Source organism: Vibrio sp. 704, assembly GCF_033339295.1.
Map to the genome: position 1 here is coordinate 1 of NZ_JAWOUH010000025.1, position 57,671 is coordinate 57,671.

General features: G+C 43.3%; 57 protein-coding genes (1 of these 57 running past the window's edge). 39 read left to right on the forward strand and 18 right to left on the reverse strand.

Translation table 11 applies throughout. The features are described 5' to 3' along the window. Window positions 1-268: 268 nt before the first annotated feature. Window positions 269-475, forward strand: a complete 207-nt coding sequence (locus R7R24_RS21760; RefSeq protein WP_005377069.1) for a hypothetical protein — start codon at window positions 269-271, stop codon at window positions 473-475. A 200-nt stretch (window positions 476-675) separates the two neighbouring features. On the opposite strand, the gene R7R24_RS21765 is transcribed toward R7R24_RS21760, so the two are convergent. Further along, window positions 676-1,155 (reverse strand): hypothetical protein, encoded by a 480-nt coding sequence (locus R7R24_RS21765; RefSeq protein ID WP_224721374.1) that lies wholly within the window; start codon window positions 1,153-1,155, stop codon window positions 676-678. A gap of 267 nt (window positions 1,156-1,422) precedes the next feature. Between R7R24_RS21765 and R7R24_RS21770 the strand changes: the two genes are divergently transcribed. The 15 genes from R7R24_RS21770 (at window position 1,423) to R7R24_RS21840 (ending at window position 12,403) form a co-directional block, all read left to right on the forward strand. Further along, on the forward strand, window positions 1,423-1,944 hold the full coding sequence (locus tag R7R24_RS21770) for a GNAT family N-acetyltransferase (protein ID WP_054579580.1): 522 nt from the start codon (window positions 1,423-1,425) through the stop codon (window positions 1,942-1,944). A gap of 103 nt (window positions 1,945-2,047) precedes the next feature. Then, window positions 2,048-2,449: a DUF2007 domain-containing protein gene (locus R7R24_RS21775; protein ID WP_054579579.1), complete on the forward strand. Its 402-nt coding sequence runs from the start codon at window positions 2,048-2,050 to the stop codon at window positions 2,447-2,449. A gap of 143 nt (window positions 2,450-2,592) precedes the next feature. Further along, on the forward strand, window positions 2,593-3,201 hold the full coding sequence (locus R7R24_RS21780) for a pyridoxamine 5'-phosphate oxidase family protein (RefSeq protein ID WP_054579578.1): 609 nt from the start codon (window positions 2,593-2,595) through the stop codon (window positions 3,199-3,201). 141 nt (window positions 3,202-3,342) lie between these two features. Next, window positions 3,343-3,756 carry an RDD family protein gene (locus R7R24_RS21785; RefSeq protein WP_054579577.1) on the forward strand — a complete coding sequence of 138 codons (414 nt, stop codon included), beginning with the start codon at window positions 3,343-3,345 and terminating at the stop codon, window positions 3,754-3,756. Window positions 3,757-3,899: 143 nt separating this feature from the next. Then, entirely contained in the window at window positions 3,900-4,460 is a 561-nt protein-coding gene (locus R7R24_RS21790) for a sugar O-acetyltransferase (protein WP_005377080.1), read from the forward strand. Window positions 4,461-4,716: 256 nt separating this feature from the next. Next, window positions 4,717-5,262, forward strand: a complete 546-nt coding sequence (locus tag R7R24_RS21795) for a GNAT family N-acetyltransferase (protein ID WP_054579576.1) — start codon at window positions 4,717-4,719, stop codon at window positions 5,260-5,262. Window positions 5,263-5,404: 142 nt separating this feature from the next. Continuing rightward, window positions 5,405-6,046: an alanine--tRNA ligase-related protein gene (locus R7R24_RS21800; protein ID WP_213883905.1), complete on the forward strand. Its 642-nt coding sequence runs from the start codon at window positions 5,405-5,407 to the stop codon at window positions 6,044-6,046. Between the two features lie 142 nt (window positions 6,047-6,188). Then, the gene (locus R7R24_RS21805) at window positions 6,189-6,476 is read left to right on the forward strand and encodes a putative quinol monooxygenase (protein WP_042523844.1); all 288 of its coding nucleotides are present in this window, start codon (window positions 6,189-6,191) and stop codon (window positions 6,474-6,476) included. A 143-nt stretch (window positions 6,477-6,619) separates the two neighbouring features. Further along, window positions 6,620-6,916: an antibiotic biosynthesis monooxygenase family protein gene (locus R7R24_RS21810; protein ID WP_025768092.1), complete on the forward strand. Its 297-nt coding sequence runs from the start codon at window positions 6,620-6,622 to the stop codon at window positions 6,914-6,916. A 92-nt stretch (window positions 6,917-7,008) separates the two neighbouring features. Beyond that, window positions 7,009-7,614 (forward strand): hypothetical protein, encoded by a 606-nt coding sequence (locus tag R7R24_RS21815; protein ID WP_053350312.1) that lies wholly within the window; start codon window positions 7,009-7,011, stop codon window positions 7,612-7,614. Window positions 7,615-7,711: 97 nt separating this feature from the next. Beyond that, window positions 7,712-8,065 carry a DUF1428 domain-containing protein gene (locus R7R24_RS21820; protein WP_318119618.1) on the forward strand — a complete coding sequence of 118 codons (354 nt, stop codon included), beginning with the start codon at window positions 7,712-7,714 and terminating at the stop codon, window positions 8,063-8,065. 129 nt (window positions 8,066-8,194) lie between these two features. Then, window positions 8,195-8,821 (forward strand): LysE family translocator, encoded by a 627-nt coding sequence (locus tag R7R24_RS21825; RefSeq protein ID WP_054579574.1) that lies wholly within the window; start codon window positions 8,195-8,197, stop codon window positions 8,819-8,821. A gap of 327 nt (window positions 8,822-9,148) precedes the next feature. Then, the gene (locus R7R24_RS21830) at window positions 9,149-9,775 is read left to right on the forward strand and encodes a LysE family translocator (RefSeq protein WP_006741500.1); all 627 of its coding nucleotides are present in this window, start codon (window positions 9,149-9,151) and stop codon (window positions 9,773-9,775) included. A 169-nt stretch (window positions 9,776-9,944) separates the two neighbouring features. Beyond that, window positions 9,945-10,409: a DUF2846 domain-containing protein gene (locus R7R24_RS21835; protein ID WP_005377099.1), complete on the forward strand. Its 465-nt coding sequence runs from the start codon at window positions 9,945-9,947 to the stop codon at window positions 10,407-10,409. A gap of 287 nt (window positions 10,410-10,696) precedes the next feature. Further along, window positions 10,697-12,403: an autotransporter assembly complex protein TamA gene (locus R7R24_RS21840; protein ID WP_054579573.1), complete on the forward strand. Its 1,707-nt coding sequence runs from the start codon at window positions 10,697-10,699 to the stop codon at window positions 12,401-12,403. Between the two features lie 58 nt (window positions 12,404-12,461). Here the strand turns inward: R7R24_RS21840 and R7R24_RS21845 are convergent, their stop codons facing one another. The 6 genes from R7R24_RS21845 to R7R24_RS21870 all read right to left on the reverse strand — a co-directional run bounded on the left by R7R24_RS21845 (window position 12,462) and on the right by R7R24_RS21870 (window position 20,677). Continuing rightward, window positions 12,462-13,913: a phospholipase D family protein gene (locus tag R7R24_RS21845; RefSeq protein ID WP_054579572.1), complete on the reverse strand. Its 1,452-nt coding sequence runs from the start codon at window positions 13,911-13,913 to the stop codon at window positions 12,462-12,464. Window positions 13,914-14,014: 101 nt separating this feature from the next. After that, on the reverse strand, window positions 14,015-16,054 hold the full coding sequence (locus tag R7R24_RS21850; RefSeq protein WP_206947087.1) for a carboxylesterase family protein: 2,040 nt from the start codon (window positions 16,052-16,054) through the stop codon (window positions 14,015-14,017). A 209-nt stretch (window positions 16,055-16,263) separates the two neighbouring features. Continuing rightward, a complete protein-coding gene (locus R7R24_RS21855; protein ID WP_017821369.1) occupies window positions 16,264-17,919 on the reverse strand; it encodes a hypothetical protein in 1,656 nt (551 codons plus the stop codon). 302 nt (window positions 17,920-18,221) lie between these two features. Beyond that, window positions 18,222-19,577 (reverse strand): FUSC family protein, encoded by a 1,356-nt coding sequence (locus R7R24_RS21860; RefSeq protein WP_191116351.1) that lies wholly within the window; start codon window positions 19,575-19,577, stop codon window positions 18,222-18,224. A 13-nt stretch (window positions 19,578-19,590) separates the two neighbouring features. Continuing rightward, a complete protein-coding gene (locus tag R7R24_RS21865) occupies window positions 19,591-20,454 on the reverse strand; it encodes an HlyD family secretion protein (protein ID WP_005377105.1) in 864 nt (287 codons plus the stop codon). A 10-nt stretch (window positions 20,455-20,464) separates the two neighbouring features. Beyond that, a complete protein-coding gene (locus tag R7R24_RS21870; protein ID WP_005377106.1) occupies window positions 20,465-20,677 on the reverse strand; it encodes a DUF1656 domain-containing protein in 213 nt (70 codons plus the stop codon). A gap of 426 nt (window positions 20,678-21,103) precedes the next feature. On the opposite strand from R7R24_RS21870, the gene aspT reads away from it, so the two are divergent. From aspT to R7R24_RS21900, 6 genes are all read left to right on the forward strand, one after another. Further along, a complete protein-coding gene (gene aspT, locus R7R24_RS21875) occupies window positions 21,104-22,819 on the forward strand; it encodes an aspartate-alanine antiporter (protein ID WP_064368470.1) in 1,716 nt (571 codons plus the stop codon). Between the two features lie 95 nt (window positions 22,820-22,914). After that, the gene (locus tag R7R24_RS21880; RefSeq protein WP_064368469.1) at window positions 22,915-24,510 is read left to right on the forward strand and encodes a bifunctional aspartate transaminase/aspartate 4-decarboxylase; all 1,596 of its coding nucleotides are present in this window, start codon (window positions 22,915-22,917) and stop codon (window positions 24,508-24,510) included. 125 nt (window positions 24,511-24,635) lie between these two features. Next, entirely contained in the window at window positions 24,636-25,493 is an 858-nt protein-coding gene (gene pdxY / locus R7R24_RS21885) for a pyridoxal kinase PdxY (RefSeq protein ID WP_005377109.1), read from the forward strand. 210 nt (window positions 25,494-25,703) lie between these two features. Further along, the gene (locus R7R24_RS21890; protein WP_017634571.1) at window positions 25,704-26,873 is read left to right on the forward strand and encodes a patatin-like phospholipase family protein; all 1,170 of its coding nucleotides are present in this window, start codon (window positions 25,704-25,706) and stop codon (window positions 26,871-26,873) included. 17 nt (window positions 26,874-26,890) lie between these two features. Then, on the forward strand, window positions 26,891-27,319 hold the full coding sequence (locus R7R24_RS21895; RefSeq protein ID WP_025768103.1) for a hypothetical protein: 429 nt from the start codon (window positions 26,891-26,893) through the stop codon (window positions 27,317-27,319). A 142-nt stretch (window positions 27,320-27,461) separates the two neighbouring features. Next, window positions 27,462-28,370, forward strand: a complete 909-nt coding sequence (locus R7R24_RS21900) for a LysR family transcriptional regulator (protein ID WP_064368468.1) — start codon at window positions 27,462-27,464, stop codon at window positions 28,368-28,370. A 287-nt stretch (window positions 28,371-28,657) separates the two neighbouring features. Here the strand turns inward: R7R24_RS21900 and R7R24_RS21905 are convergent, their stop codons facing one another. The 5 genes from R7R24_RS21905 to R7R24_RS21925 all read right to left on the reverse strand — a co-directional run bounded on the left by R7R24_RS21905 (window position 28,658) and on the right by R7R24_RS21925 (window position 33,752). Then, entirely contained in the window at window positions 28,658-29,809 is a 1,152-nt protein-coding gene (locus tag R7R24_RS21905) for an ABC transporter permease (protein ID WP_033906182.1), read from the reverse strand. Next, window positions 29,806-30,972, reverse strand: a complete 1,167-nt coding sequence (locus tag R7R24_RS21910; RefSeq protein ID WP_054579566.1) for an ABC transporter permease — start codon at window positions 30,970-30,972, stop codon at window positions 29,806-29,808. The genes R7R24_RS21905 and R7R24_RS21910 overlap by 4 nt, the downstream gene beginning before the upstream one ends. A 22-nt stretch (window positions 30,973-30,994) precedes the next feature. Then, window positions 30,995-31,975 carry an HlyD family secretion protein gene (locus R7R24_RS21915; protein ID WP_054579565.1) on the reverse strand — a complete coding sequence of 327 codons (981 nt, stop codon included), beginning with the start codon at window positions 31,973-31,975 and terminating at the stop codon, window positions 30,995-30,997. A 3-nt stretch (window positions 31,976-31,978) separates the two neighbouring features. Beyond that, window positions 31,979-33,394, reverse strand: a complete 1,416-nt coding sequence (locus tag R7R24_RS21920; protein WP_025768106.1) for a TolC family protein — start codon at window positions 33,392-33,394, stop codon at window positions 31,979-31,981. A gap of 130 nt (window positions 33,395-33,524) precedes the next feature. Next, complete coding sequence (locus R7R24_RS21925; protein WP_005377125.1) at window positions 33,525-33,752, reverse strand: hypothetical protein; 228 nt, start codon at window positions 33,750-33,752, stop codon at window positions 33,525-33,527. Window positions 33,753-34,228: 476 nt separating this feature from the next. Between R7R24_RS21925 and R7R24_RS21930 the strand changes: the two genes are divergently transcribed. Together R7R24_RS21930 and R7R24_RS21935 are read left to right on the forward strand one after the other, a co-directional pair. Next, complete coding sequence (locus tag R7R24_RS21930) at window positions 34,229-35,848, forward strand: sensor histidine kinase (RefSeq protein ID WP_054579564.1); 1,620 nt, start codon at window positions 34,229-34,231, stop codon at window positions 35,846-35,848. Further along, window positions 35,845-36,531 carry a response regulator gene (locus tag R7R24_RS21935; RefSeq protein WP_054579563.1) on the forward strand — a complete coding sequence of 229 codons (687 nt, stop codon included), beginning with the start codon at window positions 35,845-35,847 and terminating at the stop codon, window positions 36,529-36,531. The genes R7R24_RS21930 and R7R24_RS21935 overlap by 4 nt, the downstream gene beginning before the upstream one ends. A gap of 91 nt (window positions 36,532-36,622) precedes the next feature. Here R7R24_RS21935 and R7R24_RS21940 read toward each other — a convergent pair whose 3' ends face one another. Both R7R24_RS21940 and R7R24_RS21945 read right to left on the reverse strand, forming a co-directional pair. Next, window positions 36,623-38,758, reverse strand: coding sequence for a TonB-dependent siderophore receptor (locus tag R7R24_RS21940; RefSeq protein ID WP_213883903.1), 2,136 nt, complete (start codon window positions 38,756-38,758; stop codon window positions 36,623-36,625). Between the two features lie 99 nt (window positions 38,759-38,857). Beyond that, window positions 38,858-39,823 (reverse strand): helix-turn-helix domain-containing protein, encoded by a 966-nt coding sequence (locus R7R24_RS21945; RefSeq protein WP_033906176.1) that lies wholly within the window; start codon window positions 39,821-39,823, stop codon window positions 38,858-38,860. A 537-nt stretch (window positions 39,824-40,360) separates the two neighbouring features. On the opposite strand from R7R24_RS21945, the gene zwf reads away from it, so the two are divergent. From zwf to gnd, 3 genes are read left to right on the forward strand one after another with little or no spacing between them, the layout of a single operon-like run. After that, entirely contained in the window at window positions 40,361-41,863 is a 1,503-nt protein-coding gene (zwf, locus tag R7R24_RS21950; RefSeq protein WP_017634563.1) for a glucose-6-phosphate dehydrogenase, read from the forward strand. Further along, complete coding sequence (gene pgl, locus R7R24_RS21955) at window positions 41,860-42,576, forward strand: 6-phosphogluconolactonase (RefSeq protein ID WP_054579561.1); 717 nt, start codon at window positions 41,860-41,862, stop codon at window positions 42,574-42,576. Before zwf ends, pgl begins: the two co-directional genes overlap by 4 nt. Before the next feature lie 38 nt (window positions 42,577-42,614). Beyond that, window positions 42,615-44,063 carry a decarboxylating NADP(+)-dependent phosphogluconate dehydrogenase gene (gene gnd / locus R7R24_RS21960; protein WP_005377160.1) on the forward strand — a complete coding sequence of 483 codons (1,449 nt, stop codon included), beginning with the start codon at window positions 42,615-42,617 and terminating at the stop codon, window positions 44,061-44,063. A 93-nt stretch (window positions 44,064-44,156) separates the two neighbouring features. Here gnd and R7R24_RS21965 read toward each other — a convergent pair whose 3' ends face one another. Then, window positions 44,157-44,360 (reverse strand): hypothetical protein, encoded by a 204-nt coding sequence (locus R7R24_RS21965; protein ID WP_054576969.1) that lies wholly within the window; start codon window positions 44,358-44,360, stop codon window positions 44,157-44,159. 578 nt (window positions 44,361-44,938) lie between these two features. On the opposite strand from R7R24_RS21965, the gene R7R24_RS21970 reads away from it, so the two are divergent. Then, a complete protein-coding gene (locus tag R7R24_RS21970; protein WP_005377165.1) occupies window positions 44,939-45,076 on the forward strand; it encodes a hypothetical protein in 138 nt (45 codons plus the stop codon). Between the two features lie 61 nt (window positions 45,077-45,137). On the opposite strand, the gene R7R24_RS21975 is transcribed toward R7R24_RS21970, so the two are convergent. Further along, entirely contained in the window at window positions 45,138-46,904 is a 1,767-nt protein-coding gene (locus R7R24_RS21975; protein ID WP_054579560.1) for a sigma-54-dependent Fis family transcriptional regulator, read from the reverse strand. A gap of 239 nt (window positions 46,905-47,143) precedes the next feature. Here R7R24_RS21975 and R7R24_RS21980 point away from each other — a divergent pair, with 239 nt between their 5' ends. Beyond that, entirely contained in the window at window positions 47,144-48,664 is a 1,521-nt protein-coding gene (locus tag R7R24_RS21980) for an aldehyde dehydrogenase family protein (RefSeq protein ID WP_005377169.1), read from the forward strand. A gap of 126 nt (window positions 48,665-48,790) precedes the next feature. Here the strand turns inward: R7R24_RS21980 and exsE2 are convergent, their stop codons facing one another. Beyond that, window positions 48,791-49,096: a T3SS regulon translocated regulator ExsE2 gene (exsE2, locus tag R7R24_RS21985; protein WP_005377171.1), complete on the reverse strand. Its 306-nt coding sequence runs from the start codon at window positions 49,094-49,096 to the stop codon at window positions 48,791-48,793. A gap of 8 nt (window positions 49,097-49,104) precedes the next feature. Next, window positions 49,105-49,551: a type III secretion system regulatory chaperone ExsC gene (exsC, locus tag R7R24_RS21990; RefSeq protein WP_005377174.1), complete on the reverse strand. Its 447-nt coding sequence runs from the start codon at window positions 49,549-49,551 to the stop codon at window positions 49,105-49,107. A gap of 388 nt (window positions 49,552-49,939) precedes the next feature. Here exsC and R7R24_RS21995 point away from each other — a divergent pair, with 388 nt between their 5' ends. From R7R24_RS21995 to R7R24_RS22040, 10 genes are all read left to right on the forward strand, one after another. Beyond that, window positions 49,940-50,353 (forward strand): YscW family type III secretion system pilotin, encoded by a 414-nt coding sequence (locus R7R24_RS21995; RefSeq protein WP_054579559.1) that lies wholly within the window; start codon window positions 49,940-49,942, stop codon window positions 50,351-50,353. Window positions 50,354-50,962: 609 nt separating this feature from the next. Beyond that, entirely contained in the window at window positions 50,963-51,823 is an 861-nt protein-coding gene (locus tag R7R24_RS22000; protein WP_005377191.1) for an AraC family transcriptional regulator, read from the forward strand. A gap of 148 nt (window positions 51,824-51,971) precedes the next feature. Further along, the gene (locus R7R24_RS22005; protein ID WP_025768113.1) at window positions 51,972-52,952 is read left to right on the forward strand and encodes a T3SS regulon anti-activator ExsD domain-containing protein; all 981 of its coding nucleotides are present in this window, start codon (window positions 51,972-51,974) and stop codon (window positions 52,950-52,952) included. 12 nt (window positions 52,953-52,964) lie between these two features. Then, window positions 52,965-53,393 (forward strand): YscB family type III secretion system chaperone, encoded by a 429-nt coding sequence (locus R7R24_RS22010; RefSeq protein WP_053304384.1) that lies wholly within the window; start codon window positions 52,965-52,967, stop codon window positions 53,391-53,393. Further along, window positions 53,390-55,264 (forward strand): type III secretion system outer membrane ring subunit SctC, encoded by a 1,875-nt coding sequence (gene sctC / locus R7R24_RS22015; protein WP_054579502.1) that lies wholly within the window; start codon window positions 53,390-53,392, stop codon window positions 55,262-55,264. The genes R7R24_RS22010 and sctC overlap by 4 nt, the downstream gene beginning before the upstream one ends. A gap of 5 nt (window positions 55,265-55,269) precedes the next feature. Then, complete coding sequence (gene sctD, locus R7R24_RS22020; protein WP_005377197.1) at window positions 55,270-56,571, forward strand: type III secretion system inner membrane ring subunit SctD; 1,302 nt, start codon at window positions 55,270-55,272, stop codon at window positions 56,569-56,571. Beyond that, window positions 56,558-56,761, forward strand: a complete 204-nt coding sequence (locus R7R24_RS22025; protein WP_005377198.1) for an EscE/YscE/SsaE family type III secretion system needle protein co-chaperone — start codon at window positions 56,558-56,560, stop codon at window positions 56,759-56,761. Before sctD ends, R7R24_RS22025 begins: the two co-directional genes overlap by 14 nt. A gap of 18 nt (window positions 56,762-56,779) precedes the next feature. After that, window positions 56,780-57,028 carry a type III secretion system needle filament subunit SctF gene (sctF, locus tag R7R24_RS22030; protein ID WP_005377199.1) on the forward strand — a complete coding sequence of 83 codons (249 nt, stop codon included), beginning with the start codon at window positions 56,780-56,782 and terminating at the stop codon, window positions 57,026-57,028. A gap of 3 nt (window positions 57,029-57,031) precedes the next feature. After that, complete coding sequence (locus tag R7R24_RS22035; RefSeq protein ID WP_005377200.1) at window positions 57,032-57,391, forward strand: YscG family type III secretion system chaperone; 360 nt, start codon at window positions 57,032-57,034, stop codon at window positions 57,389-57,391. After that, window positions 57,388-57,671, forward strand: the 5' end (the start) of a protein-coding gene (locus R7R24_RS22040; protein WP_025768115.1) for a YopR family T3SS polymerization control protein. The gene runs 352 nt beyond the window's last position; only the first 284 of its 636 coding nucleotides appear in the window; its start codon is at window positions 57,388-57,390; its stop codon lies off the right edge, out of view. The genes R7R24_RS22035 and R7R24_RS22040 overlap by 4 nt, the downstream gene beginning before the upstream one ends.

A 57,671-nucleotide genomic window follows, 5' to 3' on the forward strand; every position in this document is an offset into this window, starting at 1 on the left:
AGAGTGATTCGCAACGCTTGGCAGTTTCGCTTCGCTCAAGTATAGCCAAGCGCCGCTCACACCTTAATGCGGCGTTATGTGCTTTGGGAGAAAATGGAAATGGATATTCCCGACAGATTCAAAAATGTAAGATACGTTTCATCCCGCATTCCGGGTTACAAAGATGATTCAGACTTAACGCTTGGAGCTAACTGTCAGGTCTTTGCTTATAACCTGCTCAGAGACTTCGGTCTAAATCCACCTAACTACCGTTCTAGTGAATGGTGGGATGAGTGAGGTGGTCACTGAGTTTAAGCCGCTAGATATCATGATGTACAACGACTCTACTGACTCATACGGAGCACACGTTGGGGTGTATGTCGGTAATGGACTCGTCTACCCCCTTTCTTTATCCAATGGCGTACCCATGTTTGAGCGCCATTTAGACTTACTTCAACAAAGTAAGTATCAGTTTTTATTGGCGCTAAGCGTATAAAACAGTTTGGTGCATAACGTAAGTACGCACATAACAAACTGTTCAAGAGGGATTCGCAACGCGTGTCATTTTCACCATGCGTTGATTTTAGTGATTAAGGCGGCTTGCGGCGGCTTTTGTATTGCGTTGCTCACCCCTTAGCTGGGCGTTAGCCTTATTACGGGGAATTGGAGCCCTCAGCAGAGGACTCCCGATATAAATCACTGTTTAAAAACGTGGTCTAAAACTGCAATATGATACGCATTTACTTGTCCCCAACGTTCATCAGGAACTTTATTGATCTTACCTCCAATTTTTTGGGTGTAAGCTCTAGCTTCCAAACCTTTAGCTTTTGCTAAGGTCAGAATGATTGGGATATTTTTAGAGTTACAATAAGCGATAACTGTGTAGTAATCCTTATCTCCAAATTTATGCTCTAATGCAGCATTTGCCGCTTTAAATGCATCGTCGGCTTTTTGATTGGCTTTTGTAACTTCGGCATTTGTTCTAGAAATGTGAGCTTGTGTATTTAACTGAGCCTTTTCTAAGTTGTTAATTCGTTGGTCATGTTGAACTAGCAAATTAGCTTGGTTTAATAGTTGCTCCGCCGATGATAGTACTCTCTGTGCTTCGAAATATGCATCTACCAATTGTTCTTGGACTTGCCATGAAAAATCATCGGTAAATGCTTTTACCAACATTGAGTACCCACGTTGTGTAATTAAAATAATTCCAGATGGCGGAATAGGGTGTGGGTAAGAAGCTGCAAATGCTTGGTCCGTAGGCATTGCTATGAAGTAGTGTTTGTTCTTAAGCAACTTCGATTGGTTTGCAGTAAAAATGTTGTAAGTAGTGTTTTGAGAAACTCTATGTTATTTGTCAATGTCCCACAAGGTTAGGACACGCTCGGAGTTAAACTCAACGACAGGGATCGTAACCAAAAGGTCATTAATACTCAAAGGTCAAATATGGATATTTACCCAGAAATCGAATTATCTAAAGCGCAGCATAATGCAATTGAAGCTCTTAGAAACAAGTCGTTTCCTGAACACCAAGTTACTCGCTCTTACTATAAGCAACTCCCGCATATGAGAGTTCTGAATTACGAAGGTGATCAGTTAGTTGGTTACATGGGATTAGACTACAGAGTTGTTCGCGTTGGTGATGAAATTTATAAAGTATTAGGTGTGAGTGACTTTTGTGTCGAGAGCAAAGTTCAAAGACAAGGTATTGGCACAACAATGTTGTCTCAACTCAGCGAGTATGCGTCCACTAAAGATGTCGACTTCATCATTTTAGTCTCCGATTTGGAGCGTTTTTATGTGGCTAATGGTTATATGCGCCTTAACTCTCTAAGTTCTTGGTTGCGAGTTCACGAACATAAAAATTACGGTGTCGCTGTAGAGCAACTAGATGATTTATATGTTAAACCTATCAGCGGTAAAACTTGGGCTGTTGGTCATATAGATTGGTTAGGGTATATGTATTAGTCTGTAGTGGGCTAATAAATTGTTCAAAAAGAAATACTACACGTGGCATTTCCAATTAGCGTTGCTTATGCCTTACGAGCGCGTTTTCCCACAGGAGTAATATGTGATTGTAGTAGCAAGGTTTTCTTTTCCTCATGAAGCTCATATTGCGAGAGCAAGCCTAGATAGTGTCGGAATAGAAAGTTACATCGCTGACGAGCACACGGTAAATACTCAGTGGCTTTATTCAAATGCAATTGGCGGCGTCCGTCTGATGGTGGACGAAAGTGATGCAGAAGATGCGAAACAAATACTTAGTAGCGATTTCTCAGAATCATTGGGAAATGAAGTTGACGTTGATGAAGAAAAAGACGTTTGCCCTAAATGTGGTAGTAAAGATCTATTTGCATTTACAAAAGGTAAACGCCCAGCTTTCTTAGTTTTTATTTTACTGGGTTTTCCACTGTTTTTTTACAAGCATGGCTATAAGTGTAAGCAGTGTGGAGAGTTTAGTGAAAAACTTTAAATCTTTAGATAACAAGGCATTAAAGAGAACATTTGTACTCGTAGTATTTTTACGATGAGTTATGTCTAGTGCCTATACAAGAAGTCAGAGTTACTGCTTGCTTACAAGCAAAGCATTATACGATAGTGAAGGAATAACATTGAATGAGTGAAGTTAAAACAATAGAGCAGTTAAAAGAAATTTACGCAGAGCCAAGTGCGAGAGCTAAAAATAAAGCGCTGCCTGTGCTGGATGTTCATGCGATTACATTAATTAATAATTGCCATTTTGCAGTTCTAAGTACCGTTGATTCACAAGGGTATATCGATCTTTCTCCTAAAGGAGGAGAGCCTGGCTTCGTAAAAGTTTTAGATGAATCAACATTATTGCTCCCTGATAGCTCGGGGAACAATCGTATAGATAGTCTAAAAAATATCATTAGTAACCCCAAGGTAGGGTTGTTATTGATGGTAAATGGTATTGATGAAGTGCTCCGTATTAAAGGAATCGCAAGTATTCACACCGACTCCAACTTGATATCTGCTTGCCCCGATGGAAGTAAAGATCCTAAGGTTGTTATCAAAATAGTCATAGAGAGTATGTACTTTCATTGTGCGAAAGCGGTGATGAGAGGGAAACTTTGGTCTGATGACTATAAAGTAAATCGCTCAATTCTCCCTTCATTAGCTCAAATCTTTAAAGATCAACAAAAGTTAGAAAGTAAAGCGCTTAATCAAGAAGAGATGTTGAAATATTACCAATCTAGCCTTTAGAACGAGCGTGGTAATATATTGAAAAGATAGAAAAATCAGGTTCGACCGTACTATGCGGAAGTATGGATTAGGTTTAGTGGGGATGTTACTGTCTCAATAGCGTTAGTTCACAAATAAACAATTGTTAGTCCAAATTTTAAAATGAAAAATGCAGGAAAATTTACTCTAGAAAATTACGTTTTGGCTAGTCCGGGAGTTAGGTGTGTTGGACAAATGATTGATCTTTTTGTCAGTTTTAGCATTTTTACTCTCGTTTTATGGGGCGGCTTAGAAATCGGTATTGAAAAAGAGCTTGTGCGCGCTATAGCAGTAACTGCGACTGTATCGTATTACCTTTTTTCTGATTGTTTACCAAATGGTCAAAGTGTGGGTAAAAAACTTTTGGGCATTGCAGTTATCAGTGCAAGAACGGGTAAAAAGTGCAATATTTTTCAGTCGCTCTTTCGAAATGTTATTACTCCATTCTTAGGTTTTATTGACTCAATTTTCATTCTTGGTAAAAAGAGGCAACGGCTCGGTGATAAGTTGGTGAGAACGGTGGTGGTAGTGCACTAGTTTGTTGAAAAAATTGATAGCGCTGAGGACTTGCGTTCAAGTCGGGCTTTGTTTTCGTGGTGGAACAGCCTCGCTTAGGAGGTAGCGTTACTCACATACTTAATGTAGCGTTGTAAGAAAATTGGTATTGGAGTCCAAGTTTTATGTCAGAAAAAGAGAAAATGTTAGCAGGTGAGCTTTATGACCCAAGTGATGAAGAGTTATTAAAGTTAAGGTTGAGCGCTAGGTTACTAACTGAAAAATTGAATGCCACGTCTGTTGAGCATAAACAAAAGCGAGTTCAAATAACTAAGCGCTTGTTCGGCACAACAGGGGACGATATTCATGTTGAATCTTCTTTCAATTGCGACTACGGATCCAACATTCACGTTGGAGATAATTTTTACGCTAATTTTGGTTGTGTGATTTTGGATGTTGCGGAAGTTAAGTTTGGTGATAACTGTTTACTTGGGCCTCAAGTTGGCATTTATACTGCGACTCATCCCTTAGATCCTATCGAGAGGAACAGTGGTTTAGAGCTAGCAAAGCCCATAAACATTGGTGACAATTGTTGGATAGGTGGCCATGCCGTAATCAACCCTGGCGTAACACTTGGGAACAACGTGGTGGTAGCCTCTGGCGCAGTCGTTACAAAGAGTTTTAGAGACAATGTCGTTGTTGGTGGCAACCCAGCCAGAGTACTGAAGGAAATCGTCACTAAGTGATAATAAAGTATATGGACTATTTTGAGCCTGAGTTTAGGACTTGTGATCAACTCACCCCAAGCTTTGATGCGTTCAACGGTTACTTGTTGACGCACTTGAATGTCTAAAATTTGCTTCAATATAGAGTCGTTACACGTGGCGCTTTTGTCGTGCGTTGAGCTTGTTTAAAAGTCTCATACGAAATCATTTGTATTACGTGTCTCACACTTTTATTGGATTTTCGTCACCAATAACAAACCAAAAGGCTGACCCCAAAATGTTAGTAACAAAGATTGAAACGGAACGATTAATTCTAAGAGAGCTAGTTGAAGATGATGCAAGCGAATTGTTTGACATCTTCTCAGACCATGAGGTCATGAAATATTGGAACTCTGGCCCTTGGGTTTCAATTGAAGAAGCGCGGACATTTATAGCCAAGAGTACACAGGCCATGAATAGCAATACAGAAGTGACACTAGGCATCTTCCTAAAGAGCAATGGCCAACTTCTGGGTAAGATAATGCTGTTTAATCACGTGAAAGAGTCTAGGCGCGCAGAAATTGGCTTTGGCGTTAGTCGTCATTTCTGGGGTAAAGGCATGGTATTAGAGGCGGGAACTGCATTAATCGAACACGCATTCAAAACACTGAATCTACGTCGAATCGAGGCTGAGATAGATCCAGACAATACTTCTTCAGGTAAAGTCTTGGAACGGTTAGGTTTTATAAAGGAAGGTTTCCTAAGGCAGCGTTGGGAAGTGAATGGAGTAGTCTCAGATTCCGCAATTTACGGGTTGTTAGCTAAACCCCTAGACAGCGTTTAGTATCCGGCCTTAAACGCATCTAATAGGTCTAGCCTGCTCGTGCTCTATACACAGCCTTACATTTGACGGTGAGGTTTCTTGAATTGACTTGGTGGTCACTGAATGTACTATCAAGGATAGGACTTACTGCAAGGATAGCAGCATGAGCGAGAAATTATTTTGGGTTAATCCCTACCAAACAGAACTTAACTCAAGAGTGACCAATGTAGACGGAAATAAGGTTGAATTGGACCAGACTATCTTCTTTGCAGAGTCTGGAGGCCAAGAGAGTGATAAAGGAACGATTAATGGTATTCCGGTTTTGATTGCTCAAAAGCTAGGTGTTCGACTTATTTACACATTGGAATCCTCTCCAAATTTTACTCTTGGTGACATTGTAACTACGAATATTGATTGGAAGCGTAGATACGCCTTAATGAAGCTACACTTTGCGGCTGAAGTGGTGCTTGAGATGTTTTATCAGCGTCGGGAAGGCATTGTTAAGATAGGTGCGCATATTTCTGAAAATAAGAGTCGCATAGATTTTGAGTGGTCTGAAAGTATTGGCCCGCTATTGAAAGAAATTGAAACTGATGTGCAAGCTTTGATTAACTCTGATTCAGTTATTATTAGTGACTTTTCCAATCAAGAGAGTGAAAGAAGGTATTGGAGAGTGGATGGGTTTGCGCAAGTGCCTTGCGGTGGCACTCACTTAAAGCGCACATCAGAAGTCGGCCAAATTCAATTAAAACGCAAGAACATCGGTAAAGACAAAGAAAGGGTAGAGATAACCTTATGCTCGTAGGTCGATAGGGCATTAGAAATAGATTCCTAACACGTGGCATTTAATTCATGGTGAGATTCACATTTGAGATATGATGGTTGAGATTGAGGGCGTGTTGGCTACTTCTTAACAAAACGCTACACGATAGGGGCGGGAGGATGATATGTCGAAAGTTACATTGAAAGGCTTTATTTTAGTTCCGGAAAAGGATCTAGAATTAGTAAAACATGAGTTAATAATTCACAAAAGGCTCACGTTAGAAGAGCCGGGCTGCCTTACTTTTCTTGTGACTCAAAGCTCGACTAATCCTTTTCGTTTTGATGTCTATGAGGAGTTCGTCGACAAAGCCTCTTTTAAGCAACATCAGGAAAGAGTTCAAGCCTCACATTGGGGAAAAGTAACAGCCAATGTTAAACGTCAATACGAAATCTTTGAATGTGTGCATGACTAATCGAATCGGAGTGATTTAGAGCGTTTACGCTTTGTTTTTTAGGTTGCTCTACGCTCTGCTATGTTGCTTTATTCATCTATTAACCTGGCTTAGTGTTCTTGATACTTTGCCGTATTAAATCTAGAAATTTTAATGGAAGTGTTATGTTTAGAGTTGTGTATGAATGGCGTGTGCCAAGTGAAAAAATGGATGAGTTTCAAAATATATGGCGTTCGACGACAGATTCAATTCATCAGTCAGTAGATGGGGCGCTTGGTAGTTTTATGCTTCGTTCTTACGATGTACCGGAAAAGGTTTTAACTATTGCCAAGTGGCGAACACGTGAAGACTGGGAGCGGTTTTGGGGAACTAGTAACCCAGAAAAAATGAAGAAGATGAGTGAAATTGCAGAGCGTATTTCAGTTGAACCATTCGATGAAATTGAAGATAGAACTAAGTAGGGCTAGAAGCAAACAACAGAAACGTTAAAGTGATGCCTAATGCACAGTTTGGCGGATAATATGAAAGACAACCTTAACGAAGGAACGGGGTTATGCAGATTTTAATTGTTGGAGGTAGTAAGGGGCTAGGAAGGTTCTTGGCTACGAACTTACAGGGTACAGAAATTTATACGATTTCTAGATCAAAGCTAGTTGAGGATGGAGTAGTTTCTGTTTGTATTGACGTTGATCCCGATAAAAAACCAGATTACACGTGCTTCAAAGGTGTAGAGTTTGACATCATAGTTTATTTGGCGTCCATGTGGGGAGAGTCTTCAGAATTGACAACAAACGAACTGATTGAGTTTATGAATGTTGGCCCGATTGGGTTTCTTAATCTAGTCAATGAACTTAACGCTTTAGGTTCACTTAACGATAAATGCAATATTGTATCTATTGGATCTACAGCCGAGCTTTCAGAAAGTAGTGAATACCCTGCATTCACCCTCAGTAAAAGATTACTCAAAGATATTTCTAGCCAGCTGCAAAACGTTTATCGTGATTACCGCTTTACTCACTTTACAATAGGTGGGATCGGGCATGCTGAAGAGGAACGTATTGAGTATTCGAGTGTTTTGGAGATTATAAATATGCTAACCAAGCTTGATCCAAACACATACCTTTCAAATATGCATATAAAGTCCAAGCTAGGAATGTAGCTCTCAAGCTGTATTACGTACCTGCTTCTATGGTTTGGCATCATGTGCATTCTTTTTATTGAGCTATGGTTATAACTCCAATGAAAGGAGTTTACTTATGTCATACATTGATGGGTTTGTCGCTGCAGTGCCGACAGCGAATAAAGAAAAGTATATCGCACACGCAAAAATAGCAGCAGAAATGTTCAGGGAGTTTGGGGCCTTAAAGGTTGTTGAGACGTGGGGGAGTGAAGTACCAGATGGTGAGATCACACCATTTCCCATGGCAGTTAACGCTGAAAGCAACGAAACCGTTGTGTTTTCGTGGGTAGTCTGGCCTTCAAAAGAAGTTCGAGACTCAGGGTGGCTGCGGATCATGGGTGATCCTCGAATGAGTCCAGACAATAACCCAATGCCCTTTGATGGAAAGCGTCTCATTTATGGCGGATTTGATGTTATTTTGGAGCAGTAAAATACCAAATAATCTCAACTCGATTCGTGACACTTGGTGTTTTAATCAGTATTACGCTTCTGATGTACGTTCAATAGAGTATTCCGCGATAAGTATTGATAAAACTCCATTTGGAGGCTTAGAGTAAAAATGGAAGAGATAAATTATTCACTGATTGTCGTATCAGCTATCGCTGCCATCGCTAGCCCCGGACCTGCGACTCTTGCGATAGCAGGCACGTCAATGAACCACGGTCGACGCTTTGGTGGGTATTTGGCTGCAGGTGTTTTAACGGGGTCTTTATTTTGGTCAACCTCAGCCGCTTTTGGTCTCGCAACCATACTCTATAGCAATGTTTGGCTTTTTGAAATTCTTAGATATTGTGGGGCATTTTATCTTTTATATTTGGCTTTAAAGTCCGTACATTCTGCCTGCAACATCGAGCAGCTAAAGTTACCCAAAATATACGTAACGACAAAGAAGGGTAACTACTTAACCGGAGTGTTAATTCACTTAACTAACCCAAAGGCTATTCTGTTTTTCGGTGCGCTTTATTCGATAGGGGTTCCTCCTACGGCCAGTCCGTTGGAATTGTTGTCGGTCATTTTTGTTGTGGGGCTGGTTAGTGCTTTGGTTTTCTTTGGCTATGCTTTTCTTTTCGCGCATAAAAAGGTCAGACAAACCTATCTCAGATCCAAAGCAGTTTTTGAAGGCGTGTTCGCGTTATTTTTTGGTGTAGCAAGTATTAAGTTGCTGCTTAGTGAGGCAGGAAAATGAAGCACAAAAGGCTTGAAGAAATAAGAATAGATAATCTATCTGATTTGACGGTCTATTAAGTATACTAAGTAGCCGATATGTTAACTTCCATAAGAGCTTCTGGCTGGAAAAAGCTTATAACCAAACGATGCTAAATATTATCATTCAAAGGGCTAACAAAGGCCCATAATTTAATTCGTATCACTGTTCATGATTGTGCTCTTCGTGCAGTGCTGTAGTATTAGTAACGTGTTGTTAATACTAAATATAACCAATTGAAACCTGGACGTTGCATTACTTGTAGTTCGATGAAATGTTATCCCGCAAGACGTTAATTTGGAGAAAAGAATGGATTCAAACTCACTATTATTATTTGTTGTCGCTTGTCTCGCTATCAACATGATTCCTGGACCTGATGTAATTTATATTGTTTCCAATACAATGAAAGGTAAATTATCTGCTGGGCTGAAAGCGGCTCTGGGGCTTGGTGTTGGTTACTTTTTTCATACACTTGCGGCATGTTTAGGTTTGTCAGCAATAATTCTGAGTTCATCTTTGGCTTTTAGCGTTGTTAAATGGTTAGGGGCCGCTTACCTAGTTTATTTAGGTGTTCAGTCATTACTGTCCATGTGGCGTGGAGAAAATAAAATCGTTGAAAACAAAAATGTTGATAATAATAAAAATGTGTTTGTTCAGGGGGTTATCGTCAGCGTCTTGAATCCAAAAGTAGCGCTATTCTTTCTCTCGTTTCTGCCTCAATTTATTGATACGTCTGCAAGCTCAACATCAATGCAATTATTAGTACTTGGCTTGCTGTTCAGCGTACTTGCGACGACATGTAACGTTTTGTACGCCTCTGTGGGTAATTGGGTATTTAGTCGTCCACACTCTCAGCGTTATTCAAGAACTCTTGAAGGTGTTTCAGGTATTCTACTTATCAGTCTAGCGAGTAAAGTGGCATTTAGTGATCGTTAGATACAGGGCATTTTATTCTCGTGATTATTATATGGCTAATGTTTGCTCAATCCATACGTTAAATGAGTGCTATTGCATAGGTTGAATCACAAATTTCAAAAATACCAATAAGTGAACGTATTTATTTATAGTATGGTTGGCGCGATTTTATCGTAGCTAGGTTAATAACATGAAAAATAAAGTAATTCTGTGTTCCGCATTCCTTTTGGGTTTGTCAGGTTGTGCTTCTGTTCCTACTGTTGATTCGACAGTATCAAATCAAATGAAATCATTTGAAGCACCTCAAAAGGGGAACGCAGGGATTTACATTTACCGAGAAGATGCTTTTGTCGGAGCAGCACTTAAAAAGTATGTTTACGTCGATGGGGAATGTATTGGTGAAACCGCTCCTGGTGTATTCTTCTACCATGAGGTCGAAGGCAATAAAGAACATCAAGTAAGTACAGAGTCTGAGTTTTCTGAAAATCACTTAACTATCTTAACGGAAGAGGGCCGTAATTATTTCGTTAATCAATACATTAAAATGGGTGTATTTGTTGGTGGTGCGGGCGTAGAACTCGTAGACGAAAGCAAAGGTAAAGCAGAAGTACTAAAAGTCGACATGGCAGAAAAAGGAAACTGTTCTTCGATCTAGTTTTACTAACAGACGCTTTTTAGATTAAAAAACACATTATCAATGTAACCCAACGCTTGATGAGATCCATTTAGCGTTGGGTTTTGTATTTTTGGCAAACAGTATACCTATTTCAGACCGCATGATTTGCCACCTCCTAGCTTGAGCCCACTTATTGTTCAAAGAATCTACTTGTGAAACGTTAATTCTCGAGAGGATTTCGTAGGGAGCAATCCTACATACGCGATTAACTGATATGTCATTCCATCATTAACCTTGTCGAGTGTATTGCTAAACTAGGTAGCGGTGTGTCTCCTCTCATTAAACAAATAATAGGTATATCAGTTTTAGCTTCTATCCCTTTACATCATGTACTCGGAGCGCAATTTAAAATCAAAGGACTAACGCCAAGATTAGAGAAAAATCTTGAAAATCACCTTACACCACTAACGAAACTCTCTGTTTCAAACATTACCTCAAATCGACTAACGCAGGTGGTTAATAACGCATTAAACCCTTATGGCTACTATCATTCCGAGCTCAGAGTTCAGAGATCCGAGAATGATCTCATCACGCTTGAGGTCGACGCTGGGGAGGTGATGTTGGTGGCAAAATCTAACCTTGCCGTGTCGGGGGAGGCCTGTAACGATCAGGATTTCATCGAACTAATTAATCAAGCTCAACTTAAACAAGGGCAGCCGTTGCTTCATTCTGAGTACGATACGCTAAAGCGAAACTTGATTTCATTGGCTCAGCAAAAAGGTTACTTGGATGGACGTTTTATCGAATCGTCGTTGGAAGTCATTCCAAGTTTGAATCAAGCTCATGTGAATCTGCATTTCTCTAGTGGTTTTCGTTACCAATTTGGAGAGCTGTCTGTCCTTACGTCGGGTATCGAAACGGCTCGAATAGAAGCGATGAGAACATTTGAGTGGGGCGACGATTTTGACACTGTGAAATTGAGTCAATATCAGGCCGATCTCTCCAGTACTGATTGGTTTCGCAGTGTGATTGTGAAAGCGGATTTCGAGGAGGTATCCGATGGCTATAAAGTGCCGATAGAAGTGCTCGCAGAGCCGAATTCACGCAATATTGTGCAAGTCGGTAGTGGGTATTCGACAGACTTGGGATTACGCGCTTCGCTAAACTGGACCAAGCCTTGGTATAACGCAAGTGGGCACAGTTTTGAGGCACAAGCGTACGCTTCCAAACCGGAACAATCGCTATTACTAGGTTACAAAATTCCCACACAAAATGTTCTAACGGATTACTACGGGATTCAGTTTGAATCTAAGCATGTCGACTATCGAGATACATCGAGTTTTTCTAATGATTTATCGTTTGAAAAGCACTGGCAGTTAGACAGTGATTGGCAAAGCACCATGCACGTTCGTTATTTGCAAGAAAGTTATCAACAAGCGTCGGAGAATAACGAATCACAGTTGTTATTACCGGGGGTGACATTTGCACTGCTTGATCGTAAGAACGATCAATTAGAAGTAAAGCACCGTCACGTCTACTCATTGGAATACTCAGACCCCAATTTTTTCTCCGATTCTCGTTTGCTGCGCATTGAAGGCAACAGTGTGTTGTCTTGGGATATTAGTGCAAAACACAAGTTTCACTTTCGTTCCAATGTCGGTATTAATGTCGCTGACATTTTGAGCGATATCCCATCATCATTACGTTTCTTTGCGGGAGGTGATGGCAATCTTCGGGGTTATGGTTATGAATCCATCTCTCCGAGAGACGAAAATGGTGATTTAACAGGTGCTCGTTACATGTTTACTGCTGGGCTGGAATATCAATATCAGGTCTACCGCCAACTGTGGCTTGGGGCATTCTATGATGTCGGTGATGCCTTCAACGATAAGGTGGATTGGAAAAGTGGTACAGGGTTGAGTTTGATATGGAATTCAAAATACGTGCCCGTCAAAGTGGATTTTGCTTACGGTTTAGATGCTCCGCAAGGAGACCAATTCCGCGTTCACTTTTCGCTAGGCACGCAGTTTTAGCGGGCATTAAAAAGGCTCTCATCCTTGCAGATAGAGAGCCTTTTTAAGCCTTGATTGTTTAGAGTTCGAACTCACCATTCAGTTTCTTGAATATCCAGTTAGGCGCGTTATGCCATCCACCATAGTTTGGATTCTTAGTATGGGTTTCATTCATTGATTGCCACTGAGTGTGGCCTTGTCCATCTCGAGATACTCGCCAAAACAGTTCATCTTGTTGTCGAGTTAAGTAGTGCATGACATGTTCTGCAAAGGCTCTGCTTTGGACCAACACACCAAATTCCACATTGAGGAAATCCGATCTTGGGTCGAAGTTTGATGAGCCGATATAAGTCAGCCGATCATCGAGTATCACCGTCTTGTTGTGATAATAAGTATCCGCATGGAAGTAATGGTCATCATTTTTCGCTTGGTTTTTGTACTCAAGTATATGAACGCCCTTATCCAACAGGGTTTGGCGATGTTCCTCGTAATAAGCCGGAATAAAGCCAGAATCATTAGAAGCAGACGAGTTCGTCATTAACGTGATGTCCGCTGTTTGCTCCATCAAGGTATCAATAAAGGCAAATTCACCATCACTTGGTACCACATAAGGCGTTGATATCACTGCTTTGGATGCAGAGGTTATTTGTTGCCAAACTTGGTGTTCTGCACGTTTTCTAAAGTAGGGTTTGTTGTTTTCTAACTTGTTTAATGAGTCGAAAACGGGGGTGACTTGCGCAGCGATGAAGTCGGGACTGGTCAGGTGTTTAACCTGTTTTTCAACTTCAGCCAGAATGATGCTTTTGTCTTTCTCACCTTTATTAAGCGCTTTAGTAAACGCGGAATAGTTTGGGGTAACGTTAACGATGTTTTCTATTGGCGTGACATGCTCGCTGTCCCAAAGTTGTTGGTAGTTCTGGTCGAACGCTCGAATAATGCTGCCTTTGAACAAGACATCCATATCAAAGAAGTTGGCTTTACGGCTGTAACCAAAATAGTTGTCGCCAATGTTACGTCCACCTAGAATCATCCATTGATGGTCGACGTTGAAGTACTTCTCGTGCAGACGATTGTCCAAACGTTGTTGATGAGTAGAGAAGTTGACGGCGCGACCAATCCAACCTGACTTACGTGAATCAAACGGATTGAATAAACGGATTTGAATGTTGTCGTGAGCGCTGAGATCAGCCAGCCATTTCTCGTTAAAAACCAATAAATCATCGAGAGTGAGTCGAACTTGCACGCCTCGATCTGCTGCTTGCTTGAGTTCATTGAGTAGTATCAAACCAAGCGTGTCACTCTCCCAAGAAAAGTAAGTCATATCGATGCTTTGTTGAGCATTTCTAACCAGCTCAACGCGACGAGCAAAGGCTTCCGGAGCGGTAGGAATTAAGTAAACTTCGGATTGATGCTGAGTAGTTTGCCAATTGGCTTCAAAATCCGGTTCAACTTGAGGGTAGGGTTGGGCACAGCCAACCAATAGTGCGCCAAAGATAAAGAGTAGCAGAGCACGAAGGGTGTTAGGAAACATGAGTAAACCTTCCTAATTGTGTTCAAGGAATAAGGATGAAAAAAGCCAGCGAACTGGCTTTTAGGTATTTGGTAACGAGCTTTTAGTGACTGAAGATAACGTTACATGTGACTCAGAATCAGCCCAAGTTCCTCGAGACCGTTGAGGCGACCTTGGCGCAGTTTTGGATCGATGCCTGAGTGATGAGCATTGTCCCAGTCTTGCGTGGATTGAATACCGCCATCGTTATCGATCAGCAATACTCGATCAGTCGCTCTGTTGTATTGGAAGTCCTCAAATAAACGTTCGCTAAACCACATACGAGAGAGCTCGTTCATCATCGCTTTGTCTTTGCTACCTGGGCGAACACTTGAACCATCAAGCTTTAATGCCTTGTTAAACACAAATGGTAATTCCGATGCATTACAAGCGCCCACAATACAACTGATGCTTTTGAGTAAATCACCAACGTCGAGATCGCCATTTTCACCTTTGGTGTTGTAAGTCCATACGTTGAATCCAGGTTTGTAGTCAAAGTAGTAGAAGCTTGGCGTTGCTCCTGTTGCTTCTTCAGTTGAAACTTTATGACGGTTTGGACCCGTGAAGAGCAAGTCATGTAACGTGGTTTTGAATTGCTGCATGTTTTTGGCCGCGCCATTCAGTTCGCTTTCATCGTTAGGGAAGAAGTCAGCCAGAGCAAGTAACTCCGTGGTTGAATCGGAGTTCCCCAAACCGAAGAACAACTTGGTCATCGCCTCATAAGCGGTGCTAGGCAGCAGTTCCAATAAGTCAGAAAGATCGAGTTCAATTGAAGCTGAATCGCTGAGTAATGAACGATATTCGGTGCGTAAACGGTTTAAGTTCGTTTCCGATTCTAGCCACTCAACCATGTATTCGACGATTAAGGTTTCGTCACCACTTTCAATGATTTCTGGTGCTTCTTGGCTCAAGATTTCAATGATAGTTGGGATCAAAAATGTCAGGCTCGGCAGCATGCCCAGAGTATTGATTTCTGCGCTGTTAGAGCCAATTACCGTTGGTACGATCCATTCACTCTCAATGGCTTGCTCAGTAAAGTGATAGCCTGGTACTTCTTTCACTAGAAACGCTGGTGGGCGATGCTCGATGTAAGGCGCAAATGGCATCAATGTAGCTAATGGGCTGTTGTCGCGTGTTGGGCTTATAACCGGAATATTCACGGCGGTCAGTACCCAGTTCTTAAGACGTTGAATAGGATCAAGCATCTCGCTTTGTACCTTCATGATCTCTTCAAGTGGTAGTAACGCAAGATCTTCAACGCTTTTCTCTGGTCTTTGGCTCTTGGCAACATCGTAACTTTTATATTCAAAGCCGTAAGGGTTGCTTTGCATGATGGCACGTTGAAAGTGCTCACCTGCGATTGCAGCATCGCCTTTTGATTGCTGTAAAATTCCCACCGACATGGCACCCGCACCTTGACCCATGAGTGTCACGTTTTGCGGATTGCCGCCGAATGCCTCTATGTTTTGTTGAACCCATTCAAGCGCGTGTTTTTGATCGCCTAGACCAAAGTTACCGCCTTCAGGGTTGTCCAAACCATCGATCCAAACACTGCCTAGCAAGCCCAAACGATAGTTAAAAGTAACTGCAATAAACGGGTTACCATCGGCAGCACCTTGTGCAACCACCATATCACCATGAATCAGCGGTTCTGAGCCCGCGCCGTATTCAAAGTCTCCACCGTGAATAAAGACATAAACTGGCAAATCTGCGTACGCTTCTGTCCCGGCAGGTCGCCAAATGTTTAGGTTCAAACAATTTTCTGATTGCGTTTGTGTCGTGGTTTTTAATTGCGGACACGCATCACCGAACTGAGTCGCATCAATATCGCCTTCAAGTGGGACCGCAATGCTGTGCTGAAAGCGGTCTGCTTGCGCAAACTGGATACCTTTGAACGCCTCTACCGCTGCCAGTTTTTCATCCGCATCAAGAGGCGTGATGACAAGGGACTCTTTGGTCGCTTGAATGGTCGCATCACCAATTTCCAAAGCGATTTGCTCTGGCGGTAACGGTTGTAGTGGCTTCGGGCCGTTAGGAACGCTAGGTTTACCAGAGTCATCACTGCAAGCTGCTAAGGCAAGAGTGATGGTAATGGCTAAAGTTGAGCGATTGAGTAAAGTCATTGTTATGTCCAAAAGTCATTTGGTGCGTACACCGAAAATGTTAAACGGCATCTAACAAGCGACGTCCTGACGCTTTGGCATTAATCCGTGAATGGTTGGATGGCTTGTTGTATTGATGGCTCAAATGGTAGGACATCGGCGACAGTTTCAGTAATCGCCTTTGTAGGATGCAGTCCTACCATAGTCTAGGGGCGGGCTCTTTATGAGAGCTAGAAACGGTAACCAAGATTTAAGGTTACTGACTCTCGAGTTTCCCCTTTGTTATAGAGAAAGGTCAGGTTGTAGTTTTTGCCGATTTGCTTATTGAAACCAGTCAAAAACGCCCATTGATTAAGATCTACACCAATGTCGTAATCGAATTCGATATCACCACTTTTTACATGCCCGTCCATTCGAGCGTCCAGTCCTTGATATTCTGCTCCGACAAAGAACTGCGTGCGATAATCGACAAGTTGATAACCCAACATCGGCTGTACAGTAACAATACCATCGCCCCAATCATCTAAGCCCTTTAAGCGAGTTTGCGAATAGGTACCAGTGACAGAAGCAAAGAATTCTTTATAGCCAACCGAAAGGGTTGTACCTATACCACGAAGGTCATATTCCAAATGCAGCGGCACGTCTAGGCGTCCGCGACTACAAAGTGCAGATAAACCATCGCAAAACTTATCACCTAATCCTGGCAGTTTATCGTTCAGCTTATCTTTTATGTACTGGCCACCTTCACCCGTGTAGGCGGCATCAACATTGGCATCGACATTAACTTTTCCGATGTAACCAAATACATTCCAAAATGGCAGGATGTTTACATCGCCACGAAGCGTCATGCTCTCAGCACTCACGATGCCGACACTGTCTTCTGGATCAAACAATTCATTAAGGCCGATGCCTTCAATCGTGAAATCATTAAATGGAATATTCATATCTTGATTTCGATACGCTAGCGATACACCAAACGGCAGAGGCAAATCGATACCTTGACGACGAACCATATCACCCATTAAAGGAAAAACGCGGTCTAGCTTAACACTGGCTTCTTGCATGCGTGGATCAGAGACCTCATTCAAGCGTTTTTCGTCTAGTACTTGCACGCCAAGCTTATCTTCATAAATCGCTACCGGTTTTACGCTGCTCATCATTTCGAGGGGTTTATTTTTCTTTGAACCAACTATCTTGGTGTTTTTACTGGCAATCGCAATTTTGCCTGATGTTAACTTCTGGAAGAGGATCTCTTGATCGTAAGAATCCACTTGGTAGTTGTGATGTGTGAACGGTTTATCGTTGGTAATGACCATACGTTTCGGTTCACCATTAACCAACTCAATATCAACGCTTAAAAAGCGAAAGTAGGCGATATCTTGAGGAAGACCGTATTTTGAGTAATTAAAACTGATGATCACATTACCATTCTGATCCTCTTTGGCTCTTACTGATGACGGATCAAAACTCTCCGCGTAGTTTCGAAGGCGGTATTCTGTTCGTGTGAAAGCTTCGATCTCATCAAGTACTTTTTCATTTTCATCGAGTTGTTCAGGGTTGTACTTGATACGCAGATCAATGTTGCCTTTGTTATCGGTGTTCTTGACCAAGTAGACGGACGAATCGCGAACGCTATCACCGATTTTAACACTTCGGTGAGCATGCTCGACCAAATGCTCGCCTTGAACTAGAGAGCTGATGGCCAGTTTTGGTAAATCATGACTGATACCGTATTTGTCGAACAGTGCTCGGCCTTGCTCGATTACTTCGTTGTAGGTCGTCGTCTCTTCAGCGGCGAAGCCAAAAGTGGGGGTAGTAAGCATTAGTGCGCTCGCGAGCACAGTAAGAGAAGACGTCTTGCCGGCTCGTAATTCAAAAAAACTCATGACAGTTTCCACTCTGAATAGTCTCAAACCTTCGAGACTCAGACAGTTAATGTGTCACTGAACTTCTTGTTCAGTTAAATAGATGTGTTTGCTGTGATTGACGTTGTGAATGCAGAGTTTTCGATTGCATTTCGTGAATCAATGAGAGGATTTTATGAGGTGAAGAGAAATACCGTTAATCGCTTTTGATGGATACTATCCTCGCTTTATGGGTTACGGAGGAATAATGGCTAGCTCACAAACAAACAGCCCCGCAGAGCAGAAGCAATGCAGGGCTTTAGTTTCAAGAACGGAGGTGACGCTTAGACCGTAACGCGAACACGAAACAGATCAGTAAACAACTTGGCAATCATCAAAATAATCATAATGTTTACCAGCATCAGCAAGGGCGTTTCAATTCGATACGCTGGGGTTAAATTGAGCGCTCCTGATGTCAAGACAACCAATAAGTTAATACCTAGAATTCTGTGTACCATCAGCTTTGGTGTGGAAAATACCTTCCAAATCACGATGATGTTGATGAAGTAGAATAGCCCAAGCTGCCAAAGCTCGGTCATCATTGGCATTAGGAAAATGTATTGCAATAGAATCACCGTGCCAGTGCCTATCACACCAAAAAATGCATCTTTAATAATGCTTGGTGGCATAGTAGGAACGATTGAAGAGAACACGCCTGCTAGCATCGGAAAAATGAAACCTCCGGGCGCAGGAAGATAAATCCAGATCAACAGCGACGTCACGAACATGGAGACACCTTGCAGTACCTTTCTGCCGTCTTCATTCAAATGCTGGATGAAGGTCCGATGCTCGTGATGCCAAACCGTGTTTTTCTCTCTTTGCATAACATAAGCAACGTGACCAATGAGCGACGTACTTGGATTTTTAATATCAAAGCTTTGAAGTTGCTGCGTTAGCGTTGGCCAATCGATCTCACGACTTTGCGATTTATCTGCTTGTTCTAGCAATCGGTCTTGGATTTGTGCCATCTCATTTAAACGCGCACGCCATAGCTGACGATGTTCTTTCAAGTGGTAGCTGCCAGTAAGTGGTAAGCCGACCAGTTGGAATAACTTTTCTATGTTGGCGGTGTTGGTCTCAAGAGCTTCAATATCTATATCATTGGGCGATTTCATAGCGTTAAGCATCGCCTCTCTGCTGGCCTCAAAACGTTGAATGAAGTTTTGTTCTGTACTGACTGGCCAGACTAATCGGTACACAACAGAAAACGTGATCACACCAAGAATCGTCTCTTGCATGCGAAGAACAGCGAAGTGGAACGTTGCTTGACTATCAAATCCTCCCATACATGCGATGATGGAGCACACAGCAAAACCGATAGAGAACACATAACCATACTTTTCGTCGCTCGACATAAAAATGCACGCACCTAAAAACAAGGTGAAGAAGGTGAGAAACAAAAAGCGATCTTGAGAAAACGTCGTGATGAGGAAAAAGGCATAACCGATGCCAAGGAGGGTTCCTAATAAGCGATTATGACCTTTGTTTATTGAGTGAGCGAAGCTTTCATTTAATGCCATTACCGCGACTGCGATCGCTGCCCAATACGGTTTCTCCCATTGAAACCATAAGGCAAGGCAGATCGCGATAACGATAGACAGCGCAGCTTTGATTGCTTCTTTGGTTGAGGCATTAAACATACATTCCACCGCATTATTGTTTGATGATTTTGATAGAGGCCGTCATACCAACACGTAGTTGAAAATCTTTCGGTAAGTGATCTAATTTAACTTTAATTGGAATGCGTTGAGCTAAGCGTATCCACTGAAAGTTAGGGTTCACATTGGGCAAAAGATCGTTACCAGTACTACCATCTTGCTTCGCAATGCCGTAGCCAATGCTTTTGATTTTTCCTTCCAGCACAGCTTCATTGTGCATCATTAAGGTCACGTAGGCTTTATCTTGTGGATCAACGCCAACTAAATCCGTTTCTTTGAAATATCCTTCGATCCAAAAGCTGTCTTCATCAATCAAAGCCACGACTGGGGAGTTAGCGACGACTTGAGAGCCGACGCGTAAGTTCAAATTAGTTATATAACCATTCGTTGGCGCATAAACTTTTGTGTAATCAAGGTTTAGCTTGGCTTCTTCAACATTGGCTTTCGCGAGTTCTACGTTGGCAACGGCTGTCTCCACTGCATTGTCTAGGTTATTCAATGTCAGTACAGGTACGGCGCCAGGTGTGCGCTTTTCTAACTTAAGTGCTCGCTGCTCTTCATTTTTGGCCTTCGCTAGTAATGCAATGGCTTGCTTTTGAGCTGCTAGCGCTTTGTGGTACGCCGCTTTATAGATGCTTGGGTCAATCTCAAACAGCAAATCGCCTTGTTTCACTTGCGAATTGTCTTCAACGTAGACTTGGATGATTTGTCCTGTTACGCGGGGGGTTATAGAAACGATGTGCGCGCTAACTTGGCCATCTCTAGTCCAAGGGTTGTCAGAGTATGATTGGTAGTAGCTGAAAATCACGGTGCCAGCGGAACACAGTAGTAGCAGTGTGATGAGATAACGTTTTATCACGGAATTTGCCTCAAAATATCGTAATGAATCGACCAATAACGCCAGTAAAAATCACAATTAGGCTTAGCTCTGCGAGTGCAGGAAATGCAACGTATTTGTGGAGTCCCAGTTTTGTAGCAACGGTTCCGACCAAAATGGTGAGCATGTAAGCCAATGCAATAACCAGCAACAAGGGTGGGAAGTAAACTTCGCCCCACACAAGTTCATGTGGCATTGAGTTCATGGTGTTTTTCTCTATTAACTTGATGAATGGAAAGATAAGGCAAATGATGGCATCCGTGATAATCGCTTTTGGAGGATCTAATCCATCAAACGAAAGGTGTTATGCGCTATATAGAGGGAATGATGCAACCAAACCGCTTTTTGAAGCGCGAAAACAAAAATAAAATTATTTTGCGATTTATCTGGTGTTCATTGCAGAACGCTAAGTTATTAAATTTTCGACAATTATTGATCGATTTTTGCTTTTGAATATGCGAAGTGATGGTTTCATCCTTCAAATGGGATTACGAGTTGTGAGGTTTTGTTCCTAATATTCGCTTCGAAGCAAACGAGATGCTTTTTAAATTAAATAATCCAACAAATATGAGTGACAGATTATTCGTTAGATTATTTGAGTTTTATATTTATTAGTAAGAGTAAAATTGTCATGGAAATTATTTCTAACCTTTTTGACATGGCACCATTTGTTGCTCTCTTTATTACGCTCTCTCTCGGTTATATGGTTGGTAAAATTACCATTGGTCGATTTGTTCTTGGCGGTGTTGCCGGAACATTATTAATGGGTGTAATTATTGGGCAATTTGGTGTTCATATTGATCCCGGCGTAAAAAGCATTTTCTTTGCGCTCTTTATTTACGCAGTAGGGTATCAAGGTGGTGCGCAGTTCTTCAAAGCATTGAACTTTAGAACCATCAACATTCTACTTTCTGCCGTGGTTATGACGGTTTCAGGTCTGCTTTGTGTGTTAGCGGCAGCTTGGATGTTTGATCTAGACAGAGGTACGGCAGCAGGTCTTGCAGCTGGTGGTTTGACTCAATCGGCAATCATCGGTACAGCGGGTGATGCGATCGCACGTCTTGGTGGTGTGACAGAAGAAGCGAAACACCTAATGCAGACCAACGTCGCAGTAGGCTACGCAGTTACGTACATCTTTGGTTCGCTTGGTCCAATTCTTATGGTGACATGGGTATTCCCAACACTGATGAAGTGGGATATCCGAGCAGAAGCGATTGCTCTGGAAGAGAAAAACTCAAATGGTAAGCGCGATCTTGCGCCGGGTGAATTCAACGCAGTAACCGCGCTGGTTACACGAGCATTTAAAGTGAGCAAAGATGGCGGACTAGTAGGCAAAACCCTAGCTCAGTTAAACCAACACGCTCTAGCTGCTTGTATTGAATTGATTCAACGTGATGGCAAAGTGCTAAAAGTGGACAAATTCACAGCACTGAAAGAAGGGGATGTCATTGTTGTAACTGGTCGTCGTAATGCGGTACATCAGCTGCAAGATGGTTTGGCTGACAACGAGATTGCACTTCCAGAAGGCTATGAAGTTATTGAAGAAAACCGTCAACTGATCGCAGACAACCGCAAACTGATTGGTAAGTCGCTGCAAGAGATCAAAGAGGCTTCGAACCAAGGTTCAATGCGCGGCATTTATGTGACGGATTACATTCGTGAAGGCAGCTCTATCGAAATGACGCCGGATCTTGTGGTGAAGAAAAACGATGTCATCCAGCTTACAGGTACAGCAAAAGACATTAGTCGCGTTGAGAAAAACATCGGTCAACGCATGGGCTCTGCAACCATGACGGACTTCATTGTGCTTGGCATGGGTATGGTGCTTGGTCTATTGATTGGTCTTATCAGCTTTAAGATTGCAGGCATTCCCGTCACCATCGGTTCTGGTGCTGGTTGTTTGATCTCAGGTTTGATCGTCGGTTGGTTGCGTAGCCGCAATCCCCACGTTGCTCAATTCCCAGAAGGTGCGGCGAACTTCATTCGAGATTTCGGTTTGGCAGCATTTGTGGGCATTGTTGGCCTAGAGGCAGGCCCTCAAGCAGTCGACACAATCAAAGAACACGGTATGTCTCTGTTGTTCCTTGGTATGGCTGTGACCATTATTCCTCAGTTTATTTCGTTCTTCTTCTCATACTTTGTATTGAAGATTAAGAACCCAATTGAAGCACTTGGTTGTGTTACAGGTGGACGAAGTGCGAACCCAGCATTCGCGGCTTTAATGGAAAAAACAGGCAACGCAACGCCAGTATTCTCATTCACCGTGACTTATGCAGTGGCTAATGTACTGCTTACCCTATGGGGTCCAATTATTGTCGGCATTATTACTTTAAACGCAGGCATGTAATTTAAATAAATTTGAACACGCTTATCGCCTAATTAAATAGGTGGTAGGGGAAGTATTATCCAAATTTCATTAAATAATAGATTCAGGTAAATATTATGACTACGCAAAACACAACAATTGATTTTTCAAAATTTGCAGATTTAAGCCCATTTGAATTAAAAGATAAACTTATTGAAGTGGCACAAACTGTTCCTGACCGCGCTTTATTAGATGCTGGTCGTGGTAACCCTAACTTTCTAGCGACACTACCTCGTAAAGCGTTTATTCGTTTGGGTGAATTTGCAGTATTGGAAGCTGAGCGCACTTACTCATACCTAGATGGTGGTTTCGGTGGCATTCCAGATGGTGTGGGCATTGTTGAACGCTTTGACACGTTTGCAAGCGACAATAAGAAAGACCAAGGTGTGCAGTTCTTAGAAAAGTCGCTGAGCTACGCAAAAGACCGTTTGGGTCTAGAGAAGCAAGCTTTCTTGAATGAACTGGTTAATGCATACCTTGCATGTAACTACCCAGTGCCACCACGTATGTTGACGAACATCGAAACCGTTGTGAAGCAGTACATCGCAGAAGAGATGTACGGCCCAATGCCAATGACAACAGACTTCGATCTGTTTGCAACGGAAGGCGGCACAGCGTCTATGACGTACACGTTCCAAACTATGTTCAACAACGGTCTGTTGAAGAAAGGTGACAAGGTCGCGCTAATCACTCCAATCTTTACGCCGTACCTAGAAATTCCAGAACTGAGTGAATACGAACTGGAAATCGTTGAACTACGTTTGGATGAGACAACATGGCAGCTGCCGATGTCTGAAATCGAAAAGCTTGCAGATACAGACATCAAACTGCTTTGTGTCGTGAACCCAGCAAACCCAGCGTCTGTGAAGTTCTCGGATGAAACTCTGGATAACCTATCAAACTTCGTAAACAACGAACGTAGCGACCTGTTCATCGTGACTGACGATGTATACGGCACATTTGCGGACGACTTTGTCTCACTGTTTGCGAAACTGCCATACAACACGCTTTGTGTGTACTCGTTCTCTAAGTACTTCGGTGCAACAGGCTGGCGTTTAGGCTCGATTGCAATTCAACACAACAACGTGTTTGACGATGCAATGCGCAGCCTTCCTGAAGCGCGTCAACTTGAGTTGGACGATCGTTACAAAACGCTGACTCCGGAACCTCGTGAGATTAAGTTTATTGACCGTATCGTAGCAGATAGCCGCAGCGTAGCGCTTAACCACACAGCAGGCTTGTCTCTTCCTCAACAAGTTCAAATGGCACTGTTCTCATTGAATTGTCTGATGGACTCAGAGAAAAACTACAAAGAAGCATGTAAACGCATCATTCGCGATCGTTACAAAACTCTGTACAAAAACATGGGTGTAGAAATTGAAGAAAACAAAGATCGTGTGGACTACTACACACTGCTTGAGCTCGACACTCTGGGCGGCAAATTGTACGGACCAGCATTCGTTGAATGGTTCAAAGCGAGCGAGAAAGGCAAAGACTTCCTGTTCCGCCTTGCACATGAAACCGGCGTTATCCTACTTCCAGGCCAAGGCTTCGATGTAGTGCATGCATCAGTTCGAGTTTCGCTAGCAAATCTTACTCACCACGAATACGAGCTTATCGGTCGTGCAACACGCAAAGTGTTGGATGAGTACTTTGCTGAATTCAAAGGCTAATGAATCCAGCCTGATTAAGAATAAGCCTCGGCGTTGTCGAGGCTATTCCGACCAAATAAGCACAGTGCGCGATATTGTGTTTATTTAGTCGCCAAGCTAACAAACTTCTCAATTAAGAGTGACTTATGAAAAGCATTATTTCTATTCAATCTCATGTGGTTTATGGCCACGCAGGAAACAGTTCTGCAGTCTTTCCGATGCAGAGAATGGGCCTCGAAGTCTGGCCAATTCACACGGTTCAGTTTTCAAATCACACTCAGTACCAGCAAGGTTGGACTGGACAGAAGTTTGGGGCAGATGAAATTCATTCTCTAATGAGAGGCTTAGATAACATTGAGAAGTTAGGAGAATGTGGCGCGATACTGTCCGGTTATCAAGGCAGCGCAGAGCAATGTCGAGCGGTGGCCGAAGCGGTAAGTTTAGTCAAATCGCGTAACCACAGCGCGCTTTATGTGTGTGACCCAGTTATGGGTGATCCAGACAAAGGTTGCATTGTGGCAGACGGTGTCAAAGAAGCGATAAGCCATAGCTTGTTGCCCATCGCTGATGTGATTGTTCCTAACCAGTTTGAACTGAGCGAGTTAACAGGTGTGAAAATTGACTCTCTTTATGATGCGGTCACTGCATGTAAAAAAGCCCTAGAGCTGGGACCGAAAATGGTATTGGTGAAACACCTGCATGCACTAACAGATGACGCCTTCAGTATGATTTTAGCCACACCGAAAGCAAGCTATTTGGCCCAACGCCCTAGTGTTGAATTTGCTATGCAGCCAGTCGGTGTCGGTGATTTGATTTCTGCGATTTTTACTTCTTGTTTGGTGAAGAAGATGTCTCCTGTCGCAGCCTTTCGTCATACACATAACGCCGTTTACGGTGTATTGGAGATCACCAAAGGCTATGGCACATGGGAGCTACAGACGATCAATGCCCAATACGAATTTGTCGAACCGACGCATGAGTTCAACGTCGTGAAAATTGCTTAGCGCAGTACCTAATTAACGGAGAAGCGTAAAGTTAGCATATAGAAACTTGGCATAATTGCTTTGATGGATAGCATCCTACAATCGCGATTATGGGGTTTAGCCGTGCCTAGCTATAGTAACTCCACACAACGAAACGGACTTCATTTTGACCCAATTAACTTCAAACTGAGTCTCTGGTCATACGCCAGAGAACATTAAATGAGACTGATTATGAATCGTTTAATTTCCTCTGGTGTGACGGTTGCACTTTCGCTGCTGATAGTAGCTTGTAGTTCACCTCATACGCTGGATGTTCGTGTTTCTCAAAGCAACTATAAAGATGTCGAGATCGCGAGTTCGACACCAAATGAGCCACTTCGAATGTGGGCCAATGAAGCGCCGGATTTTCTCTACTCAGCGCACAATCAAACCACACCGATCAAAGTAGAGGGTGAACAGCTCAATATTTTGGCCTTATCGGGTGGTGGCGTAAACGGCGCATACGGTGCCGGCGTTTTGATGGGGCTACAGGAAAAGGGGGAGCTAAAAGATTATGCCATCATTACTGGAGTCAGTGCGGGTGCCCTAATCGCTCCTTTTGTTTTCATTGGCGGTGATGCGATGCCAAAGATGAAAGAAGTCATGCTCAACATCAATGATAAGAATATTTTGGGTAAGAAGAACTTCTTAAATACCCTGTTTAAGGACGCGTTTACCGATGGTGAGAACCTCTATGATTTCATCGCAGACGCTTACCCTGAGCCCATGATCGAGGCGATGGCGCAGCAACACCGCAATGGTAAACGCCTCTTTATTGGCAGTACCCATTTTGATTCAGGCGAACTGGTGATTTGGAATATTGGTGCGATTGCGAACAGCGATTTAGCGGACAAATCTGAACTTATTTACAAGGTGCTTGCTGCGAGCGCATCGATCCCTGGTGTTTTCCCTCCACAATTTATCGATGTTGAACATGATGGAGAAACACTTGAGGAGTTACACGTAGATGGCGGTCTCGCAGCGCAGGTGTTCTTTAATCCGTCTAACTTCAACTATCAACAAATCTCAGATGCTTTGGGGTTAGAAAAAGCGCCTCAGTTGGATGTGATTCGCAATGGTGCGTTAAAAGCGCCGTATCGTCCACTAAAAGACAAAGGTTTGGACTTGGTATCGAAAAGTGTCTCAAGCCTTACGCTAGCGCAAACTCGAGGTGATCTCTATCGAATGAAATACATCAGTGAAATCAACGATATCGAGATGCAGTTTACCTACATTGATCAAGATTTCAGGTACGCCAAAGTAACGAAAGATATGTTCGATCACCGCTACTTGCTGACGATTTACGAATATGGATTCAAAAAAGCCACCCAAGGGCAACTTTGGGTAACTGAACTCCCTTAATACAGGAAAACGATACAATGAAAAAAGCCGTTCTTACACTCATGATACTTACCGCTTCCGCGACTGCATTCGCCCAAAGTGGAGCCCATCTTGACCAGCAAAAAGTGGATAGTGATATGCAGCAACTGTCTGCAATCAAAGAAGAAGGTGCAGCCTTTATCATGATTGACGAGAACTCGAGTTACGTGGCGGTCGAGTTCGTGGGAAAGTGGGAAGAGATCAACAACTATGTGTCACACAAAGAAGCGAAAAAACGTAAATTGGAAAAAGTGAACAAGCAGTTCGTGTACTCTCAGGTCGGTGAAACGTTGGAGTCACTTGAGCAAAAAGTCGTTGACCACATTTACGCTGATCAACCTAAATATTTCAGTGTCGATGTCTACCGCGATTACCATGGTGACTCAGGAGAATTCAACTATTTAGCTCGTGTCGTTGAGTACAACTAAGTTAGAGAAAACCTACTGAAGCTAGTAGGTTTTTTTGTGTCGTCGAGAAGGAATTCAAACGCAGATTGTTTCCGTTACCAAGTAGCAATTCTACGATCTTGTGGTAATTTAATTAGATAACTCTAAAAAGTAAGCACAACCTATGAATTTTAGTTTTGAACAACTTCTCGCGTTCGTAACCGTTTATGAACAGCTTTCGTTTAGTAAGGCGGCGGTCAAACTCAATAAGCACCGAACCACAATAGGGCAGGTGATTACCAATCTTGAAGACCAACTGGCGGTCAACCTGTTTGAGCGAGTGGGGCGCTCGGTAGAACCGACAGAAGATGGTCATCTTCTTTACCACTATGCTAAGCAAACCATCGAACAAGCACGTACTTTCGATAAAGTCGCATTAAGTCTAGCTTACGGTGGGTTAGAGAATGTTAGTATCGCCTATTCAAGCGCTATACCACACCGTTTTCTTGTATTGCTTCGTATTCAATTAGCAGCAGATTTTCCGATGATGCGAGTTAACTTTCTTGTTCGTAATCGCAACGAAATTAAAGGGGGTTTACAGAATGGTGATTATCAATTCGGTATTGTCAATGTGCATGATAGTCGAGCAATACATAGTCTGGATGCGACGTTTTTAGGTCATTTTGAATTTGTTCCTTTCGTCCAGAAAGGTGGTGAACTCGCTTCTATGGCACCAGATCGAGTATTGACAGCCTTGAGGAATAGTAAACAATTTGTACTGCGGTCTCTTATTGAAGAGGGAATGGGCGAAAAAGTCATCGTAAGTTCGAACTATGAAGAGGTCGACCAATTGGCCCTTGTAGTGAAAATGGTTGAAGCAGGTTTAGGATGGGCGATTCTCCCCAGAACGTTTGCCCATTCGGAGTTTTCTAATAATCATATAGAGCCAGTGGAAGCTTCTGAATTATTGGAAGGTTTTAAGTTTGGTTTTGGCCTATGGTGCCAACCCTCTAAGCAAGTTGGTGATGTAAAAAATTCAATCATGAAGGTCGTTACAGAATACCGAGAGAAAATAATCCGTGATATGACTTAGCGGCGACATGTATCCTGCTCATCCCTATCAACAACAAGACTCAATGTGAGTCTTGTTTTTTTGTGTCTGAAAAACGTTATCGTTCTAGCGAAGAGCTAATGTCTATTGGAAGGATATAACCCTCTATATGAGAGTATGGAGTCCATAGTTTTTGGCTTAATCTAACCTCGCTCAATGGGTAAGCCCAGAGCAAAAAGTGTTTTTACCATATGTCCGCTGCAAGGACGCAGATTTTCAGCCGGGTTTAGTTACCCGGCTTTTTTTATAGTAATAGAAAATGTCAGCTGTCACCCCAAGCTCTCTGTTACAACTGGCTTGTTACTTCGCTTAGCAATCCAGTACGCAACGCTACCCCAAAGCACGGTGAGTGCCCAAAGCGCCGTCCAATGTGGAGCGACTTGTTGCCAGGTTGCCCCCATTTGGTTTAGCGCTAAGAAAGCTTTTATCGCCCAAGTGCTTGGGCTTAAATCAGCAATCCATAATAAGGGAGTAGGTATGGCTTCAATCGGCCAAATAAAACCAGCCAAGAAAATGAGCGGCATAGAGCTCACTAAGACGACTAAGGTGACAAGTTCACGCCGAGGTAATAAGTAACCTAGCCAGAAGCCTAGTCCGCAACAACCTAAAAAGAACGGGAACAACATAGCCAGCAATTCGCCCGCATTGGCGATATGGTTTACGTTTAAACGTTCGAAGCTAAAACCAAAATAATAGGCGCCGAGTAAATAATAAATTGCCACAAATACTAACGTTCTCACAAGCAGCAGCGATCCCGTTGATACTTGTGACCAATAGCCACGACCATGACGCTGTGTTCCCGTTTGTAATCCAACCGCCATGATCAACGTTTGTTGTAAAATCAGAACAAATACTGCCGGCACTACGTATTCGATGTAACCCATGGTTGGGTTGAACGTTGGTTTCATATTAAGCTTAATAGCAGAGTAATTATGGCTAGCCATACTCATGGGCACACCATCTATCACCATTTTACTGACTTTCACTTGGGCCCCTAATGTGCCTCCAGCTTGGGCCAATCCTTCTACCACGGTTCCGTACACGAGAAAATACGAGGCGTCCGCAGCGTAGGCCAGAGTCGGGCTTTTACCTAGCATTAGGTCTTTGTAAAAGTGTTCTGGTATGACTAAAAAACCGGTGATCTCTCGTTGTAAAAATGCTTGCTTTGCATCGGCAATCGTATGAAGTCGAGTGACTACGTTGACTTGCGGAGTGGCATCAACCATACGTTCTAGCTTTAAACTCGTCTGACTACCATCTAGATTAACAATCGCGATTGGTTGTTCACGAGGCGTTTGTTGTGCATAAGGCAAAGGGTATAAAAACGAGTAAAATACGACACCACCAAACACGGTCAACGTAACGACTGGATTGGTTAGAACGGCCTTAAGTTCCGCTTTAATCAGTTGCCACAATGTCATACCGCCTCCTTCGCTTGGCGTGTTGATGAAGCTGTTCGATGTTTACCCATCAAGGCTGCGGTAATGAGCAGGGGCACAACGTAACCAATCATAGGCCATAGCGAGCTTAAAGATTGTGCGGCCGATGCTCCATAGCTTGCTTGACTCACTTGTACTTCAATGTAATGGGTAATCGGCAATAATGAACGCCATGCATAAGCGAGCGTGTTCATGTCAGAAACTGGGAATGTAATTCCCATGAACGCGAAGCTTGGAGCCGTAAATGCGCCAGCAAAACTCATCGCACGTGCAGGATCCATCGACAAGAAGAAGAACAACGCTCCCATAATGATACAGGCGATAACCGTCGCCAATTGTGCTAATAGCATAACCACAAAACTGCCTTCCATTGGCCAATCAAGCACGGAATAAAACCAGTACAAGAACAACGCACCTTGCGCCATAAAGACCGGAATGTACTGACTTAATAGGGTAGTGAGCCTGGCGTATGGCTTTTCGCCCAAAAATGCAAAGCTATTCTTTCCACCATAAATGCGAAAGTGCGCGGCAAGAATCAAAATAGTGCTTACTACAATACATATTTGCCAAATGGCTGGCACGATAGCCGTTACCAAAAATTGTGCGTAGTTATTGTTACGGTTAAATAATGCGGTTATTTGTGTCGACACGGGTACAGCCTGTCCAGCCGCTGCTAACGTTGTGGTGTTACCCTTAGCCAAGTTGCCCATTACTTCAACCTGAGCGTCGAAATAGCCTTGTGCTTGCGCAACGGCAGAGTTGATCAGTTTCGCTACCAAAATGTACTGACTGTTGTAAAAGACAGAAAGTTGAGGTTGGCGGTGCTGGAGAATATCTTGGTCGAACTTAGATGGGATGACCGCGTAAGCGTAGATATCGCCTTCAATCATCGCATTTTTTGCTTCGCTTGCACTGGCGTAATGATAGTTAACAGCCAGACTCGACGACGCATCCAAAGATTGAATGAGCTTTCGAGAAAGTTGGGAATGTTGTAGATCAACCACACCGATTGGCAGATCCCGGGCAATGCCCGCAGAGAACACTCCCCAAATCATCATCGCGAGCAAAATCGGTATCCAAGTAAGGCACGAAAGCAACCACTTGTCTCGTCGTAAGATATGCCGCTGTGAAATCTTAATCGTCATAGCATTAACCTAGTGGTTGTGATTAAAGTTCAACGACAACACTCATTCCCATACGCAGTTCAGGTTCGGGTTGAGCTGGACGAGCTTCTACTTCAAAGGTACGAAGATCAAAACCTTGAGAAGCATCGGTTGCTCTCCACGTTGCAAAGTCACCCATAACGGCAACATGCGTTACTTTGAACTCAACATTTTTGTTTAAGGCAGGCAAATAGGCATCAAAGGTTGCTCCTTTTTTAAAGTGTTGAAGGTAATCTTCACGCACATTAAGTGTCGCCCAGGCATCTTCTGTATCTATCACAGTAACAACCGGGAAGCCCTGAGGTGCTAATTCACCACTTTGAAGTAGAACTTGAGAGACTTCGCCGTCAAACCAGCTGTAGATCTGAGTATCTTTCGCGTACGCTTCTACTTCGGCTACGGCACCTGATGCCATGCGCGCTTTTTCCGCCGCAGCCACTTTGGTTTCACTTCTAGCGCCTTCTTTTGCCATTTCGTACATTTGAAACGCGGCACTTTCTGTGTATTTCGCTGCTTGCCACTGCGTTAAAGCTTCATCGCGCTTTTGTTCTGCAACCACGCCATCGTTATAAAGGTTATTTACACGATTGTAGGTTTTTTCCATTAAATTCGCAGCGGCTTTGGCTTTCATCCACTGATCTTTTGCTGCTTGGATTTGTTGCTCACGTGCGCCTTTCTCAGCTTCTTGAGCTAAAGCGTCCGCCGCTTTTTCACCTGCTTTTGCTTGTTCTAACTTCGCTTCAATTTCAGGACTATGAAGGGTAAAAATAAGCTGACCTTTCTCTACATCGTCGCCTTTACGTACCATTACCTCATCAATACGCCCTGGGACTTTTGAGGAAATGCTGTATTGCTGGGCTTCAATTAATCCCTGTAAGCGGATCGGTTCCGAATGATAGGCTTGGTAAAATTGATACCCAACCCAAGAGGCAACACCCAAAGCACAAAGTGAGAGTAAAACGGGTTTTAGTGATTTAGCTGCCATGATTTATTTCACCTCTTTGGATGTTGAAGCAGGGATATAAGCGGTATTTTGATATTGTTCGAAGCTGTTCATTTCACTGCTCAATGCGAGTAGCTTGGTTAAAGATATTAAATAGCGGAAACGCGCCGCTGAACGCTGTGTTTCTATACTCGCGACATAAAGTTGTGCATCCACAACATCCAGCGAAGACGACAGACCCTGAGTAAATGCTTTTTCACGCAAGCGCAGGTTTTCATTAGCGAGTTCAATGCTAGATGCGAGCCCTTGTACTTCATCAATGGCTTGCTGAGCCTCCAAGTATGTCTTTTGGACTAACAGCGATAAGTCTTGTTTGGCTTGGGACTTTAATGAGTCGACCTGCGAGACGACGCTTTGAGCGGCTTTGACTTTTTCGCTTCGCCCTGATGATTCAATCAGTGGAATGCTGACACCAACACCAACTAACCAGTCTGGCTTCATTTGGCTTGCGAGAGAATCGTCTTCATACAAGCTGTAGTCGCCGTAAAGATAAACTTCAGGGTAGTATTTCCCTTTTTCTGCTTTGATTAAGCTAGAGGCTTGTTTGTGTTTAGCGCTCAGAAGTTCTAACCCCGGATAGGTAAGCAACGTTTGATCGACAAAAGCGCTAAGAGGGGGAAGACTGTCGTTGATAAACAAAGATTCAGCGGGCTCTACGGCGTCATCTTGTGCGAGTAATTTACCTAATGCAGCCTGAGCGATACTCAAATCGCTGGCAGCTTTACGTGTTTCTACGGATGCTTTATCTAAAGAAGCCTCGGCTTGCAGGCGCTCAACGTGCGCGATTTGTCCTTGCTCTTCAAGCTTAATGGCAAAATCTCGATGCTTTTTTAGCCCAGCTTCAACCGCTTGCCGCGTTGCGAGTACTTCCTTTGCCAGTACGACAGAAAAGTAGTACTTCGATAAATCTTCAAAACGCGCTTGTTGTTCCATTAGAAGCTGACTTTTCGCCTCATCCGTTTTGCCTTCTGCTGCTGATTGAGCCGCAGAAATTCTACCACCAGTAAAAATTGGCCAAATGGCACGAATAGACGAAGAGAAAATATCGCGCTCGGTTATGGTCGAAGTGGTATTAGCTAAGGCACCAAAAATAGGCTGAAAAGCAGGAGGTACGTTAATGTGTGCTCCTGTGCTGTCTAGGATCTGTTTTCCCGACAGCGTGATATCGGTATCTAAACGCGTGTAATTCGCGCCAATAGTAACCTGAGGTAAGTTGAGATTGCTGGTGGCACTCTCTTGGTATTGGTAGTTCTCGACGTTTGAGCGTTGAGCTTTAAGAGAATAGTTGTTTTCTAGCAATAGCTGCCATGCGGTATCAAAAGTGATCGGTGCCGCATGACAGGCAAGGGAAATCGAGCTGCTAAGTAAGCCCAGTATCCAAACCTTTCCTGTTTTTTTCATAATGGCTGCTTTGTCGTAGAGTATTAGCTCTAATATAAAGGATTCGTAACTGCGTGTTAAGTAGGAGGGAAAATTGGGCAGTAGTATGCGCCCAGTTATATTTGTGCTGGGCGCGGGAGATGTTACAAATTTATTTCGTATATGGACAGTGAAACTCCGCTCTCCACTCGAGCTGACGAGAACCTCGCATCGTATTCAATAGATCTTTTCCACTCATTTGAGGGAACGATAACAGGACTTTGAGATCAGAAGTACCGCCTCCGTTTTTTTCATAAGCCCTGACGTGTGTAAATGTTGAATACATATTCTCTGACAGCATCGCCTTATTCAGGCATATTCCAAAGGTATCGCGTTCCATGTTTGGTGTTCCTTCTAACTATAAATGCACCTCTGTTTATAGTTTTCCAGTTTTCAGATGGTGTCTAAGTGTTTGTCATATAGTCAGTATTTGTGTTTTGTTTTATTTTTGTCCAAACCACTGACATCAATGTTGAGCTTTTAATAGACTTCCAGCTTCACTGCTTTCAAACCGAAACTCTCATTGGTTTCGTTGATTAAAAATTATACGTTGTAAAGTCTAAAAACGCCTCAAAAACCGCTAAAATCGATGTGATCGCGATCATGATTTTAAGGGCAATTTATGTATGGAATTGAGTATCAGAGAGGAATGCTAAATTTGGTGAATGGTTGTAATTTTATGTTTCAGCTCGTCGATTAATTAACCGTAAACTCTGCGGTTTGCTTGTCTTCCTCACAGATTTATCACCACGACAACGTCATGCTGTTAACTGAGTGTTAACGTTACGCTCAAGAGTGAATCACAAGGATGTATCAATGAGTTGGAAAACCATCAGCTTTCGTAAGCGGATGCTCATTATCATGACGCTATCGGGGTTGATAGAGCTGTTATTGCTTGTCGCCGCAGGGTTCACTTATCTCAAAATCAATCAAGAGCAAGAAATGGGAGAAAAAGCACTGGGTGTTGCCCGTTTTTTAGCGGACTCAGCGGTTGTTCGTGAAATGATCGAAACCCAACACCCCCAGCCATACCAACTTCGCTTTCGAGAATTAACCGAAGCCATAGGTGCTGCATTCATCGTTATTGGCGACCATAAGGGAGTACGCTTAATCCACCCTGTTGATGAGCGGTTGGGCAAGCCAATGAGAGGTGGCGACAATCGTCGAGCGCTAGAGCAGGGGTTGTCTTATGTTTCGACGGCACAGGGCTCGTTAGGTTATTCAGTTCGTGGTAAAGCTGCGATTTTTGACGAGCAAGGGAACATCATTGGTGTGGTTTCGGTTGGCTATTTGCTCGACCGACTGCAAGACCGCATCGAACCATTTTTGGCCTTTTTGATTTTAATGGTCATCGTAGTTGTCGTCGCTAATGCCATTGTATCCAATTATGCGTCGAGAAAGTTTCAGCGCGCCATTTTAGGCTTTGAGCCTGAAGAGATAGGGCGGTTGTACGGCGAATTAGAAGTGACGATGAGCACTATCAAAGAGGGCGTGTTAAGCATTGATGCCCAAGGGATACTTCGCTCGATAAATCGTAGTGCCTGCCAGATTCTCGGTATTGATAGAGAATCAGCGCTCAATAAACCTTTGACTGATACGCTGCGTGATAGCGATCTATATACAGTGTTAGAAAGCGGGCAGGAAGATCATGATATTGAAATATTCCTTAATCATAAGCGCCTGATTGCAAATCGCTCTCCAATTTATGTTGATGGAAAAATCGTGGGGGCGGTATCGAGTTTCCGTTTAAGGGATGAAATCAATGATCTAACCGAACAGCTATCACAAACCAAGGAATATGCAGATTTGTTACGTTCGCAAACCCATGAGCATCGAAATAAGCTCAACACCATTAGCGGGCTAGTACAAATGGGTGAGCTTGATGCGGTGCAAAAGTTAATTGGACAAGAAACCGCACACTATCAAGCAATGATTGAGTTTTTAAGAGATACCGTTAAGGACCCGCTAATTGCAGGTATGTTGCTTGGAAAAACTGAACGTGCTCGCGAGTTAGGCTTACAACTGGTGGTTGAGGAAGGCAGTCGTCTGGAGCCCCTGCCTGAGTGGCTAAATTCGGAAGATCTTGTCACAATTTTGGGTAATTTGATTGATAACGCTTTCGATGCCACGTTAACTTCAATTCGCGATGAATCAAATGTTGCGTCAGAACGCAGAAACATTGATGTGTCCGTTAGTGATTACGGAAATGAAGTGATACTTGAGGTGATAGATCATGGCTGTGGCCTCCCAAAAACAATGGATCCACAAACATTATTTACAAAAGGCGTTTCAACGAAATCTCGTCAAAATCGAGGTGTTGGGTTGCACCTTGTCAATCAGCTTGCTACTCGATATCACGGCCATGTTGAGATGATACCCAATACAAATTATGGGACAAGAATAACGGTGTACTTACCCAAGGAAGAACAATTATGAGTATGGCGACTCGCGTAATGATCATTGAAGATGATCTGGCTATTGCTGAGCTGCACCACAAATACTTAAGCCAACTGACAGGTTTGGAAGTGGTCGGAATTGCGACCACGAGAATGGAAGCGGAAATGCAACTCGACATTCTTAAGCCAGATTTACTATTGATGGATGTCTATCTTCCCGATGGCACAGGGCTTGAGATACTAAATACACTGCGTGCAAGTAACCAAACGTGTGATGTCATTTTGATTACAGCCGCAAGAGATGTCGATACATTACAACAGGCGATGAGGGGTGGCGTTGTCGATTACCTGTTAAAACCAGTTATGTTTCCACGCTTAGATGCCGCACTGAAAAAGTATGTGTGCCAACGCCAACAACTAGACATCGTAGAGAGTTTGGATCAGAACCTCGTTGATAAAATGCTGCAGTCTCACGCCAATCAAGACAACTTGCCGAACCGATTACCGAAAGGGATTGATGGTGTAACGCTAGACAAGATCAGAGAGTTGTTCCCAAATGGCAGTGTACTGACCGCTGATGAGGCAGGCGAAAAGATCGGCGCGAGCCGAACAACGGCGAGGCGCTATTTGGAGTATCTGATCAGCACTGGTGAACTAGAGGCTGATTTAAACTATGGGTCGGTAGGTAGGCCGGAAAGGTGCTATAAAAAAGTGACACGGTAGCGTTTATATTGATGCTCTATGCAAAATAAAAAGCGATGGCTTGTTGTAGAAACCATCGCTTTACAAATTACTGCTGTTCTGTTCTAAGAGGTTAGAAGTTGTATTCTAACTTCGCTTCGATAGAGCGCTCAGCGCCAAACCAACAGTTATTTTTGTCGTAACAAGAATAGTATTCTTTATCGAATAGATTGCTTGCAGAAAGCGTGACGCTAGCCCCTTTCATTGATTCAGATATCGTTGAGAAATCGTAACTTGCTGCCAAATCAAACAAGGTGTAGTCCGGTACTTTTTGACTATTCTGTGCATCAATTTGTGCTTCCCCGACATAGCGAACGCCAGCACTGGTACGAAGGCCTGAAAGATTTCCTTCAAAGAAGTAATTGGCCCATAGAGAGGCCGTTTGCTCAGGTACCCAAACCGGCGTTTTACCTTCTTGGTTGTAATAACTGTCCTCGGTAATCTCCATATCGGTATATGTATAGCCTAGAGTGAAATCAGCTTGTGCTGTGGCTTGCCATTTTGCCTCAAGTTCAATACCTTGTGATACCACTTCGCCCGCTTGATAGTTCGGTGCATAAGGATTATTCGGATCGGTCAAGATCGCGTTTTTCTTCGTAATATGGAAGAGTACTAAGTTACCTGAGATATCACCAGATAATGGTGCGTATTTAAAGCCTAACTCCCATTGATGACCGGTTGATGGCTCAAATGCTTTACCAGAAGAGTCGGCACCCGCAATTGGCTCAAAACTTTCCGAGTAAGTAAGGTATGGCGAGAGACCAAAGTCTAGCTCATACAAACCACCGACTCGGAAAGATACGTTGGTATCGTCTAACTCTTCCTTGCTCTTGGATACTGTTCCTAGATAATCGCTAACGGCGTCTGTATTTGAATCGTATTTATCCCAACGAAGACCTGCAATCATTACAAGTTGGTCGTAACGAACTTGATCTTGGAAATAAACGCCAATCTGCTTCGTTTTGATATCCAAGTTTTGTTTGTATTGGAAATTCAGTGCATTACGATCAATGCTGTTGTGGTCAGGATTAAAAATGTCCTGAGTTAGCGAATACCCAAGCGTGTCTTTGTATTTTACATCTGAGTCTAGATACTGATAATCAAGCCCGAACAATAAGTTATGTTCAAAATTTCCTGTTTTAATGTAGCCCGATAGTTGGTTGTCAATCACAAAGGATTTGGACTTTTCATCGGTTAAATAGGCATTTCGACCAACGGTACGGTTATCCGCTTCAAGTGCACCGTTATATGTGTTTTCCTGATAGGCATCGGCGGTCATGTAGCGGGCATTCTGTAGAAATTGCCAATTGTTGTTAAAGTCGTGTTGGACTTTGTAACCCATCATCAGAACTTCGCGTTCGTAAGTGTTCCAGTCCTCATCCCCTAAATAAGTGCTTGGTGACATCGAGCCAAGTGGGTTTTTAATCACTGAGCCAGATGCAGGCACAGTCGTGTAGATACCTGCTGATGGATCATTTTGATAGTAAACATTCACGTTCACTAATGTGCTTTCTGTCGCTTGCCAATTGAAAGATGGGGCGAGTACATAACGTTCATCTTCAGACGTATCGGCTTGACCATCTCGCTGTTTTGCCAGGCCGACGATACGGTAATCCACATTAGAATCACCAATTTGTCCTGTGGTGTCGAACGTCAGTTCTTTTAGGCTGTTAGTCCCAGTACTAATCGAGACAGAGTGCGAGGGTGTTGACTGAGGCGCCTTGGCGATAATGTTGACCATACCTCCTGGTGGAATATTGCCGTAAAGAACAGACGTTGGCCCTTTAAAAACCTCGATTTGCTCAAGAGCAACGGAATCGACCTGCGGTTGAAGGTTCCAACCGTTGTACAGCAAAGGAAGACCATCATAAAAGTTGGTGTAGTTAATAAAACCACGAATATTGAATAGGTCAAGTCGGGAAACGGCACCGCCACGCAATTCTGTATTTACGCCAGGCGCGTAACGCAATGCTTCGCTCACCGAGTTTACGCCGCGCAGGTCCATGTCATCTTTAGTGATTACCTTGATCGCTTGCGGTGTTTCCTCCGGTTCTAAAACGGTTTTAGTTGCGGTGTTTCGGTATGTTTCTCCTAGCACCGTAATCGTTTCGTGTTGGGATATGCTCTCAGTTGCATTGGCGTGGCCAGCGAGCAATGCGGATACGACGATAGCAACCGCTGAACGATGAAATCGAATCGGACTTTCCATATTTATAAATTCCACTACTTTTTCTATTTATTGATAATGATTGTTATTTGTATTCTATATTCAAAGAAATAGGAAAAGTTAACAATTTGGTGCAAAACACTAATCTTTGGAACTTATTCTTCTGTTCTTAGGTTTTAAAGATAGCGCGTCGTTTGGCTCGACAGGAATCCAATACTGCATTTGTGCTTGTTCGCTATCAACATCATAACCTTCTGGATAAAGCTCTAACTCATAACCATCGATAGCATGATAATTAGAGTAGGGTAGCCAATGTAAAATAAACCATTCTAGCGTTGAGGCGAGCTCTGATGCTTTGCCTATGTGTGTAATGACGGCGTAGGTTTGCTCAGGAACAGCCAAGAGGTCTAACCCCGAGTTGGAAGAGTTCGTTGATCTTGGTGCGTTTGCTGTTGGACTGCACTCATAACCTGCCCAATACTCAAGTTGTTGGTTGTTTGAATACGCTTGAGTCACATCAATCACGCCAAAGTAACTACTTTCCGAATTGTTAAGGTTTTCAGATGAATAAAGACGTGACCAAAGTGACGGTACTTTGGATTGGAAATCGGGCGTAGCGGAAAACAATCCGTGAATAGGTTCATGATAACCAGCAAGTTCAAAAGCCGGTTTTGTTTCTATTCGAACTTCAATAAAGCGCTGATGTTTTTTCTCTTCTTCTGGTGTCTTACGCAGCGTCAAAGGTTGCCTCAACCCGGAGAGTTGTTGCGTTTTTCGATATTCGCGGGGGCTTTTTGAAAACATATTCCTGAACGCACGGCTAAATGCGTGTTCAGATGTAAATCCCATTTCTATCGCTATATCTAACGAGCGGTCAGAAGTATGGATTAAGCGCTCAGCCGCAAGGCTAAGTTTAAGCTCTCTGATGTAGTGAGCGACGGATACGCCAGTGTGTTGTTGAAATACGCGTTGCAGTTGCCAGCGCGACCAACAACTTGCTTTCGATATTTCATCTACGCTCAGAGTGCTGTCTAAGTTGGTGTGAATGTAGTCAAGCACCGATTGTATTCGGTTTATGGGATGTGGGTTAATGGCGCTTGATTTCATGGCGTTCTACTTTCACATTAATAGTGATTTCATTATCTTTAATTGAGTATCATTATCAATAGGATGATGAAATAAAAAGTAAGTAACACAGATCACGATAAAACTGTAATGGATTGCAAGGATGAGTAATTATTGTCCATATTAGAGTTTTTGCTTAAATTTTGGAGCGTTCAGATGAAACTTTTTTTATCAATAAAATACAATCGCTTATGACGTTTTGTGCAACTTATTTAAACGTTTGCACTGGCAAGTGTTGATGTAAATCAAATAGTCGTAGACAATATTGCCCCGTGTCGGACTCTCCTCCAGCGAGTACAGTGTGTACTTTTGAGACATAAGTGACTTAAATGACCTCAATACGTCGTGTTTCCAAGAATCGGAAATGCAACTTCTTGAGGTTCTTTGGGCCCATAGACTTTACCTATCAACGTAATAGGTAAGACCAATTTTCTATTTTGAGGTGCCATTGATAGGGTTGGCTCATTCTCTAGCCGTATCCGGGCACACAATAAGTACCTCGTTTTTAAGGGAAAGATGATGGTAATACCAGAAAACAGCAGCATCGTTATTTTTGGTGCTTCAGGTGACCTTACGTACCGTAAGCTCATTCCTGCTTTATACCACCTCTACGCGAACAAGCAGCTTCCAGAGAATTTTGCCATTCTGGGTGTAAGTCGCACTGAATACAGTGATGAGTCTTACCGCGCGAAGCTGAAAAAATCGCTTCAGGAAATGGAAAAGACTGAGCCAGAAACGCTTGATGCATTTATTAACCATCTGCACTACCAAGCAATTAATACTTCTGACACACAAGATTACGGTAAGCTATCTTCTCGCTTAGACCAACTTGCGGACGAATATCAATTCGAGCAACGCAATACGCTTTTTTACTTAGCAACCCCACCAAGTTTATACAGTGTGATCCCTGCAAGTCTTGCAGCACATGGTCTTAACAGTGAAGAGGATGGCTGGAAACGCCTGATCATTGAGAAACCATTCGGCTATGATCTTGAATCGGCGCGTATTCTGGACAAAGAAATTCACGAGCACTTCCAAGAGCATCAAATCTACCGAATTGACCATTACTTAGGTAAAGAAACGGTACAAAACCTACTTGTGCTTCGTTTCTCTAATGCGATGTTTGAGCCGCTTTGGAACCGTAACTTCATTGATTACGTTGAAATCACAGGCGCAGAATTCCTTGGCGTAGAGGAGCGTGGTGGTTACTACGACAACTCTGGCGCTGTGCGCGACATGTTCCAAAACCACTTGCTACAAGTATTAGCAATGGTAGGTATGGAACCACCAGCGCAAATCAATGCAGACTCGATGCGTGATGAAGTGGTAAAAGTGCTTCAATGCTTAAAGCCATTAGACGAAAACGCTCTGCGTAATGACCTAGTATTAGGCCAATACACGGCGTCTGAAGTTCGTGGGCAAAGCCTACGCGGCTACCGTGAAGAGCCGGGAGTTGCAGACGATTCTCGTACAGAGACTTACATCGGTTTGAAAGCGTACATCAACAACTGGCGTTGGAATGGCGTGCCATTTTACGTGCGTACTGGTAAGCGTCTTCCAACACGCGTTACTGAGGTGGTTATCCACTTTAAACAAACACCGCATCCTGTGTTTGGTCAAAACGCACCAGAAAACAAGCTGATCATTCGTATTCAACCAGACGAAGGCATTCAAATGAGCTTTGGCTTGAAAGAGCCAGGCGCAGGCTTTGAAGCGAAGGAAGTGAAAATGAACTTCCATTACGCTGACCTGCAAGAAACGCAAATGCTAACGGCATACGAGCGTCTTCTACTTGATGCTTTGAATGGTGATGCTACGCTATTTGCACGTAGTGATGCGGTGGAAGCGTGCTGGCAATACGTACAGCCAATCTTAGATTTTAAGCAAGATCCACAATCCCTCTTCGGGTACGCATGCGGCACTTGGGGGCCTAAAGAGTCAGATGACTTGTTACAGCGTGATGGCCGTGCTTGGCGTTTCCCATGTAAAAACTTAACAGATACGGATTACTGTGAACTATGATCAACCATAAGATCTACCAAACAGCAGAACAGGTAGTTGAAAGCCTAGCTAACGATATGAAAGCGTTTAGCGAAATGGGCAGACCTGTTCACATCTCTCTTTCTGGCGGCAGCACTCCTAAAATGCTGTTTAAACTACTGGCTTCAGAGGCTTACGCAACCTCCATTCAATGGGAAAACCTCCACTTTTGGTGGGGTGACGAACGTTGTGTTGCCCCTGACGATGCAGAAAGCAACTACGGTGAAGCGAACACATTGTTGTTTAGCCAAGTAAATATTCCTGCAGAAAACATTCACCGCATCCGTGGCGAAGATGAGCCTAAAGCAGAAGCCGAGCGCTTTGCAAAAGAGATGGCAGAGGTAATCCCGAATGAAAACGGCACACCTGTGTTTGACTGGATCTTATTAGGCGTTGGTGCAGATGGTCATACAGCTTCTCTGTTCCCTGGCCAAACGAATTATGATGATGCGAACCTATCTCTTGTGGCGTCGCATCCTGAATCGGGCCAACTTCGTGTGTCGAAAACCGCACGCTTATTAGAAGCAGCGAAACGCATTAGTTACTTAGTGCTTGGTGCAGGAAAAGCGGACATTGTTGAAGAAATTAACAGTTCACCAGCACACGCACTGCCATACCCAGCGGCTAAGATTCAAGCGAAATCGGGCCTAACGGAATGGTATTTAGATTTAGACGCGGCAGCAAAAATTGCTTAAGACGCTGCTCGTCGATGAAATAAAATTGGAGAGAAACAATGAAAGGTGATATCGGTGTAATTGGCCTAGCAGTAATGGGTCAAAACCTTATCCTAAACATGAACGATCACGGCTTTAAAGTGGTTGCTCACAACCGTACTGCTGCTAAAGTAGACGAGTTCCTGGAAGGTCCAGCAAAAGGCACGAACATCATCGGTGCATACTCTCTAGAAGAACTAGTAGAGAAGCTAGAAACGCCGCGTAAAGTAATGTTGATGGTTCGCGCTGGTGACGTTGTAGACAAGTTCATCGAAGCGCTAGTACCTCTGCTAGACAAAGGCGACATCATTATTGACGGTGGTAACACTAACTACCCAGATACAAACCGTCGTGTTGCTGCACTACGTGAAAAAGGTATCCACTTCATCGGTACTGGTGTATCTGGTGGTGAAGAAGGTGCGCGCTTCGGTCCATCTATCATGCCTGGCGGTGCTGCTGAAGCATGGGAAGCGGTTAAGCCTATCTTCCAAGGTATCGCTGCGAAAACTGACGCTGGTGAGCCATGTTGTGACTGGGTTGGTAACGATGGTGCTGGTCACTTCGTTAAGATGGTACACAACGGCATCGAATACGGTGACATGCAGCTTATCACAGAAGCTTACCAGTTCATGAAAGACGGTCTTGGTATGTCTGCAGACGAGATGCAAGCAGTATTCGCTGATTGGAACAAGACTGAACTAGACAGCTACCTTGTTGAAATCACGGCTGACATCCTTGGCTACAAAGATGAAGACGGTGAGCCTCTCGTTGAGAAGATCCTAGACACAGCAGGCCAAAAAGGTACTGGTAAATGGACTGGTATTAACGCACTAGACCTAGGTATTCCACTAACACTTATCTCTGAGTCTGTATTCTCTCGTTGTCTATCTGCACTGAAAGACCAACGTGTTGAAGCTGAATCTCTATTCGGTAAGACAATCACTCCTGTTGAAGGCGACAAGCAAGAGTGGGTTGATGCACTACGTCAAGCGCTACTAGCTTCTAAGATCATCTCTTACGCTCAAGGCTTCATGCTAATGCGCGAAGCATCGAACGAGAACGGTTGGGACCTAAACTACGGTAACGTAGCCCTAATGTGGCGTGGTGGTTGTATCATCCGCTCTGCGTTCCTAGGCAACATCCGTGATGCGTACGAAGCGAACCCAGACATCGCATTCCTAGGTTCTGATGAGTACTTCAAAAATATCCTACAAGGCAGCCTAGCAGCATGGCGTAAAGTAGCAGCGAAGTCTCTAGAGTCTGGTATCCCAATGCCATGTACGATTTCTGCGCTATCTTTCCTAGACGGTTACACAACAGCTCGTCTACCAGCGAACCTGCTTCAAGCTCAACGTGACTACTTCGGTGCTCACACTTATGAGCGTATTGACCGTCCACGTGGTGAATTCTTCCACACTAACTGGACTGGTACAGGCGGCGACACAGCGTCTACAACTTACGACGTGTAATCGTTTTAAGTAAACCGACTAAATATAAAGATATAAAGGGATGCCCAAGTGGCATCCTTTTTTGTGTCTGCTTTTACGGAACTTCAAGAGCGCCTAGGCGCTCTTTTCAGTGGTCGTTTTCTTGCTTTGATAAAACCTGTCTTTTAGGTAGAGAATTGCACTGACCACAAGAGCCACTAAAGAAACAGTAAATAGGGCGTACATGCTGAGAATCCATGCGAATGTGGCCGTCAAGAATGCAATGAAGGAAAACATCCTGCTGAAAGACATCACATGGCCAAGTTTGTTACTTTTCATAAACGCCTCCCGAAGCTAAGTGGGGATAGACAATTGTGGTCATATGCCACACTTTTAATTGTCTGCTCTTTTGGGGCGTTTCACACAAAAAAGTGGCTAAAGATTTCTCAAAAAAGGTGAAATATTGAACCGGTAGACAAATCGTTAAACTGAGTTGCACAGATATGACTTCGGTTGTCTATCACTTCAAAGTTTTTAACTACGCAGATTAAGGGCATGTAGCGTTATTATTATCGTATTCGAACTCTACGATACACAATTGCAAGTGAACCTACACTCGTAAGCTCATCCCTGTCGTCAGTTACAGTAAAAGCTTTTTTCTCTTTTTAACAATACCTTAGTAATTACGGGCAATTAAATCCGTTTTTCGATCGAAACTCAGATTGCACAAAAGGTGAAAAAGAGTGCTAGGTAAGCCTTTAAACTACGCCTATAATTAGCGCCCACATGGAGGATGTTTATTATATGAACATCCTTTATTTTTTGAAACTAGCAACAAGGATCCAGTAAAACATGTTTTTCTGGTTTTGTTTACGTCGACCAAGAAGGTAATTAACACAGCAAATTGAGGTTCTAAGATGACTCTTAACAAGTACTTTGTTTTCATTCCAGCAGAATTGGAACAGGAAATGCACAAGGACAATCAAGTGATCTCTGAGAAGGAAACTCAACGTCAGGCATTAGTAAAACAGGCACAACAACAAGGCGGCCTGTAAGCTAGGTTTCAAAGAGAAAGAGCACCGCAACGGTGCTCTTTTTGTATCTGAGGTCGTAGAATTAACTTAATATGCCAAGGCTTTTCAATTTTCTGTAAATGGTATTTCGGCTCACACCAAGCATACGAGACGTTTTGCTAATGTTCCCCCGGTTGGCTTGATATGTTTTGAGCAACTTATCTTCGACGGTTGCACGCAGTTCTGAAGTTGGTTCAGCGGATGCTGCTCCTTCTTGAGCTTGGCTGAGTTTCTTACTTAGGTGGGCTGGGACGTGTGTGAGTTCCAATATTTCTTCACCTTGCGCCATTAAGGCGGATACTTTGATTAAACTATCGAGTTCACGCAAATTTCCTGGCCATGAGTAAGACAGCATCAGAGAAAGTAGGTGAGGGCAAAGCTGTTGTTCAGATTCGGCGTGACGCCGATGAATGTTCTCAATCAGTTGTCGTTTGTCATCACGTTCCTCAAAGCGAGGTAGCTCAATGATCAAGCCATTAAGGCGATAATACAAATCTTGGCGGAACAATCCTTCGCTGACCAAATGTTCCAGATCTTTATGCGTGGCTGCAATGATTTGCGTATCGACTTGAATGCTTTGGTTTGAACCCACGGGAAGCACGGTTTTATCTTGCAATACATGGAGCAAGCGGCTTTGAGCTTCCAAGGGTAAATCTGCGATTTCATCCAGAAACAAAATCCCTTTGTGTGCTTGGCGAATTTTCCCCTGATAGCCTTTGCTGTTTGCGCCAGTAAAGGCACCGGCTACGTAGCCAAATAATTCAGATTCAACCAGATCTTTTGGTAGCGCTCCGCAGTTAACGGAAACCAACGGTCCCGTTTTTCTCTGGCTGTTTTTATGAAGCGCTTTCACAAACTCGTTTTTGCCAACACCAGTCTCTCCGAGAATCAACAAACTGATGTCTTTATCGATGACGCGATTGGCTTGCTGCCAACAGTGCTCAACTGCGGAGTCGCCATAATGAAGATCATTGGACGCCGCTACAGCACGAGACTTGACCTTGCTATCTTTATCGGTAAGCGGTTTTGTTTTGAAAACGAAAGGGTGCTCATTTCCCCGAGTGGATAGAATGTCGTCTAAGGATTGCCCAATGATACTTTTTTGCGCAAAAAGTTGAGAGGCTACTTGATTGTGAGCCAAAACTTGTCCGTCTTCATTTGCAATGATAATTCCTTGCCAACCACTATTCAGTAAACCTTTTTCGCACGCTAAATCCACACGAATATGCCCTTGTGGAATCAAGTTAAGTAGTTGATTCTCCACTTGCTGGACCATGTTTTGTACTAGTACTTGCGTTGAGAAGTCATGTCTCTTTTGCTCGCTCGTAATATCTAATACGCCAATGAGGTTACCAAGATGATCGAAAATAGGATTAGCCGAACAGCTAATAAAACGATGGTGTTGGATAAAGTGCTGATCACCAATAACAGAAACGGGCTTTGCTTCAACCAAGGCTGTACCAATCGCGTTGGTGCCTTTGACCTTTTCTTGCCAGCATGCTCCAGAGCTTAGCGAGATTTCCGTTAACTTCTCACGAAATCTAGGCTGTCCCCAACTGCCGATGATGACACCATCTGAGTCTGTCAAAATTAAGCGACTGTCGCTATGAGCAAATAGCTGATTAAACAAAGGGAGTGCACATTGAGTGACTGCCTCTAGCAAAAAATTGAGTTGGTGACGCCTATCTTGGAGCGTTGCTGGCGTTACTCGAATATCTTCAGGGCGTCGACGCTGTTTTAAACCCGCTTGTTCACTTCTGACCCATGAAGTTGAAAGCCAATTGTTATCGCTAATGTGTTGAAGTTCCATGACTGTACCATTTTGTCACAGTGAGGGTGTGCCATTTTGGAACACTTGAACATTGGTGTTCACACCATACATCCGCTCAAACATCGCTCACTTGGTTTGTTATCGCTTGGTAATCATAGTTTTACATTTAATTAACAACAAGTGTGGCGTAGTTGGCGTGTGACTTGCGTAATGCTCTTTGTGAACAGTGCGATACGACACTGCAATAACACATTGAACGAGAAACAAAAGGAAGAGTTATGATTTATGCACAGCCAGGTAGTGAAAATGCCATTGTTAACTTTAAATCGCATTACGATAACTTTATCGGTGGGGAATGGGTAAAACCAACGGGTGGTGAGTACTTTGACAATATCTCACCAATCAACGGACAAGCGTATTGTAAAGTTGCTCGCTCCGGCGAGGAAGATATTAATTTAGCACTGGATGCCGCGCACAACATCAGAGCAAAATGGGCCAAAACCAGCGTGACAGAACGTTCGAACATCTTGCTGAAAATTGCTGACCGTATTGAGCAGCATCTAGAAGAGCTTGCAGTTGCAGAAACTTGGGAAAACGGCAAACCAGTTCGCGAAACCTTGGCGGCAGATTTACCTTTAGTAGTGGATCACTTCCGTTACTTCGCTGGCTGTATTCGCGCACAAGAAGGCAGTGCGGCAGAACTGGATGAGCACACCGCAAGCTACCACTTCCCAGAACCGATTGGTGTGGTGGGTCAAATTATTCCGTGGAACTTCCCAATGTTGATGGCGGCTTGGAAACTAGCACCGGCACTAGCGGCGGGTTGCTGTGTGGTATTGAAGCCAGCAGAGCAAACCCCAACATCCATTCTGGTTCTGATGGAAAAAATCGGTGACCTTCTTCCTCCTGGTGTCATCAACGTTGTAAACGGATATGGTTCTGAAGCGGGTCAAGCATTAGCAACCAGCAACCGCATTGCGAAACTCGCTTTTACCGGGTCTACGCAAGTTGGCAACCACATTCTGAAATGTGCAGCAGACAACTTGATCCCATCGACAGTTGAGTTAGGTGGTAAATCTCCAAACATCTACTTCTCAGATATCTTCGATTACGAAGATGAGTATCTTGATAAGTGTATCGAAGGTACGTTACTTGGTTTCTTCAACCAAGGTGAAGTTTGTACTTGTCCATCTCGCGTACTGGTTCATGAAGCGATTTATGACAAGTTTGTAGAGAAACTGACGGAACGTGCACAGCTGATTAAACAAGGTAATCCGCTCGATACCGATACTCAAGTCGGTGCTCAGGCTTCTCAAGAACAGTTTGATAAGATTTTAAGTTACCTGGAAATCGGCCGTGAAGAAGGCGCAAAAGTGGTCTTTGGTGGTGGAGTGTCAGAACAGCCAGAGTCTATCAACCAGGGGTACTACATTCAGCCAACCATGTTGGAAGGCCACAACAAGATGCGAATCTTCCAAGAAGAAATCTTTGGCCCAGTGATTGCTATCACCAAATTCAAAGATGAGGCTGAAGCGTTGGAAATCGCAAACGACACCGAATATGGCTTAGGTGCAGGTGTTTGGACACGTGATGCGAACGTCGCATATCGTATGGGCCGTAATATTGAAGCTGGTCGAATCTGGATTAACTGTTACCACGCTTACCCTGCACACGCAGCGTTCGGTGGTTACAAAAAATCGGGTATCGGGCGCGAAACGCACAAGATGATGCTGGATCACTACCAGAATACTAAGAACTTGCTGATTAGCTACAGCATCGACCCGTTAGGCTTCTTCTAGTGAAACTAAGTAATTAATAAAGAAAAAGCAGTATGAATCAAAACCCCGAATCTTCGGGGTTTTTTATTAGCGTGAGCTTGTCGGCTGAAGGTTAACTTAGATGTTTAACCTGCTTATATTGTGATATCAGGAACGTTGAATTATCGCCACTTTTCGTTCCATAAGCTTTTCTACGGCGGCGTTTTGCTTGTCAATATTGAGTTGAGGATCAAAGTCCAAAACGCGATTGCAAGATTCGAGACTGGCAAATTGATTTAAACATTCACCAAGCTCTCTTTTAGAGCTTGTTCGCGTCATACTGCTTTCTGATGAGGAGAGTAGGGTGACTTTACGGCCATGAAACGTTCCTTGCGGCACTGCATCACTTTGCTGCGCTTGTTGAACGTCATGAACCGATGAATTGGTGTATGTGGATTGGATGTCATTGGACATAAAGACACCTAAACTCTCAAGTCTAAAGTTTGTGGCATCGGTGGTGCCTCATCAATGGTTACATGAGAAGACAATAACGCTTCCCACGACTCGCTGTGCGTCAGCAATTCTGCTAAAGCTGTTTCAAAATATTCGTAATCCAGTCGCCTAATGTTAATGAGTCGGTTTAAACATAGGACATGTCGGTGGTTATCTAAACTAAAAAATAACTGGTGCTCAGGCCAGTGATAATTAAAGGCCAAGAAAGAGCGATAGAGATCGGAATTTACAATTTGAAGGCCAACAATCTCAGCTTCGAGCTGCAAAGTTGTCGATTCAGGATGAAAGATGATATGCACCCTTAGATTATCATCAAAGGCTAAGCTTACTTCATTTTCCGTTAGATGCAGTGCAGGCAAGCCTATTTGATGAGCAAACTTTAGCAAAATCTCATCGATAGTTTGGCGTGCTGACATAGGAATAGTCCCTTTTGAAATTTTATCAAGGAAAATATTAGATGTATCTCTTCATGTTTATCAATATTAGTCGGTTGTTATTATATTTTGGCTTTTAAATGTGTTGAGAGAAATAGAACGGCAAAATTAAATGTGTTCAGATGCATATCTCAAAGGTAATGAGATATATGAATATCATTTTTCTCTAATGAACTTCAATTAAGGAAAGAATGAAAGAGAGCAGAAACTGTTTTTGAAATTACAGTCCATGTTAACTACGTGTTGTTGAAAAATGCGATTTATTGTCCGCTTGTAGTATAAATATAAGTTGATCTTTTATATTTTTACATAAAGAATTGTGTGAATTTCAAATGAGCTAGATTATATAAAATACGTTTATGGGGTCATAATGAACAATTCTATATGGGCTGGTTTTATTGGGTTATTCATACTGAGTGGGTGCAGTCAGACTGTGTCCGTCAATGGGGTGGATGGCTTTGATACACAGAGTCAGGCATCAGTCTATGGTTGGGTTTCTGTCGACGGCTACTTTCCACCTTCGATTACTTCTCTTGAAGTGGAAATATGTAAAGTTATTGATAATCAATGTCTTAAATCGGCATCTCAGAGCTACCAAGGCGTTCAGTTGCCTGTGCAGTATTCGTTTTTAATTGCACCAATTCAAGCTGGTGAAGGAAAAATGAAGATTATTGGAAAGCTTTATTCAAACGGTGAGCTCGTTGCTGAAAAAGAAAAGAACTATTTATTTTTAGAGGGAAATAAACAAGAAAACTTGATTCTTGTTCCAAAAATAAACAGATAAAATTTTAAGTACTACATTTTTATTAGAATTTTCTAATTTATAAAAATAAAGACCATATCTTTCCTGTTGTGAAAGATTTGTTGTCTTTTATAAACATTAATTACATGACTTTGAAGTCATCGGGTCAGTTGTTTTTTAGACTCATACTTGTTGCAAAAACAGTATTTTTTATGATTATATCTCGCTCCTTGAACACGTTGGCTTGGCGTTTTAGGCTATAAAACATACATTTTTATGATTTTGGAAATTTAATTTTGTTCTAGAAACGATGCCGAAATCTATTTAATTGTATTCTAATGTATAACAAAACAACCAAACTTAAATAACGAAATGATATTTAAGTTTTGGCTAATGATAAACGCTATCTGATAAAAATAATAAAGACGGACAGCAGAAATTTACTAAGTCAAACTTTTACCTTTAGGTAAAGGTAATGCTTGGGTTATTCGCTAATTATTCGGGGGGTATGGTAAGTGATAGAACTTCTATGCTCTTTTCTTTGCTTCTTTAATTCATACAGCAGTACTTAGAAATAACAACAATCAAAGTAGTGCTTTGAAAGTTTCTCAACATTTGCACTGAGAAACTCAAAATAATGAAGGGTAGAAAATGGATGTGTCAGGCCAACTAAACTCAGAAAGGGTCGACTCGAGTTCACGAAAAATTCGTAGTTTTTCCTGCTATGAAAAATCTGACGAAGTATTTCACTCAGACCAGTCTCACATTGTTGTCGTTCACAATGGTCAGCTTCGAGTTCAAACAGGTGATTGCACAATCGATGTTGCTGCAGAAAATGGGGTATTTCTATCTCAAGGGGATTACTTGTTAGAGTACTCTCCGCTAGATGGGGCATACAAAGCGTCGATTATTGCTTACGACAATGAACTCGTTAGTCAGTTGCTGCAAAAACACAGTGATCTCTTGATGATGCTACCTAAGGTAGACAAAGTTTGTTCTGGTTTGTTTACTTTTGGTTTGAACATACTCGTTGAACAAGTGCTTTCTAGCATGCAGACGCTTGAGCAACAAGCGTACCCTGATGCCATTATGTGCCTAAAATACGAAGAACTACTCATTCTCTTGCTACACAGCAAAGGAGGAGAATCACTGTATGCGTTGCTGTCACAACAAACAAACCGTACGTCGGAACGGTTACGTCGATTTATGGAACAGCATTACTTAAAAGAATGGAAGTTGACAGACTACGCGCAGGAGTTTGGTGCCAGCTTAACCACTTTTAAAGAGCTTTTTAATGAGCACTATGGCATTTCTCCAAGAGCTTGGATCAGTGAGCGTCGACTACTGCATGCTCATAAACTGCTGTTGACGAGCAAGATGAGCATCGTAGATGTGGCGATGGAGGCAGGGTTTTCCAGTCAGTCTTACTTTACGCAGAGTTACCGTCGTCGTTTTGGAACGACCCCAAGCCGCGTACGTTCGGGAGACGACCAAGTGGCTATCGCGAAATGAAATGACTTGGGACTAAAATTTTCTGACTAATTTTGAAAGTCACTCACCAGTGTAAATTCTATTATGTATCGTGTAACAACGAACGATTAAAAATTATTACATCTCTTTCTTTCTGGATTGTTCGAAAGGGGTGCGGAGACGAACATAAATGAAAAAGCAGCATTGGCGACGCCGTTCGCTTTTTCCAGACAGCATAGTGACACAGCGGAAAGTGACTGTTTTACAAAGAGGAGCTCGTTATGAAAGCGCCTCGAAACCTACGCAGGATCTCAATGTTGTGCACGTCAATCACCGACAATTGTTGAGTGAAGGCGTCATAAATTATGAGCAGTTATCTTTACTTCAACGTTTGTTGGATAGAAATGTCGTCGATAGCCTATGCGCTAGCCAGTTAGTTAAAACGTATCAAAAACTTGGTGCTTCGATAGACCGGTTTGCCATGCGTTTATTTTTGGAAATTGGATCGCAGCTCAGTGATAGCAGCACAATCACAACGTTCGAACAAAGGCTGGACTACATCAACTCTCGTCTGGGCTTTCGCTTTAATTTGGCTGTCCCAAAAACGTTGATGCTTTGTTTCCATTTATCACTCAACGAGTGGATTAACCGACAAGTCGATCAAAGTGCTCTTCATGCTTCGATTAAAGTTGAACAACTTATCAATCAACTCGATATTCAGAAGGAATATTGGTCGAAGCTATCAGGGGAAGACACCAGTGCCGTCTTTGTTCAACAGCAACTCGATCTTATTAAGAGCCAGCAGCATCAACTTAAAAAGCAACTTGGGACGTTAAGCGAACAACAGTTGCAAGTGATTGAATGTCATCGTTCGTTAATTGAGAAGTGGCAACCGTCTTTAGACGAGCTGAAAGGGTTCGCGGAGTACACCTCGACAACCGAACAATTTATTTCTGAGTGGAAAAATTGGTGTTCGGAAGTGCGACTTGAAGCCCCTGAGCTGAACGAAGTTTGGGATGCATGCGATGTGGTTTACAACGACCAAAATGCGGTTGCGAAAGTATGGCAATGGTTCAAGAACATGCAAACTGTTGGTGATATCGATCACTACTATTTTGATACTCAAAGTGGTCAGTGCGGCCAGGCTTGCAATCACCTCAGCCAGATCTAAATAGGGCGTTAAATGTTAGATAAGATGATGAAATCTTTAGCGGAAGCGCTAAAGGTAGGGGATTTTATTGCCTCAGAAAATGGTTCTTACAACATCGAGGTTGACCAGTTATCACTGACCATCAAGCAACGTGCGTCATGGATTTTATGGGAAGCGACGTTACCCTTCCAGTTTAAAGAGCATCTAGATTATCAACAAGAACAAGCGTTACAACGTTGCATGCAGCTCTCATTAAAAACCATTCGTGAGGATGGCGGCGTACTGACAACCAATGATGATCAGCAATTGATTTTGCAAAGTAAAGTACGGGTTGAGGACTGTTCGGTGGAACGGTTCTCTGCTTTGCTTTCTAAGCACGTCAATCTATATGAGCGTTACATTGCATTATTGGAACAAGAACGCGTGAACCACACAATCAACCATACAGTGTGGTTACCATGATGCTAAAAATCTTTCCCAACATTAGGCGTGCTGTAACAAAGGCATTGTTATGCGCAGTGAGTGTTGTTCCTTTGGGATACGCGCAAGCAACAGACTTACACTGGCCCGAACAACCGTTCCGCTACTATGCAGATAATGACTCATTAAAAGAGTTGTTGAATAACTTCGGTGCAAATTATCGTGTCTCGGTTTCTGTTAGTGACAAAGTCAACGATCGAGTGAATGGGCGTTTTACCCCTGAAGATCCGGCGGAATTCCTCGATTACTTATCGCAAGTGTACAACTTGATGTGGTATTTCGATGGAGCCGTCTTACATGTCTATAAGGCGACAGAAACTCGCTCACGTTTACTTCAATTGGAATTACTTACGGCTAGAGAGCTACGCAGTACGTTAATTTCCACCGGCGTTTGGGATTCTCGTTATGGTTGGAGAGCTGCTGAGAGCAAAGGGTTAGTCTATCTTGCGGGTCCTCCACGTTATGTCGACTTAGTGGTACAAACGGCGGAGGCATTGGAAACGCGCTTGCTGCAGAAATCGAATTCAACCGACGAATTATTCGTTGAGATAATTCCTTTGAAGTACGCTTCTGCAACGGATAGAGAAATTGCATATCGCGATCAGACAATTACGGTCCCTGGCATCGCATCGGTGTTAAAACGGGTCGTGTCTGGTGTTCAAACTCAAGTGACAAGTGCGTCTAGCAAAGAAGTTACCAGTTCAGATAAGCCTGTAAAAAGTAATAAAACCGCCTCAGTTCATGGTGGCGCAACAGTTGAAGCAGAGCCGGGCCTTAATGCGATTATCGTTCGTGATACTCAAGCACGATTACCGCTCTATCGTAAACTGGTCGCGCAATTAGACCAGCCGCAATCAAGAATTGAAGTCGCGCTATCGATTGTCGATATCAGTGCCAACGATTTAAGTCAGTTAGGCGTGGATTGGCGAGCGGGAGTGTCTGTCGGAAACAACCGCATTGTCGATATCAAAACAACAGGTGATGTGAATTCGGGGGATGTGACGCTCGGCAGTGGACAGAACTTTAAGTCCTTGCTTGATTCAACCAACCTAAATTACTTGCTGGCTCAAATTCGTTTATTGGAATCCAAAGGCAGTGCTCAAGTGGTTTCAAGACCAACATTGTTAACTCAGGAAAATGTCGAAGCGGTACTGAACAACAGCAGCACGTTTTACGTCAAGCTGGTTGGTAAAGAAACCGCAGCGCTGGAAGAGGTCACGTATGGCACGTTACTGAGAATTGTCCCACGTATCGTTGGTGATAGATTTGCTGCACGACCTGAAATTAACCTGAGCCTTCATCTCGAAGACGGTGCAAAGATCGCTGATGGTGGCGTCGATGACCTTCCTTCCGTTCGTAAAACTGAAATCAGCACCTTAGCGACGGTTAAACAAGGGCAAAGCTTACTTATCGGTGGTGTGTACCGAGATGAAGTGAGCCATCAGTTACGTAAAGTGCCATTGCTAGGAGACATCCCATATTTAGGCGCGCTGTTTAGAAGTAATACCAATACTAAGCGCCGCACAGTACGAATGTTTATTTTAGAACCTCGAATTGTTGTGGATGGTATTGGCGATAGTGTGTTGATTGGCAACGAATATGACTTGCGACCAAGTATCGGCAAGCTTAACAACATCTCCAACAATAGCGCTGAATTTAAATCGGTAGTGGAAGTATATAGCTGCACATCGAGGGTTCAAGCCGAGCGCTATCAACAAGACTTATTGTCACAGCAAAAGTCGTCTCAATTAACGCAGTGCCGATTACCAACAGGGCAAAAGGGTTGGCGGGTGAAAGTATTGGAATGTGATGACTCACAAAGTGAGTGTGTGCGCCCTTCAGAGGAGTCTTAACCGCGATGCAGCAATGGAAAATTCGTATTTTATCAGGCGTGCATACCGGAGTAGAAGTCACCTTACCTGAAGGTGCTCTCGTGCTTGGCAGTGACGACTTTATTGCTGATCTTGTACTGTCTGATGCTGGGGTCGAAGCGAACCATTTCACCCTCGTTTGCCAGCAAGACTCGGTCATTTTACGAGGCTGCGAAGAGGCAAATATTAACAGTGAAGACATCGCTGTTGCAGGTGATGGTATCGAGTTGTCACGCCATGCTGTTGTCTCGGTCGGCGTTGTGAAGTTCGCTCTGGGATACGCGGAAGATGCGTTAATTGTGAGTAACGTCAGCGACGAATCTAGCCAACAGAATACACCTGTGGTTGCTGTGCAACGCTCTAGCTGGAAAAAAACAACGCTCATCGCTTTGCTTTGTAGTTTTGTCCCGAGTGTCATTTTTGCCGGTATGTGGTACAGCCAAGCTAACGGAAACAACAATGAAATTGTTACAGAAGCAGAACCCATTGTTTTGGTACGTAACATCTTAGGCGAGCTCAAACTTAGCGACGTTCGCGTGGAATGGAATGCCGCCGCACGCCAAGCAGTCTTAGAGGGCTATGTTGAAGACCGAACACAGAAACTCGATCTGCTTGGTCGAATTGATGTATTGGGCATCAATTACAAAAGTGACTTAAGAACGATGGAAGAAATCCGTCGCGGGGTTCGATTTATTTTGCGCAACCTCGGCTATCACCAAGTGAAAGTCGAAAATGGCGATGAGACCGGCACACTGCTGCTGACGGGCTATATCGATGATGCCAGCCGCTGGAACCAAGTTGAACAAATTTTGGAGCGAGACGTGCCGGGTCTTATTGCGTGGAAGGTTGAACTGCAGCGAGCTGGTGCCTACATGGATACGCTAAAAGCGTTATTGACGGATGCGGAGCTACTGAAAAAAGTCCAGTTGGTCACCAGCGGTGATCGCATTGAAGTTCGTGGTGAGCTTGATGATATCGAAACGACTCGATTTTACGGTGTGACCCGAGACTTCCGGGAACAATATGGTGAGAAACCGTACTTAGTTTTGAAATCCATACCTAAGGTGAGTAAAGGCACCAACATCGATTTCCCGTTTCGTAGCGTTAACTTTGGCCAGGTTCCATATGTGATTCTAACCGATAACGTTCGCTATATGGTCGGTGCAAGAACGCCTCAGGGCTACCGAATATCCAGTGTTACACCTGCTGGTATTGAGTTGGTTAAAGGCGGGCGGGTGATAACAATAGAACTTGGATATGAAGGCGAGACGAACAATGACAAATCTTGAACAAATTTTAAATAACGACACAAACGGTGCGGAAGTGCACAAGATTAAGAGCAAGCTCTTAGAAGCACAAGCGGTGGTGAAACGTCAGTTGGATTTAGGGTGCTCACCACAGCAGTACCAATTGCTACTCAAACAGTATGAAGCTTACACCGCCGCCCATGCGGTCGTTGAATCATACGAAGCTAACTAAAAAATACGAGGAAGTCTTATGTCATTTTACGATGCTAGTAACAGTGTAAACCTTGATGATGTTAAAGCTAAGTTAGAACAACAAGCGAAAGATGCCAACACAGAAGTGACGGCAGCCATCAAGAATCTAGAAACCAATGCCGATGATCCATCAAAGCTTGCCGAGCTTCAGCACGCGATCAACAAATGGTCTGTTGTTTACAATATCAATGCGACCACTACTCGTGCGATTAAAGATGTGATGCAGTCGATTCTCCAGAAGGTGTAAAGCATGGAACGAGAAACGCGCCAACTGCTGGCTGAAATCGCGCTGATGGCAACAGGTATGCATCGTCATCAAGAAGCCAACACGATTGCAGATGGCCTTGAAGCAAGCTCAGGTTCTGAAGAGACCGTTGCGATGATTCGTGCAATGAGCCTCATGAATAAAGGCTTGTATGAAGAGGCTCATCAATTACTCGAACCACTTTGTAACGCCTATCCAGATCTGATCAGCTTAGCGGCTCTTGCTTCTGCCAAAGCCGGTTTACTGAGCAAAGCGGAAAGCTGGGTAGAACTTGCGTCACAAGGAAGCGAAGAAAGCCAAGCATTTGCTGCGAGCTTTTCTCAGGACATTAGGAATCTTGGATGATCATTGATTCAAGTAACCTAAGTCTTCAACACCAATCTTTGCGTCAGTCGGAGTCGCGCCATTATGAGCGGAGCGATGAAGACAAGATGAAAGCACTCATGGAGCGAAGTGACAAGCAAGAGCAAGTTTCACATGTTTCTCCAAAAGAGACGCTAGAGAAAACAGAAGCGAAACTGGCGGAGATTAAAGCGTGGTACGAATCATTAAAAGACGCAGAGGTTGTCAGTAAACAAAGTGTCTTATCATCGTTAAATGAAGCGTTTTCCGACCCTCAAGTTAA

Excerpts from the sequence above, each read along its gene's own strand:
- R7R24_RS21760 (WP_005377069.1), top strand. The coding sequence starts at position 269 with ATGAGTGAGGTGGTCACTGAGTTTAAGCCGCTAGATATCATGATGTAC.
- R7R24_RS21765 (WP_224721374.1), bottom strand. The coding sequence starts at position 1,155 with ATGTTGGTAAAAGCATTTACCGATGATTTTTCATGGCAAGTCCAAGAA.
- R7R24_RS21770 (WP_054579580.1), top strand. The coding sequence starts at position 1,423 with ATGGATATTTACCCAGAAATCGAATTATCTAAAGCGCAGCATAATGCA.
- R7R24_RS21780 (WP_054579578.1), top strand. The coding sequence starts at position 2,593 with ATGAGTGAAGTTAAAACAATAGAGCAGTTAAAAGAAATTTACGCAGAG.
- R7R24_RS21785 (WP_054579577.1), top strand. The coding sequence starts at position 3,343 with ATGAAAAATGCAGGAAAATTTACTCTAGAAAATTACGTTTTGGCTAGT.
- R7R24_RS21790 (WP_005377080.1), top strand. The coding sequence starts at position 3,900 with ATGTCAGAAAAAGAGAAAATGTTAGCAGGTGAGCTTTATGACCCAAGT.
- R7R24_RS21795 (WP_054579576.1), top strand. The coding sequence starts at position 4,717 with ATGTTAGTAACAAAGATTGAAACGGAACGATTAATTCTAAGAGAGCTA.
- R7R24_RS21800 (WP_213883905.1), top strand. The coding sequence starts at position 5,405 with ATGAGCGAGAAATTATTTTGGGTTAATCCCTACCAAACAGAACTTAAC.
- R7R24_RS21805 (WP_042523844.1), top strand. The coding sequence starts at position 6,189 with ATGTCGAAAGTTACATTGAAAGGCTTTATTTTAGTTCCGGAAAAGGAT.
- R7R24_RS21810 (WP_025768092.1), top strand. The coding sequence starts at position 6,620 with ATGTTTAGAGTTGTGTATGAATGGCGTGTGCCAAGTGAAAAAATGGAT.
- R7R24_RS21815 (WP_053350312.1), top strand. The coding sequence starts at position 7,009 with ATGCAGATTTTAATTGTTGGAGGTAGTAAGGGGCTAGGAAGGTTCTTG.
- R7R24_RS21820 (WP_318119618.1), top strand. The coding sequence starts at position 7,712 with ATGTCATACATTGATGGGTTTGTCGCTGCAGTGCCGACAGCGAATAAA.
- R7R24_RS21825 (WP_054579574.1), top strand. The coding sequence starts at position 8,195 with ATGGAAGAGATAAATTATTCACTGATTGTCGTATCAGCTATCGCTGCC.
- R7R24_RS21830 (WP_006741500.1), top strand. The coding sequence starts at position 9,149 with ATGGATTCAAACTCACTATTATTATTTGTTGTCGCTTGTCTCGCTATC.
- R7R24_RS21835 (WP_005377099.1), top strand. The coding sequence starts at position 9,945 with ATGAAAAATAAAGTAATTCTGTGTTCCGCATTCCTTTTGGGTTTGTCA.
- R7R24_RS21845 (WP_054579572.1), bottom strand. The coding sequence starts at position 13,913 with ATGTTTCCTAACACCCTTCGTGCTCTGCTACTCTTTATCTTTGGCGCA.
- R7R24_RS21850 (WP_206947087.1), bottom strand. The coding sequence starts at position 16,054 with ATGACTTTACTCAATCGCTCAACTTTAGCCATTACCATCACTCTTGCC.
- R7R24_RS21855 (WP_017821369.1), bottom strand. The coding sequence starts at position 17,919 with ATGAGTTTTTTTGAATTACGAGCCGGCAAGACGTCTTCTCTTACTGTG.
- R7R24_RS21860 (WP_191116351.1), bottom strand. The coding sequence starts at position 19,577 with ATGTTTAATGCCTCAACCAAAGAAGCAATCAAAGCTGCGCTGTCTATC.
- R7R24_RS21870 (WP_005377106.1), bottom strand. The coding sequence starts at position 20,677 with ATGAACTCAATGCCACATGAACTTGTGTGGGGCGAAGTTTACTTCCCA.
- aspT (WP_064368470.1), top strand. The coding sequence starts at position 21,104 with ATGGAAATTATTTCTAACCTTTTTGACATGGCACCATTTGTTGCTCTC.
- R7R24_RS21880 (WP_064368469.1), top strand. The coding sequence starts at position 22,915 with ATGACTACGCAAAACACAACAATTGATTTTTCAAAATTTGCAGATTTA.
- pdxY (WP_005377109.1), top strand. The coding sequence starts at position 24,636 with ATGAAAAGCATTATTTCTATTCAATCTCATGTGGTTTATGGCCACGCA.
- R7R24_RS21890 (WP_017634571.1), top strand. The coding sequence starts at position 25,704 with ATGAATCGTTTAATTTCCTCTGGTGTGACGGTTGCACTTTCGCTGCTG.
- R7R24_RS21895 (WP_025768103.1), top strand. The coding sequence starts at position 26,891 with ATGAAAAAAGCCGTTCTTACACTCATGATACTTACCGCTTCCGCGACT.
- R7R24_RS21900 (WP_064368468.1), top strand. The coding sequence starts at position 27,462 with ATGAATTTTAGTTTTGAACAACTTCTCGCGTTCGTAACCGTTTATGAA.
- R7R24_RS21905 (WP_033906182.1), bottom strand. The coding sequence starts at position 29,809 with ATGACATTGTGGCAACTGATTAAAGCGGAACTTAAGGCCGTTCTAACC.
- R7R24_RS21910 (WP_054579566.1), bottom strand. The coding sequence starts at position 30,972 with ATGACGATTAAGATTTCACAGCGGCATATCTTACGACGAGACAAGTGG.
- R7R24_RS21915 (WP_054579565.1), bottom strand. The coding sequence starts at position 31,975 with ATGGCAGCTAAATCACTAAAACCCGTTTTACTCTCACTTTGTGCTTTG.
- R7R24_RS21920 (WP_025768106.1), bottom strand. The coding sequence starts at position 33,394 with ATGAAAAAAACAGGAAAGGTTTGGATACTGGGCTTACTTAGCAGCTCG.
- R7R24_RS21925 (WP_005377125.1), bottom strand. The coding sequence starts at position 33,752 with ATGGAACGCGATACCTTTGGAATATGCCTGAATAAGGCGATGCTGTCA.
- R7R24_RS21930 (WP_054579564.1), top strand. The coding sequence starts at position 34,229 with ATGAGTTGGAAAACCATCAGCTTTCGTAAGCGGATGCTCATTATCATG.
- R7R24_RS21935 (WP_054579563.1), top strand. The coding sequence starts at position 35,845 with ATGAGTATGGCGACTCGCGTAATGATCATTGAAGATGATCTGGCTATT.
- R7R24_RS21940 (WP_213883903.1), bottom strand. The coding sequence starts at position 38,758 with ATGGAAAGTCCGATTCGATTTCATCGTTCAGCGGTTGCTATCGTCGTA.
- R7R24_RS21945 (WP_033906176.1), bottom strand. The coding sequence starts at position 39,823 with ATGAAATCAAGCGCCATTAACCCACATCCCATAAACCGAATACAATCG.
- zwf (WP_017634563.1), top strand. The coding sequence starts at position 40,361 with ATGGTAATACCAGAAAACAGCAGCATCGTTATTTTTGGTGCTTCAGGT.
- pgl (WP_054579561.1), top strand. The coding sequence starts at position 41,860 with ATGATCAACCATAAGATCTACCAAACAGCAGAACAGGTAGTTGAAAGC.
- gnd (WP_005377160.1), top strand. The coding sequence starts at position 42,615 with ATGAAAGGTGATATCGGTGTAATTGGCCTAGCAGTAATGGGTCAAAAC.
- R7R24_RS21965 (WP_054576969.1), bottom strand. The coding sequence starts at position 44,360 with ATGAAAAGTAACAAACTTGGCCATGTGATGTCTTTCAGCAGGATGTTT.
- R7R24_RS21970 (WP_005377165.1), top strand. The coding sequence starts at position 44,939 with ATGACTCTTAACAAGTACTTTGTTTTCATTCCAGCAGAATTGGAACAG.
- R7R24_RS21975 (WP_054579560.1), bottom strand. The coding sequence starts at position 46,904 with ATGGAACTTCAACACATTAGCGATAACAATTGGCTTTCAACTTCATGG.
- R7R24_RS21980 (WP_005377169.1), top strand. The coding sequence starts at position 47,144 with ATGATTTATGCACAGCCAGGTAGTGAAAATGCCATTGTTAACTTTAAA.
- exsE2 (WP_005377171.1), bottom strand. The coding sequence starts at position 49,096 with ATGTCCAATGACATCCAATCCACATACACCAATTCATCGGTTCATGAC.
- exsC (WP_005377174.1), bottom strand. The coding sequence starts at position 49,551 with ATGTCAGCACGCCAAACTATCGATGAGATTTTGCTAAAGTTTGCTCAT.
- R7R24_RS21995 (WP_054579559.1), top strand. The coding sequence starts at position 49,940 with ATGAACAATTCTATATGGGCTGGTTTTATTGGGTTATTCATACTGAGT.
- R7R24_RS22000 (WP_005377191.1), top strand. The coding sequence starts at position 50,963 with ATGGATGTGTCAGGCCAACTAAACTCAGAAAGGGTCGACTCGAGTTCA.
- R7R24_RS22005 (WP_025768113.1), top strand. The coding sequence starts at position 51,972 with ATGAAAAAGCAGCATTGGCGACGCCGTTCGCTTTTTCCAGACAGCATA.
- R7R24_RS22010 (WP_053304384.1), top strand. The coding sequence starts at position 52,965 with ATGTTAGATAAGATGATGAAATCTTTAGCGGAAGCGCTAAAGGTAGGG.
- sctC (WP_054579502.1), top strand. The coding sequence starts at position 53,390 with ATGATGCTAAAAATCTTTCCCAACATTAGGCGTGCTGTAACAAAGGCA.
- sctD (WP_005377197.1), top strand. The coding sequence starts at position 55,270 with ATGCAGCAATGGAAAATTCGTATTTTATCAGGCGTGCATACCGGAGTA.
- R7R24_RS22025 (WP_005377198.1), top strand. The coding sequence starts at position 56,558 with ATGACAAATCTTGAACAAATTTTAAATAACGACACAAACGGTGCGGAA.
- sctF (WP_005377199.1), top strand. The coding sequence starts at position 56,780 with ATGTCATTTTACGATGCTAGTAACAGTGTAAACCTTGATGATGTTAAA.
- R7R24_RS22035 (WP_005377200.1), top strand. The coding sequence starts at position 57,032 with ATGGAACGAGAAACGCGCCAACTGCTGGCTGAAATCGCGCTGATGGCA.